The sequence below is a fragment of the Rhizobium sp. YTUHZ045 genome (genome assembly GCF_051124255.1).
GTDB lineage: Bacteria > Pseudomonadota > Alphaproteobacteria > Rhizobiales > Rhizobiaceae > Rhizobium.
This window is the reverse complement of sequence record NZ_CP101432.1, coordinates 3,422,844-3,477,802: the sequence shown is the minus strand read 5'-3', so window position 1 is coordinate 3,477,802 and position 54,959 is coordinate 3,422,844. Positions and strand designations below refer to the sequence as shown.

The 54,959-nt window shown below is 61.8% G+C and carries 58 protein-coding genes (1 of these 58 only partly in view); 25 read left to right on the top strand and 33 right to left on the bottom strand.

From position 1 onward, the window contains the following. From NMA58_RS17290 to NMA58_RS17260, 7 genes are all read right to left on the bottom strand, one after another. On the bottom strand, positions 1-494 hold the start of the coding sequence (locus NMA58_RS17290) for a 5'-nucleotidase C-terminal domain-containing protein (RefSeq protein WP_434711445.1). The gene continues 1,504 nt to the left of window position 1, outside the view; only the first 494 of its 1,998 coding nucleotides appear in the window; the start codon lies at positions 492-494; the stop codon falls past the left edge of the window. Between the two features lie 202 nt (positions 495-696). Further along, on the bottom strand, positions 697-1,071 hold the full coding sequence (locus NMA58_RS17285; RefSeq protein WP_221112618.1) for a hypothetical protein: 375 nt from the start codon (positions 1,069-1,071) through the stop codon (positions 697-699). A 170-nt stretch (positions 1,072-1,241) separates the two neighbouring features. After that, complete coding sequence (locus NMA58_RS17280) at positions 1,242-2,693, bottom strand: homospermidine synthase (RefSeq protein ID WP_434711444.1); 1,452 nt, start codon at positions 2,691-2,693, stop codon at positions 1,242-1,244. 167 nt (positions 2,694-2,860) lie between these two features. Next, positions 2,861-3,145, bottom strand: coding sequence for a YciI family protein (locus NMA58_RS17275; RefSeq protein WP_434711443.1), 285 nt, complete (start codon positions 3,143-3,145; stop codon positions 2,861-2,863). Between the two features lie 2 nt (positions 3,146-3,147). Further along, positions 3,148-3,777 carry an aminotransferase class IV family protein gene (locus tag NMA58_RS17270; protein ID WP_434711442.1) on the bottom strand — a complete coding sequence of 210 codons (630 nt, stop codon included), beginning with the start codon at positions 3,775-3,777 and terminating at the stop codon, positions 3,148-3,150. Then, positions 3,774-4,880, bottom strand: a complete 1,107-nt coding sequence (locus tag NMA58_RS17265; protein WP_434713447.1) for an aminodeoxychorismate synthase component I — start codon at positions 4,878-4,880, stop codon at positions 3,774-3,776. Before NMA58_RS17265 ends, NMA58_RS17270 begins: the two co-directional genes overlap by 4 nt. Before the next feature lie 292 nt (positions 4,881-5,172). Continuing rightward, positions 5,173-7,029 (bottom strand): M3 family oligoendopeptidase, encoded by a 1,857-nt coding sequence (locus tag NMA58_RS17260; RefSeq protein WP_434711441.1) that lies wholly within the window; start codon positions 7,027-7,029, stop codon positions 5,173-5,175. Positions 7,030-7,236: 207 nt separating this feature from the next. Here NMA58_RS17260 and NMA58_RS17255 point away from each other — a divergent pair, with 207 nt between their 5' ends. Both NMA58_RS17255 and NMA58_RS17250 read left to right on the top strand, forming a co-directional pair. Next, positions 7,237-8,781 carry a sigma-54-dependent transcriptional regulator gene (locus NMA58_RS17255; RefSeq protein WP_434711440.1) on the top strand — a complete coding sequence of 515 codons (1,545 nt, stop codon included), beginning with the start codon at positions 7,237-7,239 and terminating at the stop codon, positions 8,779-8,781. 178 nt (positions 8,782-8,959) lie between these two features. Further along, positions 8,960-10,801, top strand: a complete 1,842-nt coding sequence (locus NMA58_RS17250) for a DUF882 domain-containing protein (protein ID WP_434711439.1) — start codon at positions 8,960-8,962, stop codon at positions 10,799-10,801. Between the two features lie 159 nt (positions 10,802-10,960). On the opposite strand, the gene NMA58_RS17245 is transcribed toward NMA58_RS17250, so the two are convergent. The 3 genes from NMA58_RS17245 to NMA58_RS17235 form a co-directional block, all read right to left on the bottom strand. Then, positions 10,961-11,224: a DUF2312 domain-containing protein gene (locus NMA58_RS17245; protein ID WP_008533181.1), complete on the bottom strand. Its 264-nt coding sequence runs from the start codon at positions 11,222-11,224 to the stop codon at positions 10,961-10,963. A 91-nt stretch (positions 11,225-11,315) separates the two neighbouring features. Further along, positions 11,316-11,621 (bottom strand): DUF1244 domain-containing protein, encoded by a 306-nt coding sequence (locus tag NMA58_RS17240; protein WP_430957975.1) that lies wholly within the window; start codon positions 11,619-11,621, stop codon positions 11,316-11,318. Positions 11,622-11,647: 26 nt separating this feature from the next. Continuing rightward, the gene (locus tag NMA58_RS17235; RefSeq protein WP_434713446.1) at positions 11,648-12,436 is read right to left on the bottom strand and encodes an N-formylglutamate amidohydrolase; all 789 of its coding nucleotides are present in this window, start codon (positions 12,434-12,436) and stop codon (positions 11,648-11,650) included. A 199-nt stretch (positions 12,437-12,635) separates the two neighbouring features. On the opposite strand from NMA58_RS17235, the gene NMA58_RS17230 reads away from it, so the two are divergent. The 3 genes from NMA58_RS17230 to NMA58_RS17220 all read left to right on the top strand — a co-directional run bounded on the left by NMA58_RS17230 (position 12,636) and on the right by NMA58_RS17220 (position 15,319). Beyond that, entirely contained in the window at positions 12,636-13,121 is a 486-nt protein-coding gene (locus NMA58_RS17230; RefSeq protein ID WP_434711438.1) for a DUF1036 domain-containing protein, read from the top strand. Further along, positions 13,121-14,560: a pyruvate kinase gene (gene pyk, locus NMA58_RS17225; protein WP_097597269.1), complete on the top strand. Its 1,440-nt coding sequence runs from the start codon at positions 13,121-13,123 to the stop codon at positions 14,558-14,560. The genes NMA58_RS17230 and pyk overlap by 1 nt, the downstream gene beginning before the upstream one ends. Before the next feature lie 126 nt (positions 14,561-14,686). Continuing rightward, positions 14,687-15,319: a LysE family translocator gene (locus tag NMA58_RS17220; RefSeq protein ID WP_434711437.1), complete on the top strand. Its 633-nt coding sequence runs from the start codon at positions 14,687-14,689 to the stop codon at positions 15,317-15,319. A gap of 2 nt (positions 15,320-15,321) precedes the next feature. Here the strand turns inward: NMA58_RS17220 and NMA58_RS17215 are convergent, their stop codons facing one another. The 3 genes from NMA58_RS17215 to NMA58_RS17205 are packed head-to-tail and all read right to left on the bottom strand — an operon-like array spanning position 15,322 to position 16,687. Continuing rightward, positions 15,322-15,873, bottom strand: coding sequence for a DUF4865 family protein (locus tag NMA58_RS17215; RefSeq protein WP_434711436.1), 552 nt, complete (start codon positions 15,871-15,873; stop codon positions 15,322-15,324). Beyond that, positions 15,870-16,271 (bottom strand): cupin domain-containing protein, encoded by a 402-nt coding sequence (locus tag NMA58_RS17210; protein WP_085779387.1) that lies wholly within the window; start codon positions 16,269-16,271, stop codon positions 15,870-15,872. The genes NMA58_RS17215 and NMA58_RS17210 overlap by 4 nt, the downstream gene beginning before the upstream one ends. Then, a complete protein-coding gene (locus NMA58_RS17205; RefSeq protein WP_434711435.1) occupies positions 16,268-16,687 on the bottom strand; it encodes a tautomerase family protein in 420 nt (139 codons plus the stop codon). Before NMA58_RS17205 ends, NMA58_RS17210 begins: the two co-directional genes overlap by 4 nt. A 117-nt stretch (positions 16,688-16,804) precedes the next feature. Here NMA58_RS17205 and NMA58_RS17200 point away from each other — a divergent pair, with 117 nt between their 5' ends. Beyond that, complete coding sequence (locus tag NMA58_RS17200; RefSeq protein WP_434711434.1) at positions 16,805-17,701, top strand: LysR substrate-binding domain-containing protein; 897 nt, start codon at positions 16,805-16,807, stop codon at positions 17,699-17,701. A gap of 54 nt (positions 17,702-17,755) precedes the next feature. Here the strand turns inward: NMA58_RS17200 and NMA58_RS17195 are convergent, their stop codons facing one another. From NMA58_RS17195 to NMA58_RS17160, 8 genes are all read right to left on the bottom strand, one after another. Next, the gene (locus tag NMA58_RS17195; protein WP_434711433.1) at positions 17,756-18,730 is read right to left on the bottom strand and encodes a threonine ammonia-lyase; all 975 of its coding nucleotides are present in this window, start codon (positions 18,728-18,730) and stop codon (positions 17,756-17,758) included. A gap of 120 nt (positions 18,731-18,850) precedes the next feature. Continuing rightward, a complete protein-coding gene (gene ggt / locus NMA58_RS17190; RefSeq protein ID WP_434711432.1) occupies positions 18,851-20,587 on the bottom strand; it encodes a gamma-glutamyltransferase in 1,737 nt (578 codons plus the stop codon). A 125-nt stretch (positions 20,588-20,712) separates the two neighbouring features. Next, positions 20,713-21,768, bottom strand: coding sequence for an alpha/beta fold hydrolase (locus tag NMA58_RS17185; RefSeq protein ID WP_434711431.1), 1,056 nt, complete (start codon positions 21,766-21,768; stop codon positions 20,713-20,715). Between the two features lie 113 nt (positions 21,769-21,881). Continuing rightward, the gene (locus NMA58_RS17180) at positions 21,882-22,496 is read right to left on the bottom strand and encodes a tetratricopeptide repeat protein (protein WP_097597281.1); all 615 of its coding nucleotides are present in this window, start codon (positions 22,494-22,496) and stop codon (positions 21,882-21,884) included. A gap of 107 nt (positions 22,497-22,603) precedes the next feature. Further along, a complete protein-coding gene (gene ykgO / locus NMA58_RS17175; RefSeq protein ID WP_003582204.1) occupies positions 22,604-22,729 on the bottom strand; it encodes a type B 50S ribosomal protein L36 in 126 nt (41 codons plus the stop codon). Between the two features lie 165 nt (positions 22,730-22,894). Then, the gene (locus NMA58_RS17170) at positions 22,895-23,971 is read right to left on the bottom strand and encodes a 5-(carboxyamino)imidazole ribonucleotide synthase (RefSeq protein WP_434711430.1); all 1,077 of its coding nucleotides are present in this window, start codon (positions 23,969-23,971) and stop codon (positions 22,895-22,897) included. Then, positions 23,968-24,462, bottom strand: coding sequence for a 5-(carboxyamino)imidazole ribonucleotide mutase (purE, locus tag NMA58_RS17165; RefSeq protein ID WP_064811306.1), 495 nt, complete (start codon positions 24,460-24,462; stop codon positions 23,968-23,970). Before purE ends, NMA58_RS17170 begins: the two co-directional genes overlap by 4 nt. A 16-nt stretch (positions 24,463-24,478) precedes the next feature. Beyond that, positions 24,479-24,682 (bottom strand): YdcH family protein, encoded by a 204-nt coding sequence (locus tag NMA58_RS17160; protein ID WP_010028538.1) that lies wholly within the window; start codon positions 24,680-24,682, stop codon positions 24,479-24,481. A gap of 228 nt (positions 24,683-24,910) precedes the next feature. Between NMA58_RS17160 and NMA58_RS17155 the strand changes: the two genes are divergently transcribed. Next, positions 24,911-25,084, top strand: a complete 174-nt coding sequence (locus NMA58_RS17155; RefSeq protein WP_008533139.1) for a YdcH family protein — start codon at positions 24,911-24,913, stop codon at positions 25,082-25,084. A gap of 199 nt (positions 25,085-25,283) precedes the next feature. On the opposite strand, the gene NMA58_RS17150 is transcribed toward NMA58_RS17155, so the two are convergent. Both NMA58_RS17150 and NMA58_RS17145 read right to left on the bottom strand, forming a co-directional pair. Next, positions 25,284-25,544, bottom strand: a complete 261-nt coding sequence (locus NMA58_RS17150; protein ID WP_003542830.1) for an ArsR/SmtB family transcription factor — start codon at positions 25,542-25,544, stop codon at positions 25,284-25,286. 70 nt (positions 25,545-25,614) lie between these two features. After that, the gene (locus NMA58_RS17145) at positions 25,615-26,379 is read right to left on the bottom strand and encodes a sulfite exporter TauE/SafE family protein (protein ID WP_285192594.1); all 765 of its coding nucleotides are present in this window, start codon (positions 26,377-26,379) and stop codon (positions 25,615-25,617) included. Between the two features lie 108 nt (positions 26,380-26,487). Here NMA58_RS17145 and NMA58_RS17140 point away from each other — a divergent pair, with 108 nt between their 5' ends. Next, a complete protein-coding gene (locus NMA58_RS17140; RefSeq protein ID WP_434711429.1) occupies positions 26,488-27,141 on the top strand; it encodes a thiamine phosphate synthase in 654 nt (217 codons plus the stop codon). A 10-nt stretch (positions 27,142-27,151) separates the two neighbouring features. Next, on the top strand, positions 27,152-28,234 hold the full coding sequence (locus NMA58_RS17135) for a tetratricopeptide repeat protein (RefSeq protein ID WP_434711428.1): 1,083 nt from the start codon (positions 27,152-27,154) through the stop codon (positions 28,232-28,234). A 117-nt stretch (positions 28,235-28,351) separates the two neighbouring features. Here the strand turns inward: NMA58_RS17135 and NMA58_RS17130 are convergent, their stop codons facing one another. Then, positions 28,352-30,094: a chemotaxis protein gene (locus tag NMA58_RS17130; RefSeq protein WP_434711427.1), complete on the bottom strand. Its 1,743-nt coding sequence runs from the start codon at positions 30,092-30,094 to the stop codon at positions 28,352-28,354. Positions 30,095-30,434: 340 nt separating this feature from the next. Here NMA58_RS17130 and NMA58_RS17125 point away from each other — a divergent pair, with 340 nt between their 5' ends. The 13 genes from NMA58_RS17125 to NMA58_RS17065 all read left to right on the top strand — a co-directional run bounded on the left by NMA58_RS17125 (position 30,435) and on the right by NMA58_RS17065 (position 45,333). Beyond that, entirely contained in the window at positions 30,435-30,764 is a 330-nt protein-coding gene (locus NMA58_RS17125) for an STAS domain-containing protein (RefSeq protein WP_434711426.1), read from the top strand. Further along, the gene (locus tag NMA58_RS17120; protein WP_434711425.1) at positions 30,761-31,129 is read left to right on the top strand and encodes a response regulator; all 369 of its coding nucleotides are present in this window, start codon (positions 30,761-30,763) and stop codon (positions 31,127-31,129) included. The genes NMA58_RS17125 and NMA58_RS17120 overlap by 4 nt, the downstream gene beginning before the upstream one ends. Then, positions 31,126-33,174, top strand: coding sequence for a chemotaxis protein CheA (locus NMA58_RS17115; protein ID WP_434711424.1), 2,049 nt, complete (start codon positions 31,126-31,128; stop codon positions 33,172-33,174). The genes NMA58_RS17120 and NMA58_RS17115 overlap by 4 nt, the downstream gene beginning before the upstream one ends. Then, positions 33,171-33,680, top strand: a complete 510-nt coding sequence (locus tag NMA58_RS17110; protein WP_434711423.1) for a chemotaxis protein CheW — start codon at positions 33,171-33,173, stop codon at positions 33,678-33,680. Before NMA58_RS17115 ends, NMA58_RS17110 begins: the two co-directional genes overlap by 4 nt. Before the next feature lie 30 nt (positions 33,681-33,710). After that, positions 33,711-35,420, top strand: a complete 1,710-nt coding sequence (locus tag NMA58_RS17105; protein ID WP_434711422.1) for a methyl-accepting chemotaxis protein — start codon at positions 33,711-33,713, stop codon at positions 35,418-35,420. A 245-nt stretch (positions 35,421-35,665) separates the two neighbouring features. Continuing rightward, a complete protein-coding gene (locus NMA58_RS17100) occupies positions 35,666-37,588 on the top strand; it encodes a HAMP domain-containing methyl-accepting chemotaxis protein (RefSeq protein ID WP_434711421.1) in 1,923 nt (640 codons plus the stop codon). Between the two features lie 216 nt (positions 37,589-37,804). Then, positions 37,805-39,613, top strand: coding sequence for a methyl-accepting chemotaxis protein (locus tag NMA58_RS17095; RefSeq protein ID WP_434711420.1), 1,809 nt, complete (start codon positions 37,805-37,807; stop codon positions 39,611-39,613). Continuing rightward, a complete protein-coding gene (locus tag NMA58_RS17090; RefSeq protein ID WP_171049239.1) occupies positions 39,610-40,092 on the top strand; it encodes a chemotaxis protein CheW in 483 nt (160 codons plus the stop codon). Before NMA58_RS17095 ends, NMA58_RS17090 begins: the two co-directional genes overlap by 4 nt. Positions 40,093-40,118: 26 nt before the next feature. Further along, positions 40,119-40,976: a CheR family methyltransferase gene (locus NMA58_RS17085; RefSeq protein WP_434711419.1), complete on the top strand. Its 858-nt coding sequence runs from the start codon at positions 40,119-40,121 to the stop codon at positions 40,974-40,976. A gap of 8 nt (positions 40,977-40,984) precedes the next feature. Further along, positions 40,985-42,082, top strand: a complete 1,098-nt coding sequence (locus NMA58_RS17080; RefSeq protein ID WP_434711418.1) for a protein-glutamate methylesterase/protein-glutamine glutaminase — start codon at positions 40,985-40,987, stop codon at positions 42,080-42,082. A gap of 199 nt (positions 42,083-42,281) precedes the next feature. Continuing rightward, positions 42,282-43,082 carry an inositol monophosphatase family protein gene (locus NMA58_RS17075; protein ID WP_088395991.1) on the top strand — a complete coding sequence of 267 codons (801 nt, stop codon included), beginning with the start codon at positions 42,282-42,284 and terminating at the stop codon, positions 43,080-43,082. A gap of 112 nt (positions 43,083-43,194) precedes the next feature. Next, a complete protein-coding gene (locus NMA58_RS17070) occupies positions 43,195-44,298 on the top strand; it encodes a MotA/TolQ/ExbB proton channel family protein (RefSeq protein WP_097597296.1) in 1,104 nt (367 codons plus the stop codon). A gap of 3 nt (positions 44,299-44,301) precedes the next feature. Further along, positions 44,302-45,333, top strand: coding sequence for a peptidoglycan -binding protein (locus NMA58_RS17065; protein WP_085779362.1), 1,032 nt, complete (start codon positions 44,302-44,304; stop codon positions 45,331-45,333). On the opposite strand, the gene NMA58_RS17060 is transcribed toward NMA58_RS17065, so the two are convergent. From NMA58_RS17060 to NMA58_RS17040, 5 genes are all read right to left on the bottom strand, one after another. Beyond that, entirely contained in the window at positions 45,334-46,584 is a 1,251-nt protein-coding gene (locus NMA58_RS17060; protein WP_434711417.1) for an RNA polymerase sigma factor, read from the bottom strand. It abuts the gene before it with no gap. 7 nt (positions 46,585-46,591) lie between these two features. Then, complete coding sequence (locus NMA58_RS17055) at positions 46,592-46,930, bottom strand: YciI family protein (RefSeq protein WP_085779360.1); 339 nt, start codon at positions 46,928-46,930, stop codon at positions 46,592-46,594. A 251-nt stretch (positions 46,931-47,181) separates the two neighbouring features. Then, a complete protein-coding gene (locus tag NMA58_RS17050) occupies positions 47,182-47,370 on the bottom strand; it encodes a YegP family protein (RefSeq protein ID WP_064694384.1) in 189 nt (62 codons plus the stop codon). A gap of 145 nt (positions 47,371-47,515) precedes the next feature. Next, positions 47,516-48,508, bottom strand: coding sequence for a Bug family tripartite tricarboxylate transporter substrate binding protein (locus NMA58_RS17045; RefSeq protein ID WP_434711416.1), 993 nt, complete (start codon positions 48,506-48,508; stop codon positions 47,516-47,518). Between the two features lie 139 nt (positions 48,509-48,647). Next, complete coding sequence (locus NMA58_RS17040; RefSeq protein ID WP_434711415.1) at positions 48,648-50,450, bottom strand: ABC transporter transmembrane domain-containing protein; 1,803 nt, start codon at positions 50,448-50,450, stop codon at positions 48,648-48,650. A gap of 193 nt (positions 50,451-50,643) precedes the next feature. On the opposite strand from NMA58_RS17040, the gene rpmE reads away from it, so the two are divergent. Further along, on the top strand, positions 50,644-50,865 hold the full coding sequence (rpmE, locus tag NMA58_RS17035; RefSeq protein ID WP_003566413.1) for a 50S ribosomal protein L31: 222 nt from the start codon (positions 50,644-50,646) through the stop codon (positions 50,863-50,865). A 134-nt stretch (positions 50,866-50,999) separates the two neighbouring features. On the opposite strand, the gene NMA58_RS17030 is transcribed toward rpmE, so the two are convergent. After that, entirely contained in the window at positions 51,000-51,515 is a 516-nt protein-coding gene (locus NMA58_RS17030) for a DUF1465 family protein (protein WP_434711414.1), read from the bottom strand. 67 nt (positions 51,516-51,582) lie between these two features. Here NMA58_RS17030 and NMA58_RS17025 point away from each other — a divergent pair, with 67 nt between their 5' ends. Next, the gene (locus NMA58_RS17025; protein WP_434711413.1) at positions 51,583-51,813 is read left to right on the top strand and encodes a hypothetical protein; all 231 of its coding nucleotides are present in this window, start codon (positions 51,583-51,585) and stop codon (positions 51,811-51,813) included. A gap of 92 nt (positions 51,814-51,905) precedes the next feature. Here NMA58_RS17025 and NMA58_RS17020 read toward each other — a convergent pair whose 3' ends face one another. Together NMA58_RS17020 and NMA58_RS17015 are read right to left on the bottom strand one after the other, a co-directional pair. Next, positions 51,906-52,097 carry a DUF1192 domain-containing protein gene (locus NMA58_RS17020; RefSeq protein ID WP_434711412.1) on the bottom strand — a complete coding sequence of 64 codons (192 nt, stop codon included), beginning with the start codon at positions 52,095-52,097 and terminating at the stop codon, positions 51,906-51,908. Positions 52,098-52,252: 155 nt separating this feature from the next. Next, the gene (locus NMA58_RS17015; RefSeq protein WP_434711411.1) at positions 52,253-53,533 is read right to left on the bottom strand and encodes an MFS transporter; all 1,281 of its coding nucleotides are present in this window, start codon (positions 53,531-53,533) and stop codon (positions 52,253-52,255) included. Positions 53,534-53,707: 174 nt separating this feature from the next. Here NMA58_RS17015 and NMA58_RS17010 point away from each other — a divergent pair, with 174 nt between their 5' ends. Further along, positions 53,708-53,872 carry a hypothetical protein gene (locus tag NMA58_RS17010; RefSeq protein WP_434711410.1) on the top strand — a complete coding sequence of 55 codons (165 nt, stop codon included), beginning with the start codon at positions 53,708-53,710 and terminating at the stop codon, positions 53,870-53,872. Between the two features lie 28 nt (positions 53,873-53,900). On the opposite strand, the gene NMA58_RS17005 is transcribed toward NMA58_RS17010, so the two are convergent. After that, complete coding sequence (locus tag NMA58_RS17005; RefSeq protein ID WP_434711409.1) at positions 53,901-54,824, bottom strand: PhzF family phenazine biosynthesis protein; 924 nt, start codon at positions 54,822-54,824, stop codon at positions 53,901-53,903. Positions 54,825-54,959: the final 135 nt, after the last annotated feature.

The window sequence follows — 54,959 nt, the reverse complement described above, 5'->3', positions numbered from 1 at the left end:
ACCAGCGAGGGCTTGATGCGGTCGCCGAGCTTTGAGACGGCACTCGCCTTGACGTTCGCGGTCACGACGGGGAATTGCACCTTGTCGAGGAAGGTCGCAAGCCCATCCTCGCTGTCGTCGAATTCATGATTGCCGACGGTCATGGCGTCGAACTTCATCAGATTCAAAAATTCGGCTTCGGCCGCGCCCTTGTAGGTGGTGTAAAAGAGCGAGCCCTGGAAATTGTCGCCGGCATTCAGGAGAAGGACATTCTTGCCCGACAGCGCCTGGCGGCGCTGGTCGATCGCAGTCTTCAGGCGGGCGGCGCCGCCGAAGCATTCCTTCTTGCCTTCCTCCTCGGCCGAGCAGGTGGAATCGAATTTGTTGATCGACTCGATGCGTGAATGGAAATCGTTGATGTGAAGAATATTGAGTTCGTAATCGGCAAAGGCGGCGCCCGCGCTCAGCGCCAGCATGGACGCGGTCAAAAGACCGAAGCTTAAAGACTTCGTCATCCCTGTTCTCCTGATTGAGGCGAGAGATCCCCCTGATCCTCGCCGATCCCTATCGTAGTGTCAGGCGGTATCCCGCGTGCCGATGTTTCAACAAACGACGCATAGTCGCAAGAGGGAAGCTGGGTTTGCTGCGGCGCTTTCCAAGAGGCCGCAAAACAAAAAAGCTCCCGAGTGGGAGCTTTCGCAGGGCCATGTTGAAGCGTTACAAACGACGTGTAAGCGTGAACTGCGAATTCGTTGCAGTCGTACAATTCAGCTGACTCGTGCCGCTCAAAGCGCAATTAACAAGCGAAGACGTCCGCTTAACATTCGAGTAAAGGTTTATCTGAATGATTCCGTCGGGGGTGGTTGTATATGTTCCCGACGCCATCTGCGTGTTCGTTCCGTCGCTGGTGCGGGTTACGAATTGTCCATTCGTGAAGGCGGAGGTCAAGCCGTTGGCATCCGTCCATTCGCCTTCAACAGAGTTTGTTGCAGGCGGCGCGACCGCGATCGGTCGCTGTTGCGGTCCTGATGAAACGCAGGCGGCAAGAGTGGCCGCTGCACCGACAAGAACGAGACCAGTTCTGATTTTCATAAGGCTTCTCCCGGCGAATCGGCGTGGCGGTCACCCGCCAAGTTCGGGCAAAACATGGCGTGCGTCTGCCATGATGGCAAGGCTTGGAGCAGTGGGGACGGCATTTATACAGCCAGCGTTACAAAAATGCCCGCCTCGCGGCGGGCATCTTCAAAGTTGCACTGACAATGTCAGCGAACGAGGATGTTCCTGAACTGCCAGGGATCCTTGGTGTCGATATCCTCAGGAAACAGACCGGGACGGCCGTCTAGTGGCGTCCAGTCGGTATAGTGGCCTTCGACCGGGCCGAGATAGGGCATCTGCACGTCGAGGCAGCGCTTGTAATCGATCTCGTCGGCTTCGACGATGCCGGCCTTGGGGTTTTCCAGCGCCCAGACCATGCCAGCGAGAACGGCGGAGGTCACCTGCAGGCCGGTGGCGTTCTGGTAAGGCGCGATGCGGCGGGTTTCTTCCAGCGACAGGCGCGAACCATACCAGTAGGCATTCTTCTCATGACCGTAGAGCAGGACGCCGAGTTCGTCGATGCCGTCCTCGAGCTCGTCCTCGTCGAGAACGTGGTGGACCGGCTGCGGGGTGCCGCCGTTGCCGAACATCTCATGCAGCGAGAGCACGGCGTCGTTGGCCGGATGGTAGGCATAATGGCAGGTCGGACGGAAGGTGACTTCGCCGTCTTTGTCGCGGACCGTGAAGTAATCGGCGATCGAGATCGATTCGTTGTGGGTGACGAGGAAGCCGTATTGCGGGCCGGGGGTCGGGCACCAGGTGCGCACGCGGGTGTTGGCGCCCGGCTGCTCCAGGTAGATCGCCGCTTTGTTGCCCTTCTTGTGCTTCTTGGCGTTCTTCGGCATCCACTGCTCGTGCGTGCCCCAGCCGAGTTCGGCCGGCTGCATACCCTCGGAGATGAAGCCTTCGACGGACCAGGTGTTCCAGAAGACGTTGAGCGGCTTCGGATGTTTTGTGCGCTGGGTGTCGCGCTCGGCGATGTGGATGCCCTTGACGCCGACTTTCTTCATCAGTTTGGCCCAGCCTTCGCGATCGTGCTGGTCCGGTTCCTCGAATTTAACGCCGGTATCATTGGCGAGGTTGACGAGCGCCTGCTTGACGAACCAGGAGACCATGCCCGGATTGGCGCCGCAGGTGGAGACGGCGGTGGCGCCGCCGGGATATTTCGCCTTTTCCTTGCGCACCGTCTCGCGCAGCGCATAGTTGGTGCGGTCGGCATTGCTCATGCCCTTGTCGAAATAGAAGCCGAGCCAGGGTTCGACGACCGTATCGATATAGAGAACGTCGAGCTTGCGGCAGAGCTTGATGATGTCGAGCGAGGAGGTGTCGACCGAGAGGTTGACGCAGAAGCCCTGACCTTCGCCTTTCGTCAGCAGGGGCTTCAGCAGCTCCTTGTAATTGTCCTTGGTAACATATTCCTTGATGTGGCGAACGCCGTGCTTCTTCAGGATCTCCATATCGGAGGGCTCTTCACGCGGGTCGATGACGACCATCCGGCTCTTGTCGAATTTGAAGTGGCGCTCGATCAGGGGCAGGGTGCCGCGGCCGATGGAGCCAAAGCCGATCATCACGATCGGACCGGTAATTTCGGCATATACCGGATAGTTCTGTTCCGTCATTCTTTTCTCCTGTGGAAGGGGACGAAGGCGCTCAGCCTGAAGAATTCTTGTGAGATTGCCGCAGAAATTGCGAAGTGACCGGCTCTAACCACAAAACGCCGTCACAATAAAGAGTGTTGACGGGGAAAGGCCAAATATCGGCGCGACAAGATGCCCTGACCGAAAAATCACCGCTTCAGGATTTCCAATCCTTCGACCGTCGTCGTTATCGCAAGTTCGGTGATTTCGTATTCGGCGACGCCGTGGACGGTGAAGGGGTCGGCGGCGACATAGGCTTCGATTGCGGCACGGTCGCCGATGGCGAGGATCGCGCCGCCGGTGCGCGGCACCTTACGGCCGGAGGCGAGGAACCAGCCCTTGGCGTAACCGTCCTTCACCCAGGCCATGTGCGGCTCCATGTGCCTGTCGGCTTCGTCGCTGGATTTAGCGTAGGTGAGGGAGAGAATGAACATGGTCAATTCCTGAGGAGGTTTGCGCGGATCAGGCCGCGCAGCGAGTTGCCGACATAGAGCGTGCCGGCATCGAGATCAGCGAGGCTCAAGCGACCGACGCGGGCCTTACGCGCGCAGATGAGTTCGGTGCGCAGCACGCCGGCTAGCAGGCCGCAGGAGATCGGCGGAGTGCGTAAAATGCCGCTTCCGTCGTCGAGAAAGATGGAGGTGATGGTGCCCTCGCAGACCTCGTCGTGTTCGTTCAAGAGGATGACTTCGTCGGCTTCCGCTTGAGCATATTCGGAGCGCGCGGTTTCGTAGACGGCGCGTCGCGTGGTTTTGACCCGCAGCAGCCGGTCGGCGGAATCGAGGCGCGTTGCGGCGAGGCGCGCGGTCCAGACTGTATCAGGCGCCAACGGGACGAAGGGCGCGCTCGTCACGTCGATGCGGCCTTGTGCGTCGAAGGTCATGCGGATGCGCAGGGGGCCCTTTGCCTCACTGACGGCTTTATCGAGCTTCGCCGCCGCGCCGAGCGGCTGCGGAAAGCCGAGGCGGCGGGCGGAGCGGGAAAGCCGGGCGAGATGCAGGCGCAGGCGGATGAAGCCGTCGCCGGGCTGCCAGCGCAGTGTCTCGATCAGCGAGAAATCGGTCATCGCGCGATCCACTGGTCGCCAACGGCGAAGCGGGCCTTGAGCAGGCATTCCTCATATTCAGCCTCGGCGGTGGAATCGAAGACGATGCCGCCGCCGACATTGAAGACCGCCCTGCCGCCGCCAAAAAGCGTGACGGTGCGGATGGCGACGGAAAAACGCATGGCGCCGGTCGGCGAGATCATGCCGATCGCACCGCAATAGGCGTCGCGGGGGTCATCCTCGAGTGCGTGCAGGATCTCCATCGCCCGTATCTTCGGCGCTCCGGTGATCGATCCGCAGGGGAAGAGGGCGGCAAAAATATCGCGGATCGAAAGGCCGGGGCGAAGTCTTGCCTGCACATGGCTGACCATCTGGTGGACGGTCGGATAGGTCTCGACGTCGAAGAGCTTCGGTACATCGAGCGTGCCGACCTCGGTGATGCGGGAGATATCGTTGCGCAGGAGATCGACGATCATGCGGTTTTCGGCCTGCGTCTTGATATCTGTCCGCATGGCCGCGATGATTTCGGCATCCTCGGCGGCAGTGGTGCCACGCTTTGCCGTACCTTTCATCGGATGGGTCTCGATCCAGCCCTCTTCATCGGTGCGAAAAAACAGTTCAGGTGAACGCGACAGGATGACCGGACCGCCGAGATCGACCAGCGCACCGTATTTCACCGGCTGGCGTTCGATCAGCGACCAGAAGGCGGCGCGCGGATCGCCGCTCCAGCGGGCTTCGATCGGCATGGTGAGGTTCGCCTGATAGGCGTCGCCGAGCCGCAGGTGCTGGTGAAGGCGGTTGAAACGCTCTTTATATATAGGGAAATCCCAGGCGGCCTTCGGTGCGGTGAGGAATTCCTCGTTTTCGAGACGCTGTTTCGGCTGGGCGAGCGGGTGTGTGTCCGGCTGCGGAGCATCGAATACGCCGAAACAGAGGAGCGGCGTTTCGCGACCTTCTCCGGCGAAGGCAGCGAGTTTTTCTTCGAAGAGGTATCCGGCCTCGTAGGCCATGTAGCCCGCAAGCCATTTGCCCTCGGCCTTGGCCTCTTCCATGCGGACAAGGCCGGCGAAGAATTCGCTGCGCGTCCGAGCGACGATGATCTCAGCCGGCTTGGCGAAAAGCATCACCTCGTCGGTCGTGTCGTCGCGAAAAAGGATATAGGGTTGGTCGGCCACGCGACACTTTCAATTTGTTCTGCTCTCCATTGCTCGAGGTGAGATGGGGAGGGTGAGATACTTCCCTCTTCTCCCCATGGGGGAGAAGATACCCGAAGGGCAGATGAGGGGGCGGAGCGACGTCCTGAGCAGATGCGAAGGACAGCTTCTGCTATGTCGCCCCCTCATCCGCCTGCCGGCACCTTCTCCCCCGAGGGGAGAAGAGACTCATTGCTGCCTCTCCGCTCCTGGCGACGAGAATTCACCCCTGATCTAATGCTTCCAACTCATCAATCAGCCCTTCGATCATCGACAGGCCCTGGCTCCAGAACGACGGATCGGTGGCGTCGAGGCCGAAAGGCTTCAAGAGTTCAGAATGATGCTTGGTGCCGCCGGCCTTCAGCAGTTCGAAATACTTTTCCTGGAAGCCCTTCTCGGCCTTCTGGTAAACGGCGTAGAGCGAATTGACCAGGCAATCGCCGAAAGCATAGGCGTAGACATAGAAGGGCGAATGGATGAAGTGGGGGATATAGGCCCAATAGGTCTCGTAGCCCTCTGAAATATTGATCGCCGGCCCGAGGCTTTCCGACTGGACGGAGAGCCAGAGTTCGCCGATGTCGTCGGCGGTGAGTTCGCCTGCCTTGCGGGCGGTGTGCAGCTTGCGCTCGAATTCGTAGAAGGCGATCTGGCGCACGACCGTGTTGATCATGTCCTCGACCTTCTGGGCAAGCATCGCCTTGCGCTCGCGCCTGTCGGTCGTCTTTTCCAGCAGCGCGCGGAAGGTCAGCATCTCGCCGAAGACCGACGCGGTTTCGGCCAGCGTCAGCGGCGTCTGGCACATCAATGCGCCTTGCGCGCCGGCGAGAACCTGATGGACACCGTGGCCGAGTTCATGGGCAAGCGTCATGACGTCGCGTGGCTTGCCCATATAATTGACGAGCACGTAAGGGTGTGCCGAGGGAACCGTCGGATGAGCGAAGGCGCCAGGCGCCTTGCCGGGGCGAACCGGGGCATCGATCCATTGCTCGTCGAAGAAGCGCCTGGCGATATCGGCCATCTCGGGGGCGAAATTGCCGTAAGCCGATAGCACCGTGTCCTTCGCGTCGGACCAGGAGATCACGGCGCTCGACGTTTCCGGAAGGGGCGCGTTGCGGTCCCAGAAATTCATCTGCTCCATGCCGAGCCATTTCGCCTTCATTCTATAATAGCGGTGGGAAAGGCGGGGATAGGCTTCGCGGACGGCTGCGGCCAAGGCGTCGACAACCTCTCGCTCGACGCGGTTTGCCAAATGCCTGGAGTCGGCGATATCCTCGAAGCCGCGCCAGCGGTCGGAGATATCCTTGTCCTTGGCAAGCGTATTGGTGATCAGCGTGAAGATGCGGATATTCGCCTTGAAGGTTTCGGCGAGCGCCATGGCCGCCTTGCGGCGCACTTCCGGATCCTTCTCCTGCAGCATGTTCAGCGCCACCTCGAGCGGCACTTTCTCGCCATCGATCTCATAGCGAAGCTCCGCCATGGTTTCATCGAAGAGGCGATTGAAGGCGGAGGCCGATGTCATCGACTTCTCGAGGAAGAGCTGCTCCAGCCTGTCATCGAGCTGATAGGGCTTATCTTTGCGCAGGTCAATCAGCCAGGGGCGATAATGGCCGGCATCGGGGTCATTGGCCATGCAGGCGTCGATCACGGCGTCGTCGATCCGGTTCAGCTCGAGCGCGAAGAACAGGAGATGGCCCGAGAATTCGGTGATTTTGGCCTGGACGTCGCCGTAGAGCTTGCCGTTTGCCGGATTGGTGGTGTCGGAAAAATAAGTGAGGCCGGCAAAGGAGCCGAGGCGGCCCATGATGTCGTCAAGCGCCTCATATTCCTTCAGCGCCGCGCCGATGCCTTCGGTGCCGGTCTTCGCTGCCGCTTCGGCGAGTTTGCCCTTCCACTTTTCTTCGAAAGCGATCGCGGCCTTGCCGGCCTTTTCCATGTCGGCGACGAAGGCGGTGGACGTGGCGGAGGGATAAAGATCCTGCAGCTTCCAAACCGGCAGGTCGCCGAGCGCCGGATCGGCCGCCGCCCCGGCTGGTGTTGCTGGCGAGAAAAAAAAACCGGCGTGCAGGGGCTCGATTTTCATGGGCGCAATTCCTCTCCACTTTATGACAGGTCTGCTTGAATAAGCGCGAGAAGGCCCCGCATCAAGGGTCTTTCGGCGCATAAAAGGCCTCGCTTCGGCACGAAATCGGGCCTTCGCAATCGTTAAAATGCAATTATTTCTCAAAACTGGATGTTCAAGCCTTTCTGCCAGAGTGCGCTTCATGGTTTCGCATGAAGTGGAGCGACAATGACCGGTTACAATGAGCTCAAGGGAGCAGGGCAAATCCTCGTGGTCGAGGACGACCCGGTGCAACGCCGTCTGCTCAAGAACGCAATCGAGCGTCACGGCCATGTCGTGCACCAGGCCGAAAACGGCCGCATCGGCCTGGAAATGGTCAAACGCGACAGCGGCCTTTTCAATGTCATCGTGCTCGATCTGATGATGCCCGAGATGACCGGCCTCGAGTTTCTCGACGCGCTTCACGAATTCGGCACGCAGATCCCGGTCATCGTCCAGACGGGCCAGGGCGGCATCGAGACCGTGGTGCAGGCGATGCGTGCCGGCGCCTTCGATTTCGTCGTCAAGCCGGTGTCGCCCGAACGCATCGCCACCTCGATCTCCAACGCGATGAAGCTAGACCAGCGCGAGGTGAAGGCGCGGGCCGGACGCCGGTCGCGCTCGGGCTCCGTCGGCTTCGACGACATTGTTTCGGCCAGCCCGGCGATGATCCGCGTCATCGATCTGGCCCAGCGGGCGGCCCAGTCCAACATTCCCGTCGTGCTCGAAGGCGAATCCGGCGTCGGCAAGGAGTTGGTGGCCCGCGCTATCCAGTCCGGCGGCGACCGCTCGAACAAGCCTTTCGTCACCGTCAATTGCGGGGCGATCCCGCACAACCTCGTCGAAAGCATCCTCTTCGGCCACGAGAAGGGCGCGTTTACCGGCGCGACCGAACGTCACATCGGCAAATTCATGGAAGCCGATGGCGGCACCATCTTCCTCGACGAGATCGGCGACCTGCCGCTCGAGGTGCAGGTGAAACTCCTGCGGGCCGTGCAGCAGGGCGAGATCGAGACGGTCGGCGCGCGCACCGCGCACAAGGTCAATGTCCGGCTGATCTCCGCGACCAACAAGGACCTGATCGAAGAGGTCAAGAACGGCCATTTCCGCGAGGACCTCTATTATCGCCTCAACGTCTTCCCGATTACCATTCCGGCGCTGCGCAAGCGCAAGGAAGACATCCCGCATCTGGTGCGCGTCTTTACCGACCGCTTCTCCAGCGAGCAGAAGAGCGGCCGCCGCATGACCGTGAATTCAGGCGCGTTGGCACTGCTGACCGCCTATGATTGGCCGGGCAATATCCGCCAGCTCGAAAATGCGATCTTCCGTGCGGTCGTTCTCGCCGAAGGGCCGGAGCTGACGGAGGCGGATTTCCCGCAAATCGCCGCCCAGCTTCCAGAATATGAAGTGGTGGACCACCTGGCGCTCGTTGCCGACAATACCGGCCTCGACCCGGATGAAGCCTATGGCGAGGAATACCAGGCGCCGATGCCAAGTGAGGTGCATCACCGCCTGTCGGAGACTTCCGAAAACGCCATTGCCAGTGTCAATCCCTCCGGAGACGTGCGCAAACTTGCCGACGTTGAGGAGGAGCTCATCCGATTCGCGCTCAAATTCTATCGTGGGCAGATGAGTCAAGTGGCGCGCAAACTTGGCATCGGCCGGTCCACACTTTATCGCAAGCTCAAAGATTACGGCATAGATCCCGATAATCCCCAGAAAGATGCGGCTTAGGCCTTATTTATTAAGACTCGGGCAACCACGATTTGTTACTGATCATAAACCACTTGTTAGTGGCTCGTTCACTATGTAAAGAAAAGGTTGATCATGTGTGGCATTTTTGCCATCGTGTGACCGCATTTGACAGTCATCTGGGACAGTACGGGACATTGTCTGTCTGACGGGGATCGAGTTGCCGAATCTGAATGGGAATTCCAAGCCTTCGCGCTTGAGCTGGCGTTCTTTGTGCGCCGACATTTGCGGAAAGGCAGTGAGGACGGCGGCGGCCGCCCTTCTTGCGCTTGCGGTTTCCTCGCCGGTATTCGTCGGTACGCCTTCTCAAGCAGCGGGCGAAACCCGCAGCCTCAAGCTCTATTTCATCCATACCGGCGAAAAGGCCGTCATCACCTACAAGCGTAACGGCAAGTTCGACCCGAAGGGTCTGGAGCAACTGAACCGGTTCCTGCGTGACTGGCGCAAGAACCAGCCGACCAAGATGGATCCGCGCCTGTTCGACCTGATCTGGGAAGTCTACCGCCAGAGCGGTTCGCGGGACTACATCAACGTCGTCTGCGGTTTCCGTTCGCCGGCAACCAACGAGATGCTGCGCGGCCGCTCGCGCAATTCCGGCGTCGCCGAAAAAAGCCAGCACATGCTCGGCAAGGCGATGGACTTCTTCATTCCCGACGTCAAGCTTGCGACGCTCAGGGCCATCGGCATGAAGATGCAGATCGGCGGCGTCGGCTTTTATCCGAAATCCGGTTCGCCCTTCGTCCACATGGATGTCGGCGGCGTTCGCGCCTGGCCGCGTATGAGCCGCGACGAGCTTGTCCGACTTTTCCCGAACGGCAACACCATTCATATCCCGGCCGACGGCAAGCCGCTGCCCGGTTATCAGCAAGCGATGGCCGACTACAAGCGCCGCGTCAGCGGCACGCAGATCGAGATCGCCAGTGCTTCCGAATCGGCACCGAAGCATAAGACGCTGTTTGAGGCGCTGTTTGGCGGCGGGGCTGACGAACAGGAAGATGATTCCGACGATTCGGCTCCCGTTGCTGTCGCCAAGGCGACGCCGCCGAAGGCGGAGCCTGCTCCTGCCGAGCCACAGCAGACCGAGGTCGCAGCCCTGAACGCGCCGGTGCCGCAGGTTCGCCCGGCCTTCAGCAACCAGCCGGCCGGCAGCGAAATGGCGAGCGCACTGGTGGCGCCCTCTTCGGGTAACGCCGCGCAGCAGGCCCTCGTCGCGGCGCTTCCGGCCGATCAGGCCCAGCCACAGCAATTCGCCGATCTCAGCGCCTACAGCATTCCCGTTCCCTCGCTTCTCGGTCAGCGCCGCGCGCCGGGTGACGCCGAGGTCGCGTCGATCGATCCGAACATGCAGAACGGAATGCCAGTTCCCACTCCGGTCGAGCGCCCTGCCGTTGCTGAAAATCTGCTTGCTGCGGCGGATGCCGATCCCGAAGCGGAGGCAGACGAGGCCGATCAGGATGGCGGCCTGTCTCCTGCCATCGCCGCCGCGCTCGAGCAGCAGAACAAGGATACGCAAAGCCAGGTCGCCTCGCATGAGCCTCAAATGAGCGTGGAGCAGGCAATCGCCGCGGCGATGCCGCAAAAGGCGCCCGCCGAAAAGCCGTCATTGCAGCTCGCTGCCTTGGCGCCGGCGACGAAGTCGGCAAGCTTCGGCGATGCTTTCGACGCCCCGGCTGCCGAGAGCCCCGCGCCGCAGCCCCTCCCGGTCAAGGGCGGCCGTCCGACGCAGAAGGAAGCGGCCGCAGCCGATGCCAGCCGCGCGACGGTGCGTACCGAGCCGAAGCTGACGCAGAAGATGATCTCGCAGTGGGCGCTGACCAATGCCCGTCTCGAAATGGCGTCCAAACAGGTCAAGGCGCCGCGCTTCGTCAGCCAGACGATGCGCGCCCAACCGACCGCTGTGTATGCCGAGGGCTTCAACGTCAAGACCGCCTCAGTCGACCCGGCCCGTTTCAGCGGCAATGCCGTCAACTTCATGGAAGTGCGTAAGTTCAATACGAACTGAGCTTGCCGATCGCGTCAGACCGAAAACCGCCGGAGCGATCCGGCGGTTTTCTTCTGACTATTCGATCGGCTGGACAGTTGGAGTGCCAGCAAGATCCGGCGCAAAAGAAAAGCCGCCGGAAGGTCCGACGGCTTTTATCGAAGGAGCGACGTCGGCGAATCAGCCTTCCGGCGGCGCTTCGATCATGCCGAGCGCGTGCAGATAGGTGTCGAGGATGGCTTCCTCCTCCATGCGCTCCTGCTCGTCCTTCTTGCGTAGCGCCACGACCTTCTTCAGGATCTTGGTATCGAAGCCCATTCCCTTGGCTTCGCCATAGACGTCCTTGATGTCGTCGGCGATGGTCTTCTTTTCTTCTTCCAGCCGTTCAATGCGCTCGATGAAAGCGCGAAGCTGATCGCGGGCGACGCCATGAGCATCAGACATCGTGTTCTCCTGATTTTTCGGTGATCAATTCGGGATGCACGTGACTGCCGCGAAGCGGCGTCACGGTCAAGCCTGTTAAAGGCCAAGCGGACTATTTGTGTGGCTTGTTCAGCTCAAATGCCGCCTTTTGCACAGGCGAGGCCTCCTTCTGGTGGAGGTTCTTCCAGTCCTCGTAGGGCATGCCGTAGATCATCTCACGCGATTCGTCCCGGCTGACCGGAACACCTTCGGCCTCGGCGGCCTCGCGGTACCAGTTCGACAGGCAGTTGCGGCAGAAGCCGGCCAGGTTCATCAGATCGATGTTCTGGACGTCGCTGCGGTCACGAAGATGCTTGACCAGACGACGGAAGGCGGCGGCTTCGAATTCGGTCTGTTGTTCCTTGCTGAGCGCGGTCATCTCGCTCTCCTTTCATTCCGTGGGCCTCAATAGGGGCCGGTGCGCGACGGATGGACGTCGTATTCGTGCAGGGCCGGATTCGCATTCATCGCTGCAAAAATCGGCGCCAGGCGCTCGGCCCATGCCGATATGCCGGCTTCATCCGCGATCAAATCCTGACGCACTTCGAGCAGGGCATGTGGGATTCCTGTCGCCATACAATGGCGGTACATGGTATCGCCCTTCAAAGCGCCGTCATAGGGTTCGTTGTCGCCGACGACGAGATCGGGATCGGCGCGCAGCTTGTCGAGCAGCGGGCCGACGGCGCGCCGGTCGCTGTCCCAAAGAACGGCGGCGTGCCAGGGTCGGGGAATGCTCTTCCATGCCGGCGTGAAAGAATGCAGCGATAGCACCAGCGGTGCCTTGCCGGTGCTATTCGCCACCGCGTCGATCGTGCCTGCCACGGCCTCGTGGTAGGGGCGATGAAAGGCTTCGATCCGGTAAATCCACTCCTGCGGCGTGATCGGGTGATTGCCTGGGATGACGGCGCCGTCCGAGATCCTCATGATCAGCGTCGGGTCGTCCTCCCCTCTGTTCGGGTCAATCAGCAGCCGCGAGAAACCGCCGAGCACGGCTGGTATGCCGAGCCTCGCTGAAAGCTGGCGCGTCACGCGCTCGATGCCGATGTCATAGGCGATGTGGCGGGCGAAGGCAGACTCCGGCAGGCCGAGCCTTTCATACCGGGCGGGAAGGCGGTTCATTGCGTGATCGGCGAGGATCACCATGCCTTTGTCATGTTTTCCGGGTAGAATTTCGAAGGATTGGAAGTCGTCCATGAAGGAATTGCCGTTGCTCATTGCGCAGTCGCGCCCAGTGATTGCATGAGCCCGCGACCGGTTCAAGCGCGACGGGCGGCGACAGCGGATATGAACCTTTGCGGACCGTTATGAAAGGGAATATAATCGATTAGCATTGCGTTGACTTTCGGATGGCGGCGGCGCAAGAAGGCACGGATATGAATAACCGTGGAGCTATTTGGGAGCCGTGTTGATTCAAGCCGCGCCAAGTTTCCTCACGCGGTCCGGACCGCTGGTCCGACTCGCCCTGTTTGCTGTTGCAGCCGCCATGCCGTTCTTCATCGCAGATGCCGCACGCGCCGACTTTCGCGTGTGCAACGGAACGCAAAATCTGGTTGGGGTAGCGATCGGATACAGAGCCAAAGACGGCTGGATCACGGAGGGCTGGTGGCAGGTGCCGGCAACGACTTGCGCCACGCTGATCGAGGGAGAATTGCAGTCGCGTTATTATTACCTCTACGCAGAGGACGCCGCCCGGGGAGGACGGTGGACGGGGGACGTGCAGATGTGCGTGGCGGAAAACGAATTCAAGATCTCGGGCGTGCAGGATTGTTATGCCCGGGGCTACCAGAAGATGGGATTCAAGGAATATGACACGGGCCGCCAGGGCAGCTGGATGGTTCAACTCTCCGACACCCCAGGGACGCAAGAAAGTCAGAATTGATGAAGCGTAATCGCAAAGTTAAAATCCTCGCCACCCTCGGGCCCGCCTCCGCCGAGGAATCGATGATCGAGAAGCTGCACCAGGCCGGTGCCGATGTCTTCCGCATCAATATGAGCCATGCGAGCCACGACCTCATGCGAACGCTCATCCAGCGCATCCGCTCGGTCGAGGCGCGTTCAGGCCGGCCGATCGGCATTCTCGCCGACCTGCAGGGACCGAAGCTGCGCGTCGGCAAGTTTGTCGACAGCAAGGTCGATCTGAAACCCGGCCAGACCTTCACGCTCGACAACAATGAAGCGCTCGGCGATGCCACACGCGTTTACCTGCCGCATCCCGAGATCCTGGAATCGGTGCAGCCTGGCCACCGTCTGCTGATCGATGACGGCAAGCTCTGCCTGCGCGCCGACAAGTGCGACGGGAAGAGCATCGTCACGACGGTGATCTCCGGCACGCGCATTTCCGACCGCAAGGGTGTCAGCCTTCCCGACACGTTGCTCGGCGTCGGTGCGCTGACAGACAAGGACCGGTCCGATCTCGACGCCGTGCTCGCCACCGACGATGTCGACTGGGTGGCGCTTTCCTTCGTCCAGCGTCCAGACGACCTAGCCGAAGTGCGCAAGATCGCCCGCGGCCGCGTCGGCCTGATGTCGAAGATCGAAAAACCGCAGGCTCTCGAGCGCATCGAGGAGATCATCGAGCTTTCCGACGCTCTGATGGTCGCCCGCGGCGATCTCGGCGTCGAAATGCCGCTCGAATCGGTTCCAGGCATTCAGAAGCAGCTGATCCGTGCCTGCCGCCGTTCGGGCAAGCCGGTTGTCGTCGCCACGCAGATGCTGGAATCGATGATTTCAGCGCCGGTGCCGACACGCGCCGAAGTATCAGACGTCGCGACCGCCGTCTTCGAAGGTGCCGATGCCGTCATGCTCTCGGCCGAATCGGCCTCGGGCGACTATCCGGTCGAAGCCGTCTCGACCATGGCCTCGATTGCCACGGCCATCGAGCGCGAGCCGCATTATCCCGGTATCATCTATGCTCAGCGCGCCCAGCCGGAAGCAACCGGCGCCGATGCGATCTCGCTTGCTGCCCGTCAAATCGCCGAAACGCTGAAGCTGTCGGCGATCGTCTGCTACACCTCGTCGGGCACGACGGGTCTCCGCGCCTCGCGAGAGCGCCCGCAGGTGCCGATCCTGGCATTGTCGCCGATCATCAAGACGGCGCGCCGGCTTGCCATCGTCTGGGGCCTGCATTGCGTCGTCACCCATGACGCGACCGATCTCGACGACATGGTCAACCGCGCCTGCCGCATCGTCGCCGACGAGGGTTTCGGCAAGCCGGGCGATCGCATCATCATCTCGGCCGGCGTGCCGCTCGGCACGCCGGGCGCCACCAACATGCTGCGCATCGCCTATATCGGTTCGGACGGCCAGAGCGGCGTCTGATCCGATCGCATCTGTGATGAAGCCTGCTGCCTAAAAGGGCGGCAGGCTTTTTTTGTTCATGTGACCAGGCATTGCCAAGGGATGCGGCGCATGCAAGTCTCGATCCTCGGGTTTGGAGGGATCATCATGGATATCGTCACTCTTTTGGCTTTCGCGGCCGTTTCCTTCGTCGGTATCGCCACACCAGGACCGACAGTGCTGCTGGCGTTGACAAATGGTTCTCGGCATGGGCTGCGCCGCGCGGTCGCCGGCATGGTCGGCGCGGTTCTTTCGGATTTCGTCCTGATCGGCGCTGTGGCTGTCGGACTCGGCGCGCTGCTTGCGGCATCGGAATTCTGGTTCTCGATGCTGAAATGGGCGGGTGCCGCCTATCTCGGCTTTCTCGGCATCATGCTCTTGCGCTCGAAGGGCACGATCGACGCGGCGCTGAAGTCCGATGAGGCGGCCGCGAGATCGACCTTTTCGCTCGGGCTGAAGAGTTTCATGGTCGCAGCGACCAACCCGAAGGGATATCTCTTCTTCTCCGCCTTTCTGCCGCAGTTCATCGAGCCCACCCAGCCGCAGACGGCGCAGTATTTGCTGCTCGCCCTTGTCTTCGCTGTGCTCGATTTCATCATCATGTTCGGTTACGCTTTCTTCGGCTCGCAGGCGGTCCGTTTCCTGAAAACGTCAGGCGCCTTATGGCTAGAACGCGCATGCGGCGGCGCGCTGCTCGCCCTTGCGGGATCGCTTGCCTTTTACCGTCGGGCCACCGCCTAAACTCATCGGGCCAAGGACATATGGCCAACGCGGTAGGTCTGCGCGTCATCGCCGATCTCGGGAGGCTCCCGCCACAAGCTGAAGCGTATGCGGGTCCATGTCGTCGGTTCGAAGCCGGAGACGGAGGCGAGTGCGCCTACCGCCAGATCGGCTTCGGCCTCTGCGATTTCGGCCCGCCGGAGATCGGCAAGCGGTGCATGGGCGTCCGTCTGCAGAATATTGCGGGTTGCGAACGCGGCAGCGGCGATATCGGGCGAGATTTGCGCCTCCCATACGATCCAGGTCTTCACCTGCGGCCAGCCGAAGGCACTGGTGAGCGCCTGGAAACCCGTGCCGCAGAGGAAGTCGCCTGCCCGTTCCGGCCTCCGCCAGAGGTAGAAGGGTGCATACAGGTTGTCGCGGCTGCCGAATTCGCCGATGCGGGCGCTGAGATAGGCTTTGAAGCCGAGATTGGGGAAGCCGTCGAGCAACGGCCCCTTGTCGCGGATGCGGCGGTCGATGTTCGACATGTCGTAATCGGCCGGCAGGGTAAAGCTGTATTGCATAGCGATCATGGCCGTGCCTCCACTGGATCCAGCCATTCGACAAAGCTGCCATTTTCCGCCGGCTGGATGCTGATATAAGTGAACGGGCTGTCAGCGGCGGCGCCATGCCAGTGGCGTTCGCCGGGCGCAAACCAAACCGCATCGCCGGCACGCAATTCCTCAACCGAGCCGCCCTCGTTCTGTGCTAAGCCCTGTCCCGCAAGGACATAGAGCAACTGCCCCTTGGGATGGGTGTGCCAGCGGGTGATGGTGCCCGGATCGAGCGTGGCACGCATCGCGGTATTTTCGCCGTCGGTGCCTTCGAGCAGCATCTCAACCCAGAAGGGCGCGGTTGCCACGCCTTCGGGCGAGCGGGTCACCTTACCAGGTCGCCTGACGGTCATCGATTTCGGGTTCGAAGCGCTCATTGCCGGCCTCCGGCTATCTGCAGCCGCCAGTCCGGATCGGTCATTTGGGCGATTCCGTTGCCGAAGGACCAGTCCTCAGGCGCGCTGGTGCTGACGACGATCATCAGGTCTTCCGGCCGAAGGCCCGACGATTGGGTCAGCAGCTCGGCGAGCCGCCGATACAGCGCTGCTTTCATCTCCCCCGTTCGCGGCCGGCCGATCGTGACTGAGATATAGACGAAATCGTCCGAGCGAGGGCCGGCAAGATAGCTGCGGTCGAAGATCAGTTCATTCTCATCATGCTGATGGATGGCCTGGAAGCGGTCGTTTTCGGGCACGTCGAAGGTCTCGACCAGTGCGCGCTGGACGTTGTCGGCAAGCGCTGCGAGATAGTCCTGTGACTTGCCTTTGCGAAGAGAGATGCGAACGAAGGGCATTGGGATCTCCATGGTTCGGGCCGTCCGGCGGCCTTGACAACAGCATCATCGCAGCACAGGATGATGCTGAAAATCAGAATTTTATGGATCAAATATCCCAAAATTTGGAACAATACGATGCGGCGAACGATCTTCGATCTCGATGTGCTGCGGACCTTTTCGACCGGCATGGAGCTCGGCAATTTCGCCAAGGCGGCGGAAAAGCTTGGGCGTTCGACGTCAGCGGTCAGCGCGCAGCTGAAGAAGCTGGAGGAACAGGCGGGCACCCCAATCTTCCGCAAGGCGGGGCGCGGGCTGGCGCTGACCGATGCCGGCGAAACAATGCTAGGTTATGCCACACGGTTGCTGGAGCTCAATGACGAGGCGGCGGCGGCCGTGCACAGCGTTGAGCTGGAAGGCTGGGTGCGGCTCGGTCTGCAGGAGGATTTCGGCGAGAGCTTGTTGCCTGAGGTGCTTGGCCGTTTCGCGCGGGCCCACCCGAAAGTCCGCATCGAGGCGCGGGTGGTGCGCAATGCCGAACTTCTCGAGCGGGTCACCTCAGGCAAGCTCGATTTGGCACTCGCCTGGAGCGACGGGAAATTGACGGCGCATTGCGAGCGCATCGGCGAAGTGCCGATGTGCTGGATCGGGCCTGCCGAGGGACAGCCCGGCTGGCATGCGGCAAGCGGCGAGCCGATGCCGCTTGCCTCGCTGGAGGCGCCGTGCCTGTTGCGCAGTGCGGCGACCAAGGCGCTCGACGCGGCGGGAATCTCCTGGCGGCTCGCATTCGTCAGCCCCAGTCTCGGCGGCCTCTGGGCAGCGACGGCGGCGGGTCTCGGTTTGACCATCCGCACGCCGATCGGCCTGCCGGCAAAGGTCCGGGCGCTTGCGCCAGAGGCAATCGGCCTGCCTGAGCTGCCGAAGCTCGGCCTGGTGCTGCATAGAGCCGAAGCTGAGCTGCAACCAGCTGCGGCGCGGCTTGGCGAACTGGTTCTACAGTCCGTTCATGGCGCGCTGCACGGGACGGCAGGCTGATCTCTCGCTTGCCTCTGCGAGCGCAGGCCCCGATCAATGAATCCGCCCTGTTATTCAGCCGAAGCGTTCCAACGCCATAGCGAAGATGTCGGTATCGACATTGCCGCCGGAGGTGACGGCGACGACGGTATCGCTTTCCAGCGCCTCGCCGTGGAAGAGGGCGGCAGCCAGCGCCACGGCGCCGCCCGGCTCGACGACAATCTTCAATCTGACGAAGGCCAGCGCCATGGCGCGCAGCGCCTCGTCGTCGGTGACGACGATGCCGGCGCCGGCGAGGCGCTTCAAGATCGGGAAGGTGATCCTGCCCGGCTCCGGTGTGATGATCGCATCGCAGATCGAACCCGACATCGAGGCGTTGCGTTCGATCCTGCCGGAGGCGAGCGAGCGGGTGGTATCGTCGAAGTCCCTGGGCTCGCAGGGACGGACGCGAAAGCCGGGGGCGCTGGCTTCGAGGGCGAGCGCGATGCCTGACGTCAGTCCGCCGCCGCCGCAGGGAACGAGCACCTCGGCTTCCGTTATACCTTCTTCTTCCGCCTGTTCGGAGATTTCGAGACCAGTCGTGCCCTGACCGGCGATGACAAGCGGTTCGTCGAAAGGTTTGATCAGCGTCAGGCCGCGCTCGGCGGAGAGGCGGGCGCCGATTTCGTCGCGATCCTCGTTGGCGCGGTCGTAGAGTACGACCTCGGCGCCAAAGGCGCGGGTATTGGCGATCTTCAGCTTCGGCGCATCGCTCGGCATGATGATGACGGCGGGCACGCCGTGCAGCTTGGCGGCAAGAGCGACGCCCTGCGCATGATTGCCCGAGGAGAAGGCGATGACGCCGCGTGCGCGTACTGCCGGGTCGAGCCCGGAGACGGCAGACCAGCCGCCGCGAAACTTGAAGGAACCCGAATGCTGCAGACATTCCGCCTTCACGAACAGGCGCCGGCCGGCGATCTCGTCCAGGAAGGGGGAGGAGAGAAGCGGCGTGCGGCGCGCGCGACCACGCAGTCGAGCGCGGGCGGCAACAATCATTTCAATGCTGACCATTCGAGAATCGTCCTGCTTGCGGCGTCGCTCATGCATAGGACGGGGCAAACGGTTTGTGAACGGCGACTTTGTCACCGTGACATGAATGACCATGCGCAATGCCCGGCGGCTCGCCGACCGTCAATAGCCGCCCGCCGAGCCTTCTGTCGCGCGGGCGTCCATGGCGCCGTTGTAACGAGCGCCGCCGCCCTTTTCGATGGCGGCAAGGCTTTTGCCGCCAACGAGGATGCCAGCGGCCTGGCCCCAGAGCGGCGCGTCGTTGCCGCCGTCGAAGCTATAGCCCATTGCCGCAAGCGTCTTTTCCGTATCCGGCGAGAGCGCATAGGGCTCGAGATAGACCTTGTCGGGCTGCCATTGGTGATGAAGCCGCGGTGCGTTGACTGCCTGGCTGATATCCATGCCAAAATCGACGACATTCAAAATCGCCTCCAGCGTGATGGTTATGATGCGCGAACCGCCGGGGCTGCCGATCACCATGAAGGGCTTGCCGTCGCGGGTGACGATCGTCGGGCTCATCGAGGAGAGCGGCGTCTTCTTCGGAGCGATGGCGTTGGCTTCGCCCTGAACGAGGCCATAAAGGTTCGGCACACCCGGCTTGGAGGTGAAATCGTCCATCTCGTTGTTGAGCAGAATGCCGGTGCCGGGTGCCACGACCGCTGCGCCGAAGGAGCCGTTCAGTGTATAGGTCACGGCAACCGCATTGCCCTCGTCGTCAATGATCGAATAGTGGGTCGTCTCGTTGCTTTCCTTGCCGCCGAGCGGTTCCAGGTTGGCCGAAGTCCCGGCCTTGTAGGGATCGATCTTTGCTGCGATCTCATTGGCGTAGCTCTTGTCGAGCAGTTTTTCGACCGGATTGTCGACGAAATCGGGATCGCCGAGGGCCGCGTTGCGGTCGACATAGGCGTAGCGCATCGCCTCGACCATCACATGCACGGTTTCAGCCGAGGCGTAGCCGAGATAGGAGAGCGGATAACCTTCGAGGACGTTGAGGATCTCGCATATGATCACGCCGCCGGAAGAGGGTGGCGGCGAGGAGATGATGTCATAGCCGCGGTAATTGCACTCGATCGGCTTCAGCTCGCGCACGGCATACTGCGCGAAGTCCTCCTTGGCGAGGATGCCGCCCTTGGCCTGGCTCGCTTTTACGATCGCCTCGGCGGGGGAAGCCTTATAGAAGGCGTCCGGTCCTTTTTCCGAAATGGCCGCCAGGACTGCAGCGAGATCCGGCTGCGCAAGCTTTTCGCCGGAGCCATAGGGCTTGCCGTCCGGTTTCAGGAAAATCTTCGCCGCCGTCTCGTCCTTGGCAAGGCGCTTGGTGCTGCCGGCAAGGATCGCCGCGTCACCCTGTTCCAGCGTATAGCCCTCCTTGGCGAAGCGGAGCGCGGGAGCGATCAGATCCTGGCGTGAGCGGGTGCCGTATTTCTCGCGAGCCGTCTCGAAACCCATGACGGAGCCCGGAACGCCGACGGCGAGATAGCCATCAAGGCTGGCCCGCGGCACAATATCGCCCTTAGCATCGAGATACATGGTCTTTGTCGCGGCGAGCGGCGCGCGTTCGCGGAAATCGAGGAAGGTCTTGGTGCCGTCTTTCAGGCGGATGGTCATGAAGCCGCCGCCGCCGAGATTGCCGGCCGAGGGATAGACGACCGCCAGTGCATAACCGACGGCGACCGCTGCATCGACGGCGTTGCCGCCGCTCTTCAGCACCTCGACGCCGACATCGGTCGCCAGATGCTGGGCGGTGACGACCATCCCGTGTTCGGCTTCGACCGGTGCGGGCGAGGCCGCGAAGGCCGTCGTCAGAGTTAGCGACAATGCCGATATGACGGAGATCGTCCCGATATGCAGCCGGCCCATGATTTCCCCTCCTATGGACAACAACGGAAAGACATATGGGGCTGCTGCGGCCCGCGGCAATGCAAGGAGCAGGCTTTGTGCGAGGAAGCGGAGCGAATGTCCCGAGAGGAACACCGCCGGAGAGATCAAACGCCGTGGAGAGCCCCCGGCATCAGCGACGGCTGGGTTTGGACCGCCGGACTATGCAGAGAGGCGGCGAGCCTTTCTTCGGCCCGGCGGGCGGCCGACTGGAGGTCGTGCGGCTCGCCGGCGATCTTTTCCATGGCGGCGATGGCGACGTCGGTGGCGAGATAATCCGGCTTATGGCCGACGCCGCGGACCGTAACGAGTTCGGAGCCTGCTATATCGCGGGCAAGGCCACGCGAATGCAGGTGTTCCCAGACGATCTCGTCGCGGTCGCCTGTGATGATGACGGTCGGCGCGGTGATCTGCGAATAGAGCGGCGACTGCTCCTTCACATAGGCGAGCAGTCTTTTGAAATCGGCTGCATTGTTGTGGAAGGTGTGCGGCCGCAGCACCAGCGACGGGCCGGTTTTTTCGATGTAGTCGGCAGGGCGTGGATTGGGACGGAAGACATTCAGCGTGCCGCGCTCCAGCCGGCTCAGTCCAAGCGGAACGACGACGGCGTGGTTGAAGAGCCAACCGATGACCGGCACGGTCGCCACATGATAATACCAGTCGATGCCGCCGGGCCACGGATGGGTGGCCGGCGCGAGGAAGAGCAGGCCGGCGGTCTTATCCGGGTGGCGCAGGCCGAAGGCGGCGGTGATCGCGCCGCCGAAGGAATGGCCGACGATGATCGCCTTCTCGATGCCGCGCTTTTCCATCAGTCGGGCGATTGCATCGGCTTGGCCCGAGGGAAGGGCGTTCTCAGGGCCGCCGCGCTCCGAATAACCGTGACCGGGACGATCGACGAACAGCATTTCCGCCCGGCCTTCGAGCGGTGCGCGAAAAGCGACGATCTGATCGAGCAGATTGCCGCTGGCGCCGTGAATGAAGACGAGCGCCGGCAGGTCCGCATTTTCGGGACGCTCGACATGGACGGCGTTCATGCGGTAGCCGCCGACATCCGTTAACTCGCCGATATTCGGATAGGTCTGTTCGAATTGCCGCGCCTTGTAAGAGGAGTAGCCGATGACGGCGGCGAGCGGGGCGAGAAGAGCGGAAACTTCGGCAAGCATGATCTTAACGGCGACGATCGATGGATTTTGCGGGGGACGATCGTGTCAAATTCCCTCGACAGTTCTAAAATTGCGCGCTCTGGGCGCAGGTCAAGCTCGGCGAGCCTGCTTCTTCAGGTCCGATTGCCGGCCAGTTTTTCCGCAAGCATGTTGACCTGCTCCTGCGCGGTGCGATCGGCGGGATAGATATCGAGGAACCGTTCCCAGGCCTTCAGGGTCAATTGATCATTGCCGGAATTGTTGAGGATCGCGGCCATGCCGGAGAGCGCGCCGAAATGGCGTGGCTCGATATCCAGCACATGCTCGATGTCGGACATCGACTTTCGGTAATTGCCCATGATGAAATTCAGCGTGGCGCGGCGATTCCAGCTCTCGGCGTAATCGGGCTTGAGGGCAATCGCCTCGTCGAGGAAATCGAGGGCGGCGGGATTGCGTTTTTCCTCGATCGCCTTGTCGGCCCATTGCATCAGCAGGTTCACGGTCGCACTGCCGGAATCATTCCACTCCAGACGAATTTCATTGGCGATGCTGCTGGCCTTATCAGGATCACGCTCGCGCTTCAGCTGACTGAAGAGCTGATCGAGACGCTGCTTCGGCGAACTAGTGGCATCCCTCCGCTCGACAATGACGTTCTTTTCCGCCGCGGCGACCGGAAACGGGGAGGTGGAGAGGATGAAGGCGAGCGGCAGCACCGCTGACGTCAAAGCAAAAAAGCGCATGGCGGACATATTAGTCCGCCAGCGCCGAAGATCAAACAAATTAGCCGTGATCACCGCAGCGACCCCCGGATGTCCGTTGCCGCACTCTGAGCGGCGCACGATCCGGATTCGCGCAATCAGCCCTGACGAGCCTTGTAGCGCGGGTTCAGCTTGTTGATGATGTAAATGCGGCCCTTGCGACGAACCAGACGGTTGTCACGGTGACGTGCCTTGAGCGACTTGAGCGAATTCTTGATCTTCATTTTTCTGATCCGCGATCTCTATGGGGGAATTCACATTCGCCCGTAACTTTAACAATCAAAAGCGCGCCGTCGGGGCGCGCTCTTTAGGTGGGGGTGCAGATACCTCGTCACCTCCAGCGTGTCAACCACGTGACGGTGTTTTTCCCAAGCCGCACGGCCGTTTTCTCATCCCGAAACCGGCAATTTCGGCGCCAATGTCGTGACATGACCCATCTTGCGGCCGGGGCGCCACTCGCTCTTGCCATAGAGGTGAACCAGCGTGTCGGGACGCTGCAGCCAGTCGCGGACGGCAAGGATATCGTCACCGACCAAATTCTGCATGACGCAGTCGGAGTGCCGCTCGCCATTGCCGAGCGGCAGGCCGGCGACAGCGCGGATATGCTGCTCGAACTGGCTGACGACGCAGGCGGCTTCCGTCCAATGACCGGAATTGTGGACGCGCGGCGCCATCTCGTTGGCGACCAAGCCGCCATCGGCGAGCACGAAGAATTCGATGCCGATCACGCCGACATAGTTCAACGCGGCGAGAATCTTTTCCGCCGATTGACGAGCGGCCTCCGCAGTCGTCGCCGAGATTGCGGCCGGAACGGTCGAGGTGTGGAGGATGCCGTTGTGGTGGACATTCTCGGCGGGATCGAAGCAGACGACCGTCCCATCCGCGGCACGCGCGGCGATGATCGAGACCTCTCGCTCGAAGGCGACGAAGCTTTCGAGGATGAGCGGCACGGCCCCGAGCGCGCCATAGGCGCCGTCAGGGTTGTCGGCGGGCGAGCGGAAAACCTTCTGCCCCTTGCCGTCATAACCGAGACGGCGGGTCTTCAGCACGCCTTGGCCGCCGAAATCTTTCAGTGCGGTTTCGAGATCGGCCTGGCTGTCGACTGCATGAAAGCGAGCGGTTGATATGCCGCAGCCGTTGAGGAAGCGTTTTTCGACGAGCCGATCCTGGGCGGCCTCGAGCGCCTTGGCAGGCGGATAGACGGCGATGCTTGCCGAGAGCGCGTCGGCGGCTGTGACGGGCACATTCTCGAATTCGTAGGTGACGACGTCGCAGGCGTCTGCCAGTTCGGCCAGCGCCGCGGGATCGTCATAGGCGGCGACGATCTGCCGGTTCGCCAGTTGGGCGGCCGGGCAGTCGAGCTGCGGCTCGAGGATGACAGTGCGGAAATTCAATCTGGCGGCGGCGATGGCCAGCATGCGGCCGAGCTGGCCGCCGCCGACAATGCCGATCGTTCCTATGGTCATTGGTCGTCCATTGGATATTCGGCGACGGCAGCACTCTGCCGCTCGCGCCATTCGTCGAGCCTGTCGGCAATCTCTTCGTCGGAAAGGGCCAGCACGGCAGCGGCGAGAAGAGCGGCGTTGACCGCACCCGCCTTGCCGATGGCTAGGGTCCCAACCGGAATGCCGGCCGGCATCTGCACGATGGAAAGAAGGCTGTCCTGGCCGGACATGGTCTTCGACTGAACCGGGACGCCGAAGACCGGCAGCGGCGTCATCGATGCGGTCATGCCCGGCAGATGCGCCGCACCGCCGGCGCCCGCGATGATGACCTTGAAACCTTCCGCACGTGCGCCCTTGGCGAAATTCATCATTCGCTCGGGCGTACGGTGCGCTGAGATGATGCGCGCATCATAAGCGATTTCCAGCGCTTCCAGCGTGTCGGCCGCGTTCTTCATGGTCTCCCAATCGGATTGGCTGCCCATGATGATGGCGACGAGTGGTCTATCTGTCATCCTGCGACCGTTCCTTTCAGGCAATGATATCGGGAACGATCTGGTCTTCCAGCTTGGAGAGCTTGTCCTTGATGACGAGCTTCTTCTTCTTCATGCGCTGGATTCGCAGAGCGTCGCATCCGGTCTCGATCATGGCGTTGATCGCAGCGTCGAAATCCTCGTGCTCCTGGCGCAGACGCGCCACCATGAGCCTGATTTCCGCCTGTTCCTGATCGGCCATATGCATTCCCCGTTATCGTCCTCGGACCTTGTCCGATCTGCCGATGATTTCCGCAAGCTCCTATCACCAAATACGGGTAACGGCTAGTTAGTCTTGATCATGAATTTGCCATCTCTTCTTCATCTTTTGGCCTTCGACAAGCCGTCAAAAATATGTCACAGTCCGCCCCGTTGACACCTTGATCCCCGACGATGATGGTCGGGGAGGGTAAGAGGAAGGAAGGGTCAAATGACAGTTGAAGCTCATCTTGAATCACTCCAGAAAAAGCACGTAGCACTCGAGGAGGAGTTGCACGCGCTCAGAACAGCTCCCTCTATCTCCGATACCGAAATTGCCGAATGCAAGCGCCGCAAGCTGCGCATCAAGGACGAGATTCAGCGTCTCAAGTCATCCGTCCACTAATCCTCCCAGGAGATCGCCGGTCGATCATCTTGCGTTAGAAGAGGTAAATCCATCCATTCCGCCTAAGATCAGCAAGATCCGGTGATCTCATACCAGATTTGCGCCAGTCCGATGCTTGAGGCATTGCGGCTGGCGCTTTCACGAGGGCATATTCGAGTAGTTTCATGTGATCGCAGCGTGTCCCACGGCGGGGATGGCATCAGGCCCAGAACTGATCCAGCCATAAATTGAGCTTGTCGAAGCCTCGGTTGTTGACCGTGTAAATGCGCTTCGTGCCTTCCGAGGTCACCGAGACCAGATTGCTGTCGAGCAGCGCCTTTAGGTGTTGCGAGACCGCCGGGCGGCTGATCGGCAGCCCTTCGGCGAGCTCGTTGACCGTCCTTGGAGCGCGACGCAATTCCTCCAGCAGAAACCGCCGGTTCGGATCAGCAATCGCAGAGAAAGGGTCCGTGTTCGACATGCTGGAAAAGCTACGTCAAACCGGCCCTTCCGGCAAGGAAATTGTGCATTGCAGCGTAGCGTGGCCTTTGTCAGCCGCTAAGGCCCTCGCGTGCGATCAGAAAGGCGGCGATCAGGGCCATGGCATACATGAAAGGATAGAAGATCTCCGGCTTCATGCGCCGCACGCACCAGGCGCCGGCAAGGGTAGCGAGTGGCGCGAAAGGCAGCAGCGTCGCCGAAGTCGCAAGATTCTGCGTGTCGAGCTGGCCGAGCGCGAAATAGGGGACCAGCTTGATGGCGTTGAGGATCGCGAAGAAACGCACGCTGGTGCCGGTATATTCGCGTGGCTGAAGTTTGAGCGGCAAAGCATAGATCTGGAAGGGGGCGCCGCCTGCATGGGCGACGAAGCTGCCGTAGCCGGAGAAGGCGCCCCAGAGGCCGGCGGCCACCGGCCGCTGGCCGCGCGGCGGAACCACCTTGCCGGCACCCGGGCCGAAATTGTTCCAGAAATAACGCAGGCAGAAGAGGATCGTCACCGCGCCGATGACGACGCGAAGGACGTTGCCGGGAACGAGCGCCGAGGTCGCCCAGCCGAGGGCAATGCCGAAAATTGCGCCCGGCAGCATGATCCTCAGCGTCGCCCAATCGCCATGCCTGCGCCAGATGACGAGCGAGATCATGTCCATGAAGACCAGGATCGGCAGCAGGATCGCCGCGGCTTCGAGCGGCGAGACGACCAGGGCGAGAAAGGGCAGGCCGATCAGCGACAAAGCGTCGCCCATGCCGCCTTTTGCTAGGCCGACAAGCAGAACCGCGGGCACGGCGGCGTAGTAGAATGACAAGTCCTGCGGCATGCTTTCGACGTCCTCCTCTTGCAAGCCTCCTCTAACGGAACTACTCACACAAAACGAGTGCGGATCCGTTATTTCGAGAAGGGAATTCGCAGGAAACGGAAAGACCTCATGACCGAAGCCGAAAACCGCTGCCGCCTGGTGCTCATCGTCCCCGATATCGCCGACGCCGATGAACAGGCAAAGATCGTCGCCGATGCGCTGAAGGGCGGCGATGTCGCCTCCGTCATCGTGCCGCAATACGGGCTCGACGACGGCGCCTTCCAGAAACATGCCGAAAAGCTGGTGCCGGTGATCCAGGATGCGGGGGCCGCCGCGCTGATTGCAGGCGATAGCCGCGTGGCGGGACGGGCGAAGGCGGATGGCCTGCATATTACCGGCAATGCCCAGGCACTGTCGGAGGCGATCGACAAACACGCTCCGAAGCTGATCGTCGGCGGCGGCAATGCCAGCGACCGGCACAATGCGCTGGAGATCGGCGAAGTCAGGCCGGATTATATCTTCTTCGGCAAGCTCGATGGGGATATCAAGCCGGAGGCGCATCCCAAGAACCTTGCGCTGGGCGAATGGTGGGCCTCAATGATCGAAATCCCCTGCATCGTCATGGGCGGCACCGATCCGGCGTCGGCTCTTGCCGTCGCTGAGACCGGAGCAGAGTTCGTGGCGCTGCGGCTGGCGGTATTCGGGGAGCCCGGCCGAGCGCCGTCCATCGTTGCCGAGATCAATGCTCTGCTCGACGAAAAAGCGCCACGGTTTGAGGATTGAAATCCCGCTCATGCCGATCCTGCCCGCCCGCCCTTTGAAATATCTGCTTGCCAGCATGGTCGCCCTCACTGCGGGCGGGTCTGATATCGCCGTGGCGCAGGCACCGGACAGCGTCATCAGCCAGCCAGGCACCGCGCCGGCGTCAAGCTTTCGCACCGACCGGCTCCCCAACGGGGATGTGAAGCCCTCGGATGGCGTCGGCGTTTTCGACCGCATGGGCGCGAAGCTGCCCGACCTTCCGCCGGAGAAGGACTACAAAGGGCCGATTGACGAGGCGTACGGCGCCTTTCAGCGCGGTTACTATCTGACCGCGATGGACAAGGCGCTGCCGCGCGCCCAGCTCGGCGATCCGGCGGCGCAGACGCTGATTGGCGAAATCCTCTCGCAGGGTCTCGGCGTCAAGAAGGACGTGAAGAATGCCGCCTTCTGGTATGGCAAGGCGGCCGAAGGCGGCGATCCTGCGGCAATGTTCAAATATGCCCTGATGCTGATGGAAGGCCAGGGTGTGCCGCGCGACAAGGCCAAAGCCGACGACTATATGCGCAAGGCCGCCGAAGCCGGCAATCCTTCAGCCGAATTCAACTGGGCGCAGATCCTCGTCGCCGACAATCCCGGCGAAAAGGGGCTGAAGCTCGCGCTGCCGTTCTACGAGAAATCAGCCGAGCAGGGCATTGCCGATTCGCAATATGCCGTGGCGCAGATCTATGGAACGCTGAAGGACCTGCCGCAGGAAAAGAAGCAGCTCGCCCGCGAGTGGATGGCGCGCGCAGCGCGTGCCGGCTTCGACACGGCCCAGCTCGATCTCGGCATCTGGCTCGTCAACGGCGTTGGTGGCCCGAAGGATTACGTCAAGGGTTTCGAATGGCTGAAACTTGCCGCCAATGGCGGCAATGTCGTCGCGCAGAACAAACTCGCCCATCTCTACATCAACGCCATCGGCACGGCGCCGAATCCGATCGAGGCGGCGAAGTGGTATGTGCTGTCGCGCCGTGCCGGGCTTGCCGATCCCTCGCTCGAGGATTTTTATCTCGGGATCGAGGACGATCAGCAGAAGGCGGCGATCGATGCCGCCAACAAGTTCCGGCGGCGATAGCGGCCGCGCGCTTCATTCTCTAAGGCATGCCGCGATCTTTCAGGTTTGCTTATCATGCTGTCGGTTTTTCCTTATGTCTTTATCGCAAGACCGCCGCACAGTTTTGCGAGACATGCTTTAGAAAAGCGCGTCGGCGAAAAGATCCTCGTCATTTTCGACTTTGGCGGTCTCGGCCGGCGCTGGAATGCTCTCCTCGCTTGCCGGGATGATGTCGCGATGAATGTTGCGCTCCTGGACCATCGTATAGAGCTTGAAGATCTTGCGGTCGAGCGGTGCGATGGCCTCCGCGAGATCGGAGATATCGGCGACATCGGTGCCGGCGACGCCTTCGAGCACATCGGCACAGCGGGCAAGGACATCGCCGAGTTCGTGCTGGAAGTCGAGCTTGCCGATCAACAGACCGATCTTGGTGGCGACCTCGCGGCCGTTCTCGGCGAGCACCTTCAACTCGTTTTCCATGACGTTGGCCGCGGAACGGATGTTGCCGACGGCCGAGGTCAGGCTCTCGCCCAGCCCGCCGGCCGCGGCGTCCGTGGCCGGAGCCACGCGCCCGGCGGCGGCTTCGAGCGCCGGCAGGCCGTTGACGATGGCGTCGGCGGATTCGTCGAGCTTGCCGGCGAAGATGCGCAACTCGGCTGTGACGACATTGATCGATTTGCCTTCCTCTCCAAGCCGGCTGCAGCGCAGATTGGTGTTCAAAGCCATGTAATGGATGTCGGTCCTGACGACGCGGATGTTGGTGATGGCTTCGGAAAGCTTGGCGGCCGTGCCGATTGTCGAATGGCTTACCTGGTCGGCCTGCCGGCTTGCCGTGTCGACCTGCTTGACGATCTCGTGGGCGGCGGAAACGCTGGATTCCAGCGCGCGCATGAAGTTGCCGCCGGCTTCACCGCTTTCCGCGCCCATTTGATCGCGCAGTTTGAGGATTTCCCGCATGTCGTGGTCGAAACTCGCAATCGTCTTGACGACATTCTCCGAATCCCGCTGGAAATTGACGCACATGTCGCTCATCTGCGCCGCGGTCAGATGGTGAACGACATTCTGGAGACGCTGGCGCGCACCGGTCTCGAGCCTCGTGCCATCTTCGCCGGTGAGGAAATCTTCAAGCAGCGAAAAGGTTGCTTGTACATGCTCGATGCGCTGACGGGTGATATCGCCGATCTGCAGGGCCGATAGAGTGGAACTGACCTTGCTCTGGACGCCGCGTGCGATCGCGCCGACCTCACGGGCGATAACCCCGAGATTCTTGCGATGTTCGGCGATTTTGGCGGCATCGTCGCGCAGGGCTTCGGCGACGGCGGGAACGGTATCGGCGTAGCCTTTGGAAACGCTGACGCCGAAGGACGCGGCGAGTTTGACCTCTTTCTCGAGGCTGTCGAGATGGGCAGCGAAGCGATTGACCTCGTCGGTACCCGAATAGATACGTTCCAAAATCTCCTGCGCAAAGCCGGCGAATTCGGCAAGGCCGGCGCCGGTGATCTTTACGGTCACGGCAAAGGTTCTGAGATAACGCATCGTCTCCTGCATGTCGGCGACATGCTTGCGCAGTTCCCTGCCGGTTTGCGCCAGTGAGACGAGTGCCTGCTGGCGGTTTTCTTCGGTCACCGGCAACGCAAGCAGGCTCTCCACAGTGGCGCGGAGATCGGCGCTGGTATCGCTCGCCTCGTTGTCATCGAGTGCCTTGGCGACACTTTCGAGCGAATTCAGCAAGCGGTTGAGGACATCCATCACCGACAGCAGCACCGAGCCGCCCTCGAGAAAACGCTCCTCGACTTGGCAGCGGGCGGATTCCAAGGTCTGACTGATCTCCCGCCCCGATGTGTAGGCTGCAGCGTTGGATGTTACCAGAGCGTGTGCCACATTTATACCTTTTCTTAAAACGCAGGCCATTTGACTCTATTTCTACGGGCAGGATGGAAATGTCCGGTAAACGCGCCAGACTCGCCTGCGTTGTGATTAATGAAAGGTTTGAGACGAGGCGCCCGGTGCAGCGCGTGGCCGAAAGGGGCCATTTAAGATTCTGTTTTTACTTTATTTATCTCTAAATTTTCCGAGAAATATACAACTTATTCCAGATAAGAATTGGGAGTCGCGGACTGCGCCCCACGTCGGTTTTCTACAACCGCTGTTTACGCTGCATTAACGCTGTCGTGAGAGTCCTCTTAGGGTCGCAAGTATTTCTCGGGCCCAGGAGGCTGCATTGGATGCTAAGAGCCAATATTATGAATCTATAAATTTACCGGGTGTGCTAAGCATTCGTCATGTGGCTGAACTACATTCCAAGCTTATGGACGAATTTAATAGTAAATATGACATTGTCGTCAGCATAATCGCTGACGCCGAAGCTGACATTAGTTTCATTCAGCTTATCGAGGCAGCGCGTCGTCAAGCAAAATCTGACGGAAAGACGTTCAGGCTTTCTTCTCCGGTCAGCGGCTCACTGCTGAAGGTACTTGAGCGCGCCGGTTTCATCGAATCTTTCGATCAAGAAGACTTAAAGTTCTGGTTGCATAAAGAGGTGACATTATGAGTGCCAACATCCTGACCGTAGACGATTCCGCCAGCATCCGCCTGACTACAAAAGTCACGCTGACCAATGCCGGCTACAGCGTCACCGAAGCGGTCAACGGGGCGGAAGGCCTCATGGCGGCCAAGAGCAGCAGCTTCGATCTGATCGTGACCGATCTCAACATGCCGGTCATGGATGGCCTGACGATGATCGAGGAACTGCGCAAGCTGCCAGCGCAGGCCGGTGTTCCGATCATCTTTCTGACGACGGAGTCTGATGCCGATCTCAAGGCGCGTGCCAAGGCCGCCGGCGCGACCGGCTGGCTGACCAAGCCGTTCGACCCGGAAAGTCTCGTGAAGATCGTGAAGAAGGTCCTCGGACGATGAGTACGCTCGACCCCGTCGCAGTATTCCGCATAGAGGCTGCCGAATGCCTCGAAGCGATCGAGACCGGTCTTCTCGACCTCACTCACCAGCTCGACAATAAGGATCTCGTCGACGCCGTATTCCGCGGGCTTCACACGCTCAAGGGATCCGGCGCAATGTTCGGTTTCGAGGCGCTCGCCGCCTTCACCCATCATTGCGAAACCGCTTTCGACCGCGTCCGCAAGGGTGAGGTCGCAGCGACCAGTGAGCTCGTCGCTGCCGTCCTTGCCGCCCAGGACCATATGCGCGCCCTTGTCGACCAGCCGGATGCCAATCATGGCGATACCGGCAGCAGGCTTCTGGCGCAGCTGCAGGCGGCCGTCGGCGGCAAGACGGCAGCGCCCGCGGCAGCTCCCGTTCCCGCACCCGCCGCCGTCAATGCGGCGCCTGCAAAGAAGAAGAACAGCTGGCGCATCCGTTTCAGCCTGCCGGCCAATTCGATGGCCAACGGCACCAATCCGCTCGGCCTGCTGGACGAGTTGCGCGATCTCGGCGAATGCAGCGTGCGCGCCAACACCGCGGCCATTCCGCCTCTCGGCGATCTCACGCCGACGGAACTGTACGTTTCCTGGGATGTGACACTGACCAGCGAGCAGGATCGTTCGGCAATCGACGACGTCTTCATCTTCGTGCTCGACGATATGGAACTCAGCGTCGAGGAGATCGACGCCGCGGCAGCGGCATTGACCGGCCCGGCCGAAACAATGCCGGTGCCTGCCCCTGTCGCCGCTGCGTCGCCGGCGCCTGTTCCGGCACCCGCCGTGCCGGAATTCCGTCCTGTCGAGGCGGTTCCGGCCAGGCGCGAGGCGCCTGCGGCCAGCCAGGCGAAGGCGGCCGAGAATGTCCGCGTTCCGGCCGAACGTCTCGACGAACTGATGGATCGTGTCGGCGAGCTCGTCATCGCGCAATCGCGCCTCAGCCAGCTCGCCAGCGCCAGCGCCGATATCGCGCTGCGCTCCGTCTCGGAAGAAATCGAACGCCTCTCCGGTGAATTGCGCGACACGATGATGGTGCTGCGCATGGTGCCGGTCGCAACACTCTTCTCCCGCTTCCGCCGCCTTGTCCACGATCTCGCCCGCGAGACCGGCAAGGTGATCGAGCTGGTGACAGAAGGCGAGACCACCGAAGTCGACAAGACGGTCATCGAGCGCCTGGCCGATCCGCTGGTGCATCTGGTGCGCAACTCGATCGATCACGGCCTCGAAACACCCGCCGACCGCTTGGCCGCCGGCAAAACCGAAGCCGGTACGGTGACGCTTTCGGCCCGCCAGGCCGGCGGCGAGGTGATCATCTCCATCAAGGACGACGGGCGGGGCATCAATCGTGAACGGGTTCGCGCCAAGGCGGAATCCTCCGGTCTCATTCATCCCGGCCAGCCGCTTTCGGACTCCGAGCTCCTGCAGCTGATCTTTGCCCCCGGCTTTTCGACGGCGGCGGCGATCACCAATCTGTCCGGGCGCGGCGTCGGCATGGACGTGGTCAAGAAGACGGTCGAAGCGCTTCGCGGCGCGATCGATATCGTCAGCGTGCCCGGTCAGGGTTCGGAAGTGTCGCTGCGCATTCCGCTGACGCTTGCCATCATCGACGGCCTGCTGGTGCGGGTCGGTTCCGGCCGCTACGTCATCCCGCTCTCGGCGGTCGAGGAATGCCTCGAACTGTCGCTCGAGGAAGATCTCCGCTCGCGCGGCCGCAGCTTCATCTCGCTGCGCGACAGCCTGGTGCCATTTTTGCGCCTGCGCGACCTCTTCCGCACCGGCACCAAGCCGGACGTGCATCAGAAGGTCGTCGTCATCTCCACAGGCACGGAGCGGGTCGGCCTCGTCGTCGACCAGATCATCGGCGACCACCAGACGGTCATCAAGTCGATGTCGAAACTGCACAATGACGTGGCGACCTTTTCGGGCGCCACCATTCTCGGCGACGGCAGCGTCGCCCTCATTCTCGATGTCGGGCACCTGGTTGCCGCGGGTCAGCAACAGGAGGCGCAATTGCGGGTAGCAGGATGAGTGCAGCAGCAACAGCCGAACGGTTCGACAATCACTGGAATTATGCCGAGGAAGTCGAGGTGCTGACCTTCGATCTCAACGGCGAGACCTTCGCGCTCGAAGCAGTCATCGTCCAGGAAATCCTGGACTTGTTGCCGGAAACCGCGGTGCCGGGCAGCCAGCCCTTCGTCGCCAGCGTCATCAACTTCCGCGGCAAGGTCATTCCGCTGGCCGACCTGCGTCTCGCCTTCGGGATGGAGGCGGCAGAGGCAACGATCGACAGCCGTTTCATCGTCATCGAGATCGATCTGCAGGGCGAGGCGACGCTCGTCGGGCTCAGAACCGACAAAGTGAACGAGGTGACGACGCTTGCAAAATCCGCGAGCGAGGCACCGCCGAGCGTCGGGATGCGCTGGCGCGCCGATTACATCAACTGCCTGGTGAAGAGGGGCGGGGAGTTCATCATTCTCCCAAATCTGCAGGCGATTTTTTCATCAAGACATAATGCGGCGGGGGCCGCCAGTTGACGCTGGATGAATTCAACGGGGGTTTTGACGATGCGACTGACAATAAAGACGAAACTGGTGAGCGCGTTCACCTTTATCATTCTGATGCTCTTGGGCACCGCCGGCTATGGCGTCTTCAGCCTTGGATCGCTGAACGATACGATCGATAAGCTTCTCTCCGGCCCGGCAGCCCGCCTCGATCTGGCACAGCAGATCAACATCGCCCAGCTCGAGGCCATCCGCCAGCAGAAGAACCTGCTCACCGCCCGCACAGCGGAAGAGACGGCCGGTTCAATCGCGAAGGGCAATCAGGCCCGCAAAGACTTCGCCGACGCCTTCACCCAGGTGCAGGCACTGGCGACGGAAGAAGGCAAGGCGCGCTGGGCCCGCATCGCCGAACTCGCCAAGGCCTTCAATACGGCCGATGATCAGATCCGCGAATATGTGAAAGCCGGCAATGCGGAAGGCGCAAATAGCATCTCCGTCACCACGGCGCGGGCCGCTGCCAATGACATCGACTCGACGCTCAGCGAGATCCTCGCGCTTGAAAAGCAGCGCATGAAGGCTGCCGACGACGGCGCCGAGCAGCAGTACATGACGACACGCACGATGATGGTCGCGGTCGCTGTCGTTGCCCTGCTGATTGCTGCCCTCACTGCCTTCTGGATCGCCAGCACGATCAGCAGGGGCCTCAAGCGCGCCAACACCGTGGTTCGCGAAGTATCGGAAGGCGATCTTACGAAGATGGCCGATATCACCAGCCATGATGAAATTGGCGAGCTCCTCGGCAACGTTAATACGATGATCGAACGCCTGCGCGGCGTTGTCGCCGACGCGCTGTCGGCCGCCGATAACGTCTCCTCCGGCAGCCAGGAGCTTTCGGCAAGCTCGGAACAGGTGTCGCAGGGCGCCAGCGAACAGGCGGCCTCGGCCGAAGAGGCTTCGGCCTCGATGGAACAGATGGCCGCCAACATCAAGCAGAACGCAGACAATGCCGCCCAGACAGAGAAGATTGCCCGGCAGTCGGCCAAGGACGCGGAAGCGAGCGGCGAAGCGGTAACGCGTGCTGTCGACGCCATGCGCACGATTGCCGAGAAGATCAGCATCGTCCAGGAAATCGCTCGACAGACCGATTTGCTGGCTTTGAACGCTGCTGTCGAAGCCGCTCGCGCCGGGGAACACGGCAAGGGTTTCGCGGTGGTGGCCTCGGAAGTGCGCAAGCTTGCCGAACGCAGCCAGTCGGCCGCCGCCGAAATCAGCTCCATGTCGAGCGACACGGTCAAGGCTGCCGCCGATGCCGGCGAAATGCTGGGCCGGCTGGTGCCTGATATCCGCAAGACAGCAGAACTGGTCTCCGAAATCAGCGCCGCCTGCCGCGAACAGGATATCGGCGCCTCGCAGATCAACGAGGCGATTCAGCAGCTCGACAAGGTGACGCAACAGAATGCCGGCGCCTCCGAGCAGATGTCGGCCACCTCCGAAGAACTCGCTTCCCAAGCCGAAGAGCTGCAGGCTTCCATCGCCTTCTTCAAGGTCGATACGGCAGGCAGCACCCGGTCCGGCGTTCAGAAGGCCCAGACGAATGCTGCCGGCAGGGCACCCAAGGCCCAGCCCGGCGTCCGCAAACCGGCGCCGCAGGCGCAAGGCCAGGGCCGCGGCCAGACGGTTTCCGCCCAGCAGCAGCGCCTCAGGGGTTTTGCTCTCGATATGTCGATGGGCGGCCCGGATGCCGGCGACGACGATTTTCGGGAAAGCGCATAGGCGCTCCCGCGAAAGCACCCTGGGAATGCTTTCGCCTCGATGTGATCCCTCTGGCTGCTCCTATGGCCCGAGGCGCAAATATCCCCAACGCGTGTAGGCGTTGGCGCTGCGACCGATCGATGTCCGGCTGCCGGGAAGTGAATGCAATCGCTTTCCCCCTTTCAGACATGTCACTTTGAAGTTCGATGTTCCGTGGACGGGAACGTCGCTATCCAATCGTTTTGACGCATAGAATGGGGTATCACATGCGTTTCACCATCAAACTTAAATTGGGTCTCGCTTTCGGGATCATGACGCTGCTGCTGATCGGCATTGCGGTCTATGGAAGCTTCAGCCTCGGCACCTTAAACGAGGCAAGCGGCAAGATGATCGACGGCCCGATGCGGCGCCTGGAGCTGGCGTTGAACGCCAACATTGCCGAAGTCAATGCCATTCGTGCCCAGAAGAACGCGCTGCTTTCCACGGATCCCGATGCTGCTACCGGCTTCTACAAGGAAGCCGATCAGAACCTCCAGGTGATGTTCGACGCCGTCGACGCCGGCCTTGCCATCGCCTCGCCGGAAGGCAAGCCGTATTGGGAGAAGCTGCGGACCATCGGCGGGAAATTCCGTGAAAAATCCGCCGAGCTGCAGCACTTGGAGACTCGGGGGGACAAATCAGGTGCGTTGGCGCTTTCGCTTGGCGATCTGAGAACGATGACCGAAGAGATGGGCGAGGCGATCACCGCCCTCACCGAGATCCAGCGCAAGGGCATGCAGGCGACCGACCATTCCAACACCGAGCTTTACAACTCGACCAAGCTGATCCTTACGGCGGCATCAGGTCTCGCCGTGCTTGTCGCGCTTGGTGCCGCGCTCTGGATCACACTCGGAATCAACAACGGCCTGCGAAAGATCACCACCGTTGCAAACGCCGTCGCCGTCGGCGATCTCAACCAGACGGTCGATGTCAGGACCAATGACGAGATCAAGGATCTCATCAATACGGTCAATGCCATGACCGCCAATCTGCGCGCCACGGCAGCGCTAGCCGATCAGATCGCCATGGGCGATCTAACCACCGATGCCAAGCCGCTTTCGGACAAGGATACGCTCGGCATCGCAATGCAGAGCATGATCGCCAACCTCAGGACCACGGCGGGCATCGCCAATCAGATCGCAAACGGCGATCTCACCGTGTCTCCGAAGCCGCTCTCCGACAAGGATGCGCTGGGCATCGCCCTGGAGCAGATGGTCGAGCGCCTGCGTGGCGTCGTCGCCGACGCGATTTCGGCTGCGGAGAATGTCTCTGCCGGCAGCCAGGAGCTATCGGCAAGCTCGGAGCAGGTGTCACAGGGCGCTACCGAACAGGCCGCGTCGGCCGAAGAGGCTTCAGCCTCGATGGAGGAGATGGCATCCAACATCAAGCAGAATGCCGACAACGCCGCCCAAACCGAGAAAATCGCGCGGCAGTCGGCCAAGGACGCGGAAGCGAGTGGCGAAGCGGTCTCTCGTGCGGTCGATGCCATGCGCACGATCGCCCAGAAGATCGGCATCGTCCAGGAAATCGCCCGTCAGACCGATCTCCTGGCTCTCAATGCGGCCGTCGAGGCGGCACGCGCCGGCGAGCATGGCAAGGGGTTTGCGGTCGTCGCCTCGGAAGTGCGCAAGCTTGCAGAACGCAGCCAGTCGGCTGCCGCCGAAATCAGCGCGATGTCGAGCGACACGGTGACGGCCGCCCAGGACGCGGGCGAAATGCTCGGACGGCTGGTGCCGGATATCCGCAAGACGGCGGAACTGGTTGCCGAAATCAGTGCGGCCTGCCGCGAACAGGATATCGGGGCTGCGCAGATCAACGAAGCGATTCAGCAGCTCGACAAGGTGACGCAGCAGAACGCTGGCGCCTCCGAGCAGATGTCGGCGACGTCCGAGGAGCTCGCGAGCCAGGCCGAAGAACTGCAAACATCGATCGCCTTCTTCAAGGTCGATATGGCCGGTGCACGCCGCGAGCGCGCACCCGATGCAAGAGTCCCCGCCCGCAGCCGGGCTCAGCCCGCACCGCGCAAGCCGGCCGGCAAGGCGCCGGTCAATACGGTCGCCGGCCAGCAGGCCCGCGTGAAGGGATTTGCCCTCGACATGTCGATGGGCGGCCCGGACGCCGGTGATGACGAATTCAAGGAGAGCGCCTAGGCGCCTCCCCGGGGGAAGCGCATGAGCGCTATCTCCCTTCGCCACTATCGTGGGCCGGCCAGTATGGCCCGCGACGCAAGCTTTCGACGCTCGAGGGAGCGACACGGAAGTCCATTCATTCCGGCGTGGGGTTTCGTCGGAGGGAATTTGATAGCTGCATGATGCCGCGCCATCTGGACCATATTTATTGCTTCGCTCTCTGAGAGGAATATTGAGATGCGTATTACGATCAAACTCAAGCTTGCGGCCGCATTCGGCTTTGTCATCTTGTTGCTGGTAGGCAGCGCAGTTTATGGAATCATCAGCCTCAGCTCGCTGAACGACGCTGTCGGCGATCTTGTTTCCGGCCCTGCAAAAAGGCTGGAACTGGCTCTGGAGGCGAAGACTGCCGAGCTTGATGCCGTGCGCTGGCAGAAGAATGCGCTTCTCGAAATGGATCCCGAAGTCGCCAGGAAGGACTACCAGAATTCCGCGAAGAGCGTCGATGAAATGTTTGGCTTCGTGACAAGCGGTCAGCAGCTCGCGACTGCTGAAGGCAAGCCCAGCTGGGACAGGCTGGTCGAACTTACCAAACGCTTCGACGAGGGCTCCAACAAAGTCGCCGCCATTCAGGAAGGCGGGGATAGGGCGGGAGCGATAGCGCTCTCCTCGGGGGAAGTCCGCGCTCTTGTTACCGAAATGGAAGAGGTTTTCGGAAAGCTGGTCTTGCTGCAGCAGAAATCGATGGCGCAAGCCGACAGCGATACCGATGTACTTTATAGTTCAACGAAGACCATGTTGATCGGTATCGCGATTGGTGCTTCCGTCATCGCTTTCGCCGCTGCGCTTTGGATCGCACTCGGCGTCAACAGCGGCCTGCGCAAGATCATGAACGTCGCCAGCGCTGTCGCCGTCGGTGACCTGAACCAAAAGGTCGAGATAAGGACCAACGACGAGATCAAGGATCTGGTCAACATGATCAACATCATGACGGATAATCTCCGGGTCACCGCCGACATCGCCGCGCAGATTGCCGACGGCAACCTGACGGTGGCCCCGAAGCCGCTTTCGGAGAAGGATACGCTCGGGATTGCGCTTGAACAGATGGTCGAGCGCCTGCGCAGCGTCGTTGCCGATGCGGTCGCGGCCGCCGAAAATGTTTCGGCCGGCAGCCAGGAACTGTCCTCGAGCTCCGAGCAGGTATCGCAGGGCGCCAGCGAACAAGCGGCGTCGGCTGAAGAGGCCTCGGCGTCGATGGAGCAGATGGCGGCCAACATCAAGCAGAACGCCGACAATGCCGCGCAGACGGAAAAGATCGCGCGTCAGTCGGCCAAGGATGCCGAGATGAGCGGCGAGGCGGTGTCGCGCGCCGTGCAGGCGATGCGCACCATCGCCGAGAAGATCAGCATCGTCCAGGAAATCGCTCGACAGACCGATCTGCTGGCCCTCAACGCGGCTGTGGAAGCGGCACGCGCCGGCGAGCACGGCAAGGGGTTCGCCGTCGTTGCCTCCGAGGTGCGTAAGCTTGCCGAACGCAGCCAGTCGGCCGCCTCCGAAATCAGCTCGATGTCGAGCGATACGGTCAAGGCCGCGCAGGATGCGGGCGACATGCTCGGCCGACTGGTGCCAGATATCCGGAAGACGGCCGAGCTGGTTTCGGAGATCAGCGCGGCCTGCCGCGAACAGGATATCGGCGCTGGCCAGATCAACGAAGCAATCCAGCAGCTCGACAGGGTAACGCAGCAGAATGCCGGCGCCTCCGAAGAGATGTCCGCCACCTCGGAAGAGCTCGCGAGCCAGGCCGAAGAACTGCAGGCCTCGATCGCCTTCTTCAAGGTCGATGCCGCGAGCAGCCGTCAATCCCGCACGCCGGCTGCCAGGATGACGGTCCGCAGTCCTGCGTCCGTGGCCGGCCGAAAGCTCGGCGCCAGGACGCCGGCCGCCAACAGCGTCGCCGGCCAGCAGGCGCGGGCAAAAGGCTTTGCTCTCGATCTCTCCATGGGCGGCCCCGATGACGGGGACACCGAATTCAAGGAAAGCGCATGATCATGGCGACGACATCTCTGGAAGCGCAATTCGTGACCTTCAGCCTCGGCGAGGAGATTTTCGCCGTGCCCGTCGAGGTCGTACGGGAAATCCTCGACTATGCGGAAGCTTTCAAGATTCCGAACGGTCCCGACTATCTGCTCGGCCTGCGCGACGTGCGCGGGCAGGGCGTGCCGACGATTGATCTCCGATTGAAGCTCGGCATGACGAAGACGGTGCCGACGCCGCACACGCGGGTGCTCGTGCTCGACGTGCCGATGGAAAGCCGGCTGCTCACCCTCGGCCTTGTCGCCGATCGCGTCTTCGAGGTCACGCCGTTCCGGCGTGACCAGATCGAGGCGGCGCCCGACATCGGCGTGCGCTGGCGTTCGGACTACATTGCAGGTGTCGTTCGCCGCGAAAACGGCTTCGTCGTCATCATCGATCTCGCGCGGCTTTTGTCGCGGGAGGATGCCTCGGCTCTGCAATCGGCCGCCTGACCGCGCATTAACGGAGTACTGCGTCCATGAGTATGGCAGCAATGGTGGAAACCCAATTGCCGGGCGACCGGATCAGCAAGCGCAATTTCGACAAGCTGGCCCGGTTCATCTACGACTATAGCGGCATCAAGATGCCGCCGACCAAGCTGACGATGCTCGAAGGGCGGCTGCGGCGGCGCCTTCGCGCGACCAATCATTCGACCTTCGACGATTATTGCGACTTCCTGTTCAATCACGACGGGCTTGCCCAGGAAACCGTCTACCTGATCGACGTGGTGACGACCAACAAAACGGACTTCTTCCGCGAAGCCAAGCATTTCGATTACCTGCAGAGCGTGGCGTTGCCGGCGATCGCCGGCAGCGGTGTTCGCACCATTCGCACCTGGAGTTCGGCCTGCTCGACTGGAGCCGAGCCCTATACGATGGCGATGGTGCTGGCGGAATTCACCGAAGGCCGCAGCGATGTCTCCTACAGCGTGCTGGCCACCGATCTTTCCACCGACGTGCTGCAGACGGCGCGCCGGGGCGTCTATCCGGACGATCTGATTGCGCCGGTGCCGCGCGACCTGCAGCGCAAATATGTTCTGGTCGCCAAGCAGCCGGGCCGCAAGGAGGTGCGCATAAGCCCCAAGCTGCGCAGCAGAGTGGGGTTTGCCCGGATGAACCTGATGGACGACAAATATCCCGTTGGCGACTTAATGAACGTCATCTTCTGCCGCAACGTGCTGATCTACTTCGACAAGCAGACCCAGGCGGGCGTGCTCAGCCGCCTCTGCGATTGCCTGGCGAAGGGCGGCTATCTGTTCATCGGTCATTCCGAATCGATCACCGGCTTCGACCTGCCGCTGAAGCAGGTCTCGAATACGGTGTTTCAGCGTGTCTAGAGGCATTCATGCGCAAGAAAATCCGGGTTCTCATCATCGACGATTCCGCCAGCGTCCGGCAGACGCTGGCTCATGTGCTGGAGCAGGATCCTGATATCGAGATCATGGCGGTGGCGTCCGATCCTTTCGTGGCGGCGCGCAGGCTGCTGGACGAGGTCCCCGACGTCATCACGCTCGACGTGGAGATGCCGCGCATGGACGGCATCACCTTCCTGCGCAAGCTGATGGCGCAGCGGCCGATCCCGGTCGTGATGTGTTCGTCGCTGACGGAGGCGGGCTCGGAAACGCTGATCCAGGCGCTGGAGGCGGGCGCCGTCGACGTCATTCTGAAATCGAAGATCGGCGCCGCCGACAGCCTTGCCGACGACGCCATGCGCATTCGCGAAGTCGTTAAAAGCGCCTCGCAGGCGCGGCTTTCGACCGTGCGCCGCGCCGCGGGAACCATCCGCTCCGCTTCCGCCGAGGGGCCGGCCAAGAAACTGACGGCTGATGCCATGCTGCCGCCGCCGACGGGGCGGGCGATGGCGAAGACGACGGAAATGGTCGTCTGCGTCGGCGCCTCCACCGGCGGCACCGAAGCACTGCGCGAATTCCTGGAGGAACTGCCGGCCAATGCGCCCGGCATGGTGATCGTCCAGCATATGCCGGAGAAATTCACAGCCGCCTTCGCCAAGCGCCTGAACGGGCTCTGCGAGGTCGAGGTCAAGGAGGCCGCCGACGGCGATCCGGTGCTGCGCGGCCATGTGCTGATCGCGCCCGGTGACAAGCACACGCTGCTCGAACGCCAGGGTGCGCGCTATCATGTGAGCGTGAAGACCGGGCCGCTGGTCTCCCGCCACCGGCCTTCCGTCGACGTGCTCTTCCGTTCGGCGGCGCGCTCGGCCGGCTCGAACGCGATGGGGATCATCATGACGGGTATGGGCGACGACGGTGCGCGCGGCATGCTGGAGATGCATGAAGCCGGCGCCTACACGGTGGCGCAGGACGAGGCGAGTTCGGTTGTCTTCGGCATGCCGAAGGAAGCGATTGCAAAAGGCGGCGTCGACCGCATTCTGCCGCTCGATCAGATCGCCCGCGAAGTCCTGATAACGCAGCAGAAGTTCTGAGTCCGGTCCAGCTCCAATGGCAAATAAGGCCGACGCTTTTCAGGCTTGTGAGCAGCCCTCCGTGCCTCCCCTTGAAATTTCCGCGATTTTGTGGTCTTGAGGCCGCCAATCTTTGCTAGCGCTGCCTGTCATGCATGTTCAGGGACATTTCCCGCCCCTGGCAGCGCGCGTCCCGTATCAGTCCCAAGGAAATGCGCCGATGGCCCGTTCAGCTCTTCTCAATGTCATGGTTCAGGCTGCTCTCAAGGCAGGAAAATCGCTGGGGCGTGATTTCGGCGAAGTGCAGAACCTGCAGGTTTCGGTGAAGGGACCGGGCGATTTCGTTTCCGCCGCCGACCGCAAGGCCGAGAAGATCGTCAGGGAAGAGCTGATGAAGGCGCGTCCGACCTATGGCTTCCTCGGCGAGGAAAGCGAAGAGATCAAGGGCACCGATGGCGCGCATCGCTGGATCGTCGACCCGCTCGACGGCACGACGAACTTCCTGCATGGCATCCCGGCCTTCGCTGTCTCGATTGCGCTCGAGCGCAATGGCGAGATCGTTGCCGCCGTCGTCTTCAATCCGGCGACCGACGAACTTTATACTGCCGAGCGCGGCGGCGGCGCTTTCCTCAACGACCGGCGCCTGCGTGTCGCTGCGCGCCGCGTGCTGTCGGATTGCGTCATCGGTTGCGGCGTGCCCGCGCTCGGCAAGCGCAATCACGGCAAGTTCCTGGTCGAACTGCGCCACGTGATGGGCGAAGTGGCCGGCATCCGCCGCCTGGGCGCACCGACCCTCGATCTCGCCCATGTCGCCGCCGGACGTTTCGACGGCTTCTGGGAGGCGGAGCTTGCGCCCTGGGACATGGCAGCGGGTATCCTGCTCATCCGCGAAGCCGGCGGCTTCGCCACCGACTGGGATGGCGGAACGGCCATTCTGGAGGGCGGCGCGATCGTCGCCGGCAACGAACACATCCATAAGGCGCTGATCGAGGTCATCAAGCGGCCGATTCCCGCCAAGTGAGCCCATAAAAATCCGGCTGTTGTAAAGTCACGGTTTTCGCCACGGCATACTTCAATTCGGCACAATGTTGCTCTAGTCTCCGCCAGCAATGAGTTCGGAGGCTGCTGGACCTATGGAAAATGTGAATGTGGCGGAGATCGGCTCCACCGAAAAGACGGCCGGCGGTTATACCTACAGGCTCTCGAGCCCCATGCCCTTCCTTTGGACGATGCTGCTTTTCCTCGTCATTGTCGGGTTCATTGCCGCGATCCTCTTTCGGCAGACGCAGACCGCCTTCATGCACAATCCGGGCCTCAACGGCCTGATCCTCGGCGTTCTCGCAGTCGGAATCGTCCTTGTTTTTAATCACGTGCTGGCGCTTCGCCCCGAAGTGCGCTGGTTCAACTCCTTCCGCGCTGCCGGCAGCGCGGATAAGGTCAACCGTAACCCGCGGCTGCTTGCGCCGATGCGGGCGCTGATCGGCAGCCGCAAGAGCTCGGTGGCGCTGTCGACGACGGCGCTGCGTTCGATTCTGGATTCGATCGCCACCCGCCTCGACGAATCGCGTGACGTTTCGCGTTACCTGATCGGCCTCCTGGTATTCCTCGGCCTGCTCGGCACGTTCTGGGGTCTCATCGGCACGATCGGCTCGATCAGCGCCGTCATCCAGTCGCTCGATCCCGGCTCGAACGGCACGGGAGACGTGCTCTCGGCGCTGAAGGAGGGACTTTCCATGCCGCTTTCCGGCATGGGGCAGGCCTTCTCGTCGTCGCTGCTCGGCCTCTCCGGTTCGCTCATTCTCGGCTTCCTCGACCTGCAGGCCGGCCGCGCGCAGAATCGCTTCTATACGGAGCTGGAAAACTGGCTCTCCTCGGTCACCGATGTCGGCTCCGATCTTGCGCCGGCGCTCGACGCCGTTGCCGGGTCTTCCTCGGACGACATGCGCGCACTTTCCGAGTATCTGCGCAAGGTCTCCGAAGAAGGCGGTGTCGGCAACCAGCGCTCTGTCGCTGCCATGGCAAGCCTTGCCGAAGGCATTCAGGGTCTGGTCAAGAATATGCGCAACGAGCAGCAGATGCTGCGTGACTGGATCGAGGCGCAGCAGGATGAGGCGAAAGCCATGCGCCGGACGCTCGACCGGCTGGCCGAGCGCATCGGCCTGCAGGAGCGGGGCGGCGAGCGGTCCGAGCGCCTGCGCGAGCGCACGAGCCATGCAGAAAAGAGCGAGGGCAAGTAAGCCATGGCACTTGCCCGCAACCGCCGCCGCGAACGCACGGTGGATTACTGGCCGGGCTTCGTCGATGCGTTGTCGACGCTGCTCATTTCGATCATGTTCCTGCTGACCGTCTTCGTCGTCGGGCAGTTCATCCTAAGCCGCGAAATCACCGGGCGCGACGAGGTGCTCAATCGCCTCAATAGCCAAATCAACGAGCTGACGCAGCTTCTGGCACTCGAAAAGGGTAGCAATCAGGATCTCCAGGATTCAGTCGCCAACCTGCAAGCCTCCCTCGCGACTGCCGAAGGGGAACGCTCACGGCTTCAGGCGCTGCTGAACGCCGGCTCGGGCGGCCAGGATGCGGCTCAGAAGCGGATCGGCGCGATGACGCAGGAGCTCGACGAGCAGAAGCAAGTGAGCGAACGGGCGCTGAGCCAGGTCGAACTCTTGAACCAGCAGATCGCCGCACTCCGCAGCCAGATCGCCGCGGTCGAAGCGGCGCTGCAGGCATCCGAGGAGAAGGACCGGGTCTCGCAGACCAAGATCGCCGATCTCGGCAGTCGCCTCAACGTGGCGCTGGCGGCGCGCGTGCAGGAACTGAATCGCTACCGCTCCGACTTCTTCGGTCGCCTGCGTGAAATCCTTTCGGATCGCGAGAACATTCGTATCGTCGGCGATCGGTTTGTCTTCCAGTCCGAAGTGCTGTTTCCCTCGGGCAGCGCCGATCTCAACCCGGAAGGGCAGGGGGAGATGGCGAAGCTTGCCGCGGCGTTGCTCGACCTCGCCAAAGAAATTCCGCCGGAGATCAACTGGGTTTTGCGCGTTGACGGCCATACCGACAATGTGCCTCTTGCGGGAACGGGCCGCTACCGCGACAATTGGGAGCTTTCCTCGGCACGCGCGATTTCGGTCGTCAAATTCCTGATCGGCCAGGGTGTGCCGGCAGACCGGCTCGTTGCCGCAGGCTTCGGCGAATTTCAGCCGATCGCACCCGGCGATGCCCCGGACGCCCGTTCCACGAACCGCCGCATCGAGCTGAAGCTCACCGAGAAATGATCAGCCTGATGTCGTCCGCCGCGCTTCGGCGAGCCGATCGACGAGAAAGGTTCGGACAGAGGGGCTGTCGCTGAGGCCGATCGCCGTCATGTAGGCATCGGCCGCGGCCGCATCGTCGCCCGCTCGTGCCAGAAGAAAGGCACGTACGGCCCAGTAGGGTTGATAGGCAGCGATCGCGCGCGGATCGATCCTGTCGAGCAGGGTCAGGCCTTCGGCAGGGCTTAAAGCCCGGCCGATCACCGCCGCTTGGGCGACGCGCGCGCCGAGCGTCGGCTTCATCGTCAGCAACGCGGCATAGAGCGTCGTCAGCGCCTGCCAGTCGGTCACTCCCGAAAGGCGGCGCGCCGCATGCACCGATTGAATCGCCGCCTGGCACTGATAGGGGCCGAAACGGTTGAAGCTTCCGGCCTTGCGCAGCAGCGCGTCCGCCTCCGCGATCATGGTGGCGTCCCAGCCGGCCGGATCCTGCTCGTCCAGCGGCACATAGCGCCCGTTGCCGTCGCGCCGGGCGCTACGGCGGGCTTCGCAGTGAAGCATCAGCGAGAGGAGGCCGATCGCTTCCGGCTCATCCGGAAGTACCGTCAGAAGCGACCGGCCGAGCCAGATCGCTTCGCCGGCAAGCGAACGGTGCGCTTCCTCGCCATCGAGACCATCCCATCCGAGGCCGTAGGCGGCGTAGACCGCCGAAAGCACGGCGGCAAGCCGCCCAGGCAGCGCGGGCCGAGGTGGTATGGTGAAGGGAATGCCGGCATCACGGATCTTCACCTTGGCCCGCACCAGCCGCTGGCTCATCGCTTCCGCTGAAACGACAAAGGCCCGGGCGATGGTTCTGGCTTCGATGCCGAGAATCGCCTGGAGCATCAGCGCCGTATGCACGGAGCTGTCGATGGCAGGATGGGTGCAGGCGAAGAGTAGCTTCAGCCGTTCATCGGGAAAGACGGAATTGCCGGCCTCGTTCATTCGTGCCTCCGCTTCCTCGAGGGCGACGGATATCGTCGTTTGTGCGTTGGCCTCGACAGTGCGGTGCCGGGCCGCCTGCATCAAATTGCGGCGGGCGGCCACCAGCAGCCAGGCTTCCGGATTGGCGGGAATGCCGCGCTCCGCCCAGACGCGCAGGGCCGAAGCCAGCGCTTCCGACAATGCGTCTTCTGCCGCCGGCACGTCGCGCGAGCGGGCGGCGAGAAAGGCGATCAGCCTGCCATAGGATTGTCGCGCCACTTGTTCGGCGGCGCGTCCGGCATCGGGCGGCATTGCCGCCTCACATCTGCAGGCGCGGGCGCACCTCGACCGAACCCTTGTCGGAGATAGGAATACGGGTAGCCCATTCGAGCGCGGTGTCGATGTCCGGGACCTCGATCAGATAGAAGCCGCCGAGCTGCTCCTTGCCTTCCGGATAGGGACCGTCCTGGACATCGTGATCCTCGCCCTTGCGGCGTATGACCGTGCCGGTCTCGGGGGCTGTCAGCCCCGCGCCGCCGGTCATGATCCCGGCCTGGACAAGCGCCTGGGTGTAGGCAACCCAGCCGTCGCGATAGGCCGGATCGCTACGGCGGGCGAAATCCTCCGGCGCTTCGCGAATGATGAGGGCATATTGCATGGAAAACTCCTGATATCGTTGTTGGCGTTGATCCAGGCCGCCGGCGAAAGCCATCTAGCCTGGTGGAGCGGCTAACCGTTCCGAGACAATGAGGCGCGATCGCCGGTCGTTTCGACATGGCTTTGAAAAAATATTTGAAAAAGAAAAATCGCGCCGGAAATCACAAACAAGCGAGCCGGTCTCTAAGACACCAGCGCCGCTCGAGGGCGCAAAAAAGCAGGGCGGCATTGATGCCGCCCGTGCCATGCCGCTCAGGCTTCGGCCTTCGTCTGGTCGACGATCTCGGCGCCGGAGGTATTCTTCTTGATGGACTCGATGGCATTCAGGGCGGACGCCTTCGCCTTGTAACCCTCGGAGCTGAACATGGTTTCCCCGTTCGATGCCTTGAAGCGGAAACGGAATTCGCCTGATTTATCCTTGTAGACTTCGAATTTATACATGGATGTCTCCCGAAACGCTGAATTGCACCATCAGCGTCGAGGAGGCTAGATCAAAATGGCGAGCTTTTCCACTGCCTTAATGAGGATTGAGTTCAACTGGTGCTAATCAGCACTGCGCGGAAGATACCGGGCAAATGTCCTCGCATCATTCCATCTGGATGTTGGCGCCCCTGACGACCGGCCCCCATTTGGCGAGCTCAGCCTTCACGTGGGCGGCAAGTTCCTCGGGCGTCGAGCCGACGATGGTGGCGCTGAATTCCTTCATGCGTTCGGCAACGGCCGGGTCTTTGAGCGCCTTGTTCGCCGAGGCGTTGAGGCGCGTCACCACCTCGCTCGGCGTGTTGGCTGGGGCAAAAAGCGCGTTCCAGGTATAGGTCTCGTAGCCCGGTATGCCCGACTCGGCGATCGTGGGCACATCGGGGAAGGAGGGCGCGCGCTCGGCGGTGGTCACCGCCAGCGCCCTCAGCGTGCCCGCCTTGATGTGGCTGGAGGAGGAGGGCAGGTTGTCGAACATGATCGGCACCTGGTTGCCGATGACATCGTTCAATGCCGGACCGGCGCCCTTATAGGGGATATGCTGCATGCTGACGCCGGCCATGGACTTGAAGAGCTCACCGGAAAGATGCAGCGGCGTGCCGTTGCCCGACGAGGCGTAACTGTATTTGTCGGGCTCGGCTTTCAGCAGCGCGACCAGTTCCTGCACGGTCTTTGCCGGTAATTCCGGATTGACGACCAGTACGTTCGGCACGACGACGAGCAGCGAGACCGGCGCGAAATCCTTCTCGGGGTCGTAGGGCGTCGATTTCAGGATCAGCGGATTGAGGGCGTGGGTCGCGACGGTGCCCATCAGAATGGTGTAGCCGTCGGGCTCGGCGCGAGCGACGTTGCCGGCGCCGAGATTGCCACCGGCGCCGGCAACGTTCTGGACGATCACTTGCTGGCCGAGATCTTCCGACATCTTCTGCGCGACGATGCGGGCGACGACGTCGGTCGAGCCGCCGGCCGCGAAGGGCACGACCATGGTGATGGCGCGCTCGGGAAAATCCGCGGCAACGGCTGACCTGCCAAGTCCCAGCATTGCAGTCAGGCCAAGAGCGAGCGCCAGGCCCTTGCGTCGCGTCATGTTGGAAAGCGCCATTCCTATCTCCTCCCACGATTTCAACAGCAATCCCCACCCAGGGGCATGAAGAGGGTAGGGCAGGAGGCGGGAAAGACAACCGCAGGGAGGCGCATCCGAAGCCAGACTTTAGTCGCGCGCGACCAGAGTCGCCCGCCGGCTATTTAGCGGCGGCGAGCACATCCTCATTGGCGGCGTCGAACTGCAGCCGGGCGAGGCGGGCATAGATGCCGCCGTGGCGGATCAGACTCTGATGCGTGCCTTCCTCGACGACGCGTCCCTGATCCATGACGAGGATGCGGTCGGCCTTCAGCACCGTCGCCAGGCGATGGGCGATGACCAGTGTCGTGCGACCGTCAACCAAGCCGTCGAGCGCCTTCTGCACCAGCGTCTCGCTTTCGGCGTCAAGCGCTGAGGTCGCCTCGTCGAGCAGCAGCACGGGCGCGTTCTTCAGGATGGCGCGGGCAATCGCGATGCGCTGTCGCTGGCCGCCGGAGAGGGTGACGCCTCGTTCGCCGACCTCGGTCTCATAGCCGTTATCCAGCCGGGCGATGAATTCGTCGGCCTGGGCGGCAAGCGCTGCGGCGCGGACTTCCTCACGCGATGCACCAGGGCGGCCGAAAGCGATGTTATCATGGATCGATGCGGCGAAGATGGTGACGTCCTGCGGCACGATGGCGATGCGCTGGCGCAACTCGTCAGGCGTCGCCAACCGCGCATCGACACCGTCAATCGCCACGCTGCCCTGCTGCGGATCATAGAAGCGTAAGAGCAGCGAAAAGACTGTGCTTTTGCCGGCGCCGGAGGGGCCGACGATGGCGACGGTTTCGCCCGGCGCAACGGCGAAGCTCAAGCCATGCAGGGCCGATTTGCCGGGGCGCGAGGGATAGGCGAAATGCACGTCGGAAAACTCGACGCGGCCGCGGCTGGGCGAAGGGAGAGCCTCGGGGTTGGCGGGGGCTGATATCGGCGACACCTCGTCGAGGAGTTCGGTCAGCCGGTCGGCGGCGCCGGCCGCCTGCGAGAGTTCGCCCCAGACCTCCGACAGCGCGCCGAGCGATCCCGCGGAGATGACGGCATAAAGCAGGAACTGACCGAGCGTGCCGGCAGACAGCGTGCCGGCCAGCACGCTGTGGGCGCCGACCCAAAGCACGGCGACGACGCTGCCGAAGATCAGTGTGATGGCGATGCCGGTCAAGAGTGCGCGCGAGCGGATGGCGGCGCGGGCGGCCTCGTAGGCGGATTCGACGGCGCCGGCGTAACGTCTCGCTGCGGCGTCCTCGCCGTTGAAGGCCTGTACCGTACGGGTCGCGGCGATCGTCTCGTTGGCGAAGGCGGACGCTTCGGCAAGCGTGTCCTGAGCGGCGCGGGAACGCTTGCGCACCGAGCGGCCGAAGGCGACGAGCGGGAAGACGATCAGCGGGATCGCTCCGATGACGAGGCTCGACAGTTTCGGCGAAGTGACGACCATCATGCCCAAGGCGCCGAGACAGAGAATGAGATTCCTAAGCGCCACCGAGGCGGTAGCGCCAACGGCGGACTTGATCTGCGTCGTATCGGCGGTCAGCCGCGAGACGATCTCTCCGGACTGGTTGACGTCGAAGAAGGAGGGCGACAGCCGCGTCACATGGTTAAAGACGTCGCGGCGAAGATCGGCGACGATGCGTTCGCCGATGGTGATGACGAAATAATAACGCAGCGCGCTCGCGATCGCGAGCACGACGGCCATGACCATCAGCATGGCGAAGTAGCTGTTGATGAAGCTCCCGTCGGATTGGGTGAAGCCGTGGTCGACCATGCGGCGCACGGCTAGCGGCAGCGCCAGCGAGGTCATGGCGGCGAGCGCCAGTGAAATCAGCGCGCCGGCCACCAGCCCGCGATAACGCATGACATAAGGCATCAGCCTGCCGAGTGGCCGCAGCGACCGCCTTCTGTTTTCCTCAGCCCGTGCCTGTTCTGCCAAATCGTCTCCGATCGCCTGCAGGACCCGCTAATGCGGGCCTGTTGGCTCTTGTTATCCCGGCGTCCTTCATGTATAGGCACCGCATCCTAATGGGAAGCCGTAGCCATCACGACTGCGGCTTCATTTATTCAATCGGTTCGGTGGCCGCAACTGCATGCGGCAAATTGAACTCCGGTATCGCAGGAAGATTGTTATGAAGGCAGGCATCCATCCCGACTATCACATGATCAAGGTAGTCATGACCGATGGCACCGAATACGAAACCCGCTCGACCTGGGGTTCGGAAGGCGCTGTCATGAACCTCGAAATCGATTCCAAGTCGCATCCGGCCTGGACGGGCGGCAACCAGCAGCTCATGGACCGCGGTGGCCGCGTTTCCAAGTTCAACAAGCGTTTCGGCGGCCTCGGTCTCTAATCGCTTTTGCTCGACGAAATTTCGCAAGGAGCCCGGTTCTGCCGGGCTTTTTTGCGTTGGCAGAACATGCGCAGCGGCAACAAAAAACCGGCCGCGCACTGCGCAGCCGGCCCTAATGGATTTAGCAGATCTGGTCAGTTGTTGCCGAAGGCCGTCTGCAGCAGAGAAAGCTGCGCCTGGACGCTGTTCTGATTGTCATGAACGATCACGGCTTCCGCCGGACGATAGATCTCGCGATCCAGCAGCGCGATGCGGTTCTGCAGGCGCAGGGAGCGCTCGACGAGATCGCGGAAGGATTCCGGCAGATCGCCCCAGCCGGGTGCCGCGCGGTCAACGTTGAAGCCGTCGAGGCGGACCTTGTTCTTCTCGGCCAGCACCTGGTCGCGCGACATCTCACCATTGTTGACGGCGCGCTGCAGCAGCAGCCACGAGGCCATCTGCATCAAGCGCGTGGTCAGCCGCATCGATTCCGCGGCGTAGAGGACGGATGCCATGCGCGGCAGAACCTTGGAGGCTGCGCGGCCTTGGCCGTCGAGATAGGCGGCGGTCTCTTCGACCAGCGACATGCCTTCGGCATAGAGTGCCTTGAACTGTGAGGATGCAGCCGCGCGGCCTGCAAAACTGATCGTGTTCACTCCAACTTCCGACATCGCAATAGTCCCTGTTGCACGCAGCTACTTATGGTCAGGTAACGCCGGGGCTGACGGAAAAGTTTCCGTGTCCGGTCTTTATGACTTTAAGATGGTATCATTAGCGCAAATGCGCAAGCCGTTTCTTAAGAAAGGGTTAATCTCCACAGTTTCATGGAAATGTGCCGACGGCAGCAAAAAGAAGAGCCGCAAAAGCGGCTCTCAAGGTAAAACAGGGAGAAAAATCAGACCAATTCACCGCTTGGAAAACTGTCTGAAATCCAGAGAAAGCCTGGATAAGTACAGTAATACCTTATAAAGCTTAATATTTTATTAACATTGTGCCGGATGAAGACTTGAGGCTGGCTCATTTTGCCTGCCTATGGTCTTGTTACGAAGGCTTTTAGCGGATCACGAGCGGAAGAAGCTTTCAGCGGCCTGCCGCCCGGATGCCTTGCGGGTGGCTTCGGCTTCGAGCCGGGCGATCTCGGTTTTCAGCAATTCCACTCGCGCCTTCAGCTCATCCACCGAAAGCATGGAGAGATCGGCGCCGATCTCGTGGACGGGTTTTTTCTGCGGCCGGTCGTCATCGATAAAGCTCATCGGTTCTCCTCCTTTTGCTGCCGGCAGCATAATGCCGATAAATGCGGCCGATACGGAATCGGAATTTAGGTTGATCCGGCCCAAATCCAGCCTCGCCCTCCCCATTTTTTTCCGAGCCAGGGCGAAAACCGCAGTGCGGCTTTTGTAGAGAGGGCCTAACCGAACTTTATAGCAGGATCGCTGCTTTCGGGAGATTTGCCTGTGCCGCGATCGGCCAGCGACATGCTCTGCGGCGTCAGCATCGGCGAAGTGCCGGTCGGGATCGTCGTATAGGCGTCGCGGTCGCTGACTGGGACGGCCGCGCGGATGCGGCTTCTGATGATGGCGTAAACGGTGATCAGCACATGAGCGACGGCGGTGACCAGGAAAAGAGCATGCGGGGTGATTGCCGACATGACCGGGCCGCCGAGCGTCGGGCCGATGACTGTGCCGATGCCGTAGAGCAGCAGCAGGCCGCCGGAGACCTTGACGAAATCCTCCGACGCCGCGAAGTCGTTCGCGTGAGCGACAGCGATCGGATAGAGCGTGTTGGCCACCGCGCCGTAGAGGACAACGAGCCCGATCAGCAAGGCAGGGGATGTCGGGTGAAGCAGAAAGATCAGCAAGCCGGCGATGGCGGCAATCGCCGACAGGGCGGCGAGCACGTAGCGCCGGTCGATGCGATCAGAAAGCCGGCCGGCCGGCAGCTGCATCATGGCGCCGGCGAAGATGGTGGAGCTCATCATGACGGCGATGCTGGTGTCGGAAAGGCCAGCGCCGGCGCCGAAGACAGCCCCGAGCGTGCCGTAAGCGCCGTTGGCAATGCCGACGAGCAGGATGCCGAGGCAGGACACGGGCGAATTGCGGTAGAGCGCCGGCAGGTCGAGGCGCACAGCTTTCAGCGGCTGTGGTGAGGCCGCGGTCGAAAGCGTCGTCGGCAGCATGGCGATGCAATAGAAGATGCCGCAGATCATGAACAGCACCGGCGTGCGCACATCTTCGAGCGGGATCATCATCTGGCCGCCGACGACGCCGAGCAGGGTGATGCCGATATAGAGCGAGAAAATCGCGCCACGGCTCTCGTTGCTGGCGCGCTCGTTCAGCCAGCTTTCGATGATCATCGACGTGCCGGCGGTGGAGAAGCCGGTCGCCGCGCGCAAGATCACCCACCAGAATGGATCGATGATGATGCCGCTGACCAGTGCGATGATGGCGATGATCGAGATGAAGCCGGAGAAGGCTCTGACATGGCCGACGCGGCGCACCAGTTTCGGCGCCACCAGGCAGCCGATGACGAAGCCGCCCGCCCATGAGGTGCCGAGCAGACCGAGCGTCGTCGTGGCATAGCCTTCGAGATTGCCGCGCACGGGAAGCAGGATGCCCTGCAGACCATTGCCCATGAAAAGGAAGAGCGTGCCAAAGAGCAGCGCGGCGACGGACAGCAGATTTCTCTTCATTTCCCCAGACTCGGTCTTAAGCGATTTGCGATGGACATAAGGCACGACCTCAGTCAGCCCAGCCTCAAGATGATTGATTGTGCCCCGGAATATCTTTACGGCGTGTCGAGATCCTCTTGTTCGCGCGGAAAAATGTCCGTCCTGTGACATTCCGAAAAACGGAAAAAATAAAGCATGACAAAGCTGATAGCTCTGCTGCTCATCCTTGCCATGGCGATACAGGTGATCAAACCGCTTGGGCTTCCCGGCCTCAAGCGGCGGATGGATTTCTGGAAGATCGCGCTGATCGCCTTCGGCATATGGGCGATGGCGCTACTGTCGCGCGATTTCTTGATGTAAGCCTCGGATTCGAGCTTCGATGCGGGCGTTAGTCCCGCAGGATGATTTCGCCGCGCATCACGGCAACGCAGCTTCCCGAGATGACGACGTCAGTGACGGTGCCATCGCACTTCGTGACATCAAGGGCGATGGTGCTGCGGCGGCCCATTTCCACGCCCTGATCGATCGTGATGCGGACGTTCATGTCGGCCTCCGCCGTCAGTGTGACGAGATAGGCACCGAGGGCTGCGGAAGCGCTGCCGGTCGCGGGGTCCTCGGGCACGTTATCGAGCGGCGCGAACATGCGAGCGCGTATATTCCACGGATCTTCGGATGTCCTGACATAGACGAAGAGCGAGAAGTCATGGCCGCTCGTCGTCTGGTGGCCGGCAGCCGCCTGGAATCCGGCAAGGTCCGGTCGGGCGGCGGCCAGCGCTTCAAGCCCGCTCAACTCGGCAATGGCGAAGTTCAGACCGACCGAGGCAAAGACCGGGGCGTGGTTGGTCTTGACGATTGCGCCGGGTTCGAGCCCGATGCAGCGGGCGATAGTCTCCTCGGCAATGACATCGCCGATTGTCAGCGGCTGCGGCGCGCGGATGGCGGCGGCCGCGACCTTTCCGCCGCTGCGTTTGAGGGCGACTTCGACGTTGCCAGCCTGTTCCTCGAAACGCAGCTTCTCGCTAACGGGCTTGCCGAAGATGTCCGCCTGCTGGCCGAGGACAAAGGCGGTGCCGACGTTCGGATGACCGGCGAATGGTATTTCCATCGTCGGAGTGAAGATGCGGACACGGGCCGAATTGCGAGGATCCTCCGGCGGCAGGACGAAGGTCACTTCGGAATAGTTAAATTCGGTGGCGATCATTTGCATCGCTGCATCGCTGAGCCCGCGCGCATCGGAAATGACGGCAAGCGGATTGCCCTCGAAACGCGTGGAGGTGAAGACATCGACGGTGACGTAGGGGATGGTATCCATAGCGGCTCCTGTTTCGGCGGGCCTTTATGAATAATCACGATTTTTCGTCAGGCGAAGCGGTATCTTGTCGCCGAGACAATGAGGAAGGGCGGCAACATAGCGTTGCCGCCCCTTCCTGCAGGCGATTAAAGGCTC

Bases quoted from the DNA above. Each gene is read 5' to 3' on its own strand.
- NMA58_RS17280 (WP_434711444.1), bottom strand. From the start codon at position 2,693: ATGACGGAACAGAACTATCCGGTATATGCCGAAATTACCGGTCCGATC.
- NMA58_RS17120 (WP_434711425.1), top strand. From the start codon at position 30,761: ATGAGTGCCAACATCCTGACCGTAGACGATTCCGCCAGCATCCGCCTG.
- NMA58_RS17015 (WP_434711411.1), bottom strand. From the start codon at position 53,533: ATGAAGAGAAATCTGCTGTCCGTCGCCGCGCTGCTCTTTGGCACGCTC.
- NMA58_RS17080 (WP_434711418.1), top strand. From the start codon at position 40,985: ATGCGCAAGAAAATCCGGGTTCTCATCATCGACGATTCCGCCAGCGTC.
- NMA58_RS17070 (WP_097597296.1), top strand. From the start codon at position 43,195: ATGGAAAATGTGAATGTGGCGGAGATCGGCTCCACCGAAAAGACGGCC.
- NMA58_RS17140 (WP_434711429.1), top strand. From the start codon at position 26,488: ATGACCGAAGCCGAAAACCGCTGCCGCCTGGTGCTCATCGTCCCCGAT.
- NMA58_RS17185 (WP_434711431.1), bottom strand. From the start codon at position 21,768: ATGCTTGCCGAAGTTTCCGCTCTTCTCGCCCCGCTCGCCGCCGTCATC.
- NMA58_RS17110 (WP_434711423.1), top strand. From the start codon at position 33,171: ATGAGTGCAGCAGCAACAGCCGAACGGTTCGACAATCACTGGAATTAT.
- NMA58_RS17090 (WP_171049239.1), top strand. From the start codon at position 39,610: ATGATCATGGCGACGACATCTCTGGAAGCGCAATTCGTGACCTTCAGC.
- NMA58_RS17255 (WP_434711440.1), top strand. From the start codon at position 7,237: ATGACCGGTTACAATGAGCTCAAGGGAGCAGGGCAAATCCTCGTGGTC.
- NMA58_RS17020 (WP_434711412.1), bottom strand. From the start codon at position 52,097: ATGAGCTTTATCGATGACGACCGGCCGCAGAAAAAACCCGTCCACGAG.
- pyk (WP_097597269.1), top strand. From the start codon at position 13,121: ATGAAGCGTAATCGCAAAGTTAAAATCCTCGCCACCCTCGGGCCCGCC.
- NMA58_RS17235 (WP_434713446.1), bottom strand. From the start codon at position 12,436: ATGGACGACTTCCAATCCTTCGAAATTCTACCCGGAAAACATGACAAA.
- NMA58_RS17010 (WP_434711410.1), top strand. From the start codon at position 53,708: ATGACAAAGCTGATAGCTCTGCTGCTCATCCTTGCCATGGCGATACAG.
- NMA58_RS17055 (WP_085779360.1), bottom strand. From the start codon at position 46,930: ATGCAATATGCCCTCATCATTCGCGAAGCGCCGGAGGATTTCGCCCGC.
- NMA58_RS17155 (WP_008533139.1), top strand. From the start codon at position 24,911: ATGACAGTTGAAGCTCATCTTGAATCACTCCAGAAAAAGCACGTAGCA.
- NMA58_RS17240 (WP_430957975.1), bottom strand. From the start codon at position 11,621: ATGACCGCGCTCAGCAAGGAACAACAGACCGAATTCGAAGCCGCCGCC.
- NMA58_RS17265 (WP_434713447.1), bottom strand. From the start codon at position 4,880: ATGCTTTTCGCCAAGCCGGCTGAGATCATCGTCGCTCGGACGCGCAGC.
- NMA58_RS17145 (WP_285192594.1), bottom strand. From the start codon at position 26,379: ATGCCGCAGGACTTGTCATTCTACTACGCCGCCGTGCCCGCGGTTCTG.
- NMA58_RS17205 (WP_434711435.1), bottom strand. From the start codon at position 16,687: ATGCCCTTCGTTCGCATCTCTCTTCGCAAAGGCAAGTCACAGGACTAT.
- NMA58_RS17085 (WP_434711419.1), top strand. From the start codon at position 40,119: ATGAGTATGGCAGCAATGGTGGAAACCCAATTGCCGGGCGACCGGATC.
- NMA58_RS17275 (WP_434711443.1), bottom strand. From the start codon at position 3,145: ATGTTCATTCTCTCCCTCACCTACGCTAAATCCAGCGACGAAGCCGAC.
- NMA58_RS17115 (WP_434711424.1), top strand. From the start codon at position 31,126: ATGAGTACGCTCGACCCCGTCGCAGTATTCCGCATAGAGGCTGCCGAA.
- NMA58_RS17150 (WP_003542830.1), bottom strand. From the start codon at position 25,544: ATGTCGAACACGGACCCTTTCTCTGCGATTGCTGATCCGAACCGGCGG.
- ykgO (WP_003582204.1), bottom strand. From the start codon at position 22,729: ATGAAGATCAAGAATTCGCTCAAGTCGCTCAAGGCACGTCACCGTGAC.
- NMA58_RS17200 (WP_434711434.1), top strand. From the start codon at position 16,805: ATGCGGCGAACGATCTTCGATCTCGATGTGCTGCGGACCTTTTCGACC.
- NMA58_RS17045 (WP_434711416.1), bottom strand. From the start codon at position 48,508: ATGGCGCTTTCCAACATGACGCGACGCAAGGGCCTGGCGCTCGCTCTT.
- NMA58_RS17210 (WP_085779387.1), bottom strand. From the start codon at position 16,271: ATGAGCGCTTCGAACCCGAAATCGATGACCGTCAGGCGACCTGGTAAG.
- ggt (WP_434711432.1), bottom strand. From the start codon at position 20,587: ATGGGCCGGCTGCATATCGGGACGATCTCCGTCATATCGGCATTGTCG.
- NMA58_RS17180 (WP_097597281.1), bottom strand. From the start codon at position 22,496: ATGTCCGCCATGCGCTTTTTTGCTTTGACGTCAGCGGTGCTGCCGCTC.
- NMA58_RS17105 (WP_434711422.1), top strand. From the start codon at position 33,711: ATGCGACTGACAATAAAGACGAAACTGGTGAGCGCGTTCACCTTTATC.
- NMA58_RS17060 (WP_434711417.1), bottom strand. From the start codon at position 46,584: ATGCCGCCCGATGCCGGACGCGCCGCCGAACAAGTGGCGCGACAATCC.
- NMA58_RS17195 (WP_434711433.1), bottom strand. From the start codon at position 18,730: ATGGTCAGCATTGAAATGATTGTTGCCGCCCGCGCTCGACTGCGTGGT.
- NMA58_RS17220 (WP_434711437.1), top strand. From the start codon at position 14,687: ATGGATATCGTCACTCTTTTGGCTTTCGCGGCCGTTTCCTTCGTCGGT.
- NMA58_RS17030 (WP_434711414.1), bottom strand. From the start codon at position 51,515: ATGTCGGAAGTTGGAGTGAACACGATCAGTTTTGCAGGCCGCGCGGCT.
- NMA58_RS17100 (WP_434711421.1), top strand. From the start codon at position 35,666: ATGCGTTTCACCATCAAACTTAAATTGGGTCTCGCTTTCGGGATCATG.
- rpmE (WP_003566413.1), top strand. From the start codon at position 50,644: ATGAAGGCAGGCATCCATCCCGACTATCACATGATCAAGGTAGTCATG.
- NMA58_RS17245 (WP_008533181.1), bottom strand. From the start codon at position 11,224: ATGTCTGATGCTCATGGCGTCGCCCGCGATCAGCTTCGCGCTTTCATC.
- NMA58_RS17005 (WP_434711409.1), bottom strand. From the start codon at position 54,824: ATGGATACCATCCCCTACGTCACCGTCGATGTCTTCACCTCCACGCGT.
- NMA58_RS17270 (WP_434711442.1), bottom strand. From the start codon at position 3,777: ATGACCGATTTCTCGCTGATCGAGACACTGCGCTGGCAGCCCGGCGAC.
- purE (WP_064811306.1), bottom strand. From the start codon at position 24,462: ATGACAGATAGACCACTCGTCGCCATCATCATGGGCAGCCAATCCGAT.
- NMA58_RS17075 (WP_088395991.1), top strand. From the start codon at position 42,282: ATGGCCCGTTCAGCTCTTCTCAATGTCATGGTTCAGGCTGCTCTCAAG.
- NMA58_RS17215 (WP_434711436.1), bottom strand. From the start codon at position 15,873: ATGATCGCTATGCAATACAGCTTTACCCTGCCGGCCGATTACGACATG.
- NMA58_RS17095 (WP_434711420.1), top strand. From the start codon at position 37,805: ATGCGTATTACGATCAAACTCAAGCTTGCGGCCGCATTCGGCTTTGTC.
- NMA58_RS17065 (WP_085779362.1), top strand. From the start codon at position 44,302: ATGGCACTTGCCCGCAACCGCCGCCGCGAACGCACGGTGGATTACTGG.
- NMA58_RS17050 (WP_064694384.1), bottom strand. From the start codon at position 47,370: ATGTATAAATTCGAAGTCTACAAGGATAAATCAGGCGAATTCCGTTTC.
- NMA58_RS17170 (WP_434711430.1), bottom strand. From the start codon at position 23,971: ATGACCATAGGAACGATCGGCATTGTCGGCGGCGGCCAGCTCGGCCGC.
- NMA58_RS17160 (WP_010028538.1), bottom strand. From the start codon at position 24,682: ATGGCCGATCAGGAACAGGCGGAAATCAGGCTCATGGTGGCGCGTCTG.
- NMA58_RS17260 (WP_434711441.1), bottom strand. From the start codon at position 7,029: ATGAAAATCGAGCCCCTGCACGCCGGTTTTTTTTTCTCGCCAGCAACA.
- NMA58_RS17285 (WP_221112618.1), bottom strand. From the start codon at position 1,071: ATGAAAATCAGAACTGGTCTCGTTCTTGTCGGTGCAGCGGCCACTCTT.
- NMA58_RS17135 (WP_434711428.1), top strand. From the start codon at position 27,152: ATGCCGATCCTGCCCGCCCGCCCTTTGAAATATCTGCTTGCCAGCATG.